General features: G+C 64.8%; 54 protein-coding genes (1 of these 54 cut by a window edge). 36 read left to right on the forward strand and 18 right to left on the reverse strand.

Features of this window, described 5'->3' with window-relative positions; all coding sequences use genetic code 11:
* A protein-coding gene (locus tag K3148_RS06315) for a phosphoenolpyruvate carboxylase (protein ID WP_221426452.1) crosses the window boundary here: on the reverse strand, positions 1-1020 show its beginning. Its footprint begins 1755 nt before the window's first position; only the first 1020 of its 2775 coding nucleotides appear in the window; it begins with the start codon at positions 1018-1020; its stop codon lies beyond the left edge, outside the window.
* 234 nt (positions 1021-1254) lie between these two features.
* Here K3148_RS06315 and mtnP point away from each other — a divergent pair, with 234 nt between their 5' ends.
* From mtnP to K3148_RS06335, 4 genes are all read left to right on the forward strand, one after another.
* Positions 1255-2127 carry an S-methyl-5'-thioadenosine phosphorylase gene (gene mtnP, locus K3148_RS06320; protein WP_221426453.1) on the forward strand — a complete coding sequence of 291 codons (873 nt, stop codon included), beginning with the start codon at positions 1255-1257 and terminating at the stop codon, positions 2125-2127.
* On the forward strand, positions 2124-3623 hold the full coding sequence (gene glpD, locus K3148_RS06325; protein ID WP_221426454.1) for a glycerol-3-phosphate dehydrogenase: 1500 nt from the start codon (positions 2124-2126) through the stop codon (positions 3621-3623). Before mtnP ends, glpD begins: the two co-directional genes overlap by 4 nt.
* Before the next feature lie 95 nt (positions 3624-3718).
* Entirely contained in the window at positions 3719-6856 is a 3138-nt protein-coding gene (gene putA, locus K3148_RS06330) for a bifunctional proline dehydrogenase/L-glutamate gamma-semialdehyde dehydrogenase PutA (protein ID WP_221426455.1), read from the forward strand.
* A gap of 49 nt (positions 6857-6905) precedes the next feature.
* Positions 6906-7433, forward strand: coding sequence for a hypothetical protein (locus tag K3148_RS06335; protein WP_221426456.1), 528 nt, complete (start codon positions 6906-6908; stop codon positions 7431-7433).
* Here the strand turns inward: K3148_RS06335 and K3148_RS06340 are convergent.
* Both K3148_RS06340 and K3148_RS06345 read right to left on the reverse strand, forming a co-directional pair.
* Positions 7430-8503 carry an AI-2E family transporter gene (locus K3148_RS06340; RefSeq protein ID WP_221426457.1) on the reverse strand — a complete coding sequence of 358 codons (1074 nt, stop codon included), beginning with the start codon at positions 8501-8503 and terminating at the stop codon, positions 7430-7432. The genes K3148_RS06335 and K3148_RS06340 overlap by 4 nt on opposite strands.
* 112 nt (positions 8504-8615) lie before the next feature.
* Positions 8616-9230: a TetR/AcrR family transcriptional regulator gene (locus K3148_RS06345; RefSeq protein WP_221426458.1), complete on the reverse strand. Its 615-nt coding sequence runs from the start codon at positions 9228-9230 to the stop codon at positions 8616-8618.
* Positions 9231-9330: 100 nt separating this feature from the next.
* On the opposite strand from K3148_RS06345, the gene K3148_RS06350 reads away from it, so the two are divergent.
* The 6 genes from K3148_RS06350 to K3148_RS06375 are packed head-to-tail and all read left to right on the forward strand — an operon-like array spanning position 9331 to position 15557.
* Positions 9331-10326, forward strand: a complete 996-nt coding sequence (locus K3148_RS06350) for a 3-oxoacyl-[acyl-carrier-protein] synthase III C-terminal domain-containing protein (protein ID WP_221426459.1) — start codon at positions 9331-9333, stop codon at positions 10324-10326.
* A complete protein-coding gene (locus tag K3148_RS06355; protein ID WP_221426460.1) occupies positions 10323-11333 on the forward strand; it encodes an NAD-dependent epimerase/dehydratase family protein in 1011 nt (336 codons plus the stop codon). Before K3148_RS06350 ends, K3148_RS06355 begins: the two co-directional genes overlap by 4 nt.
* The gene (locus K3148_RS06360) at positions 11330-12178 is read left to right on the forward strand and encodes an MBL fold metallo-hydrolase (protein WP_221426461.1); all 849 of its coding nucleotides are present in this window, start codon (positions 11330-11332) and stop codon (positions 12176-12178) included. Before K3148_RS06355 ends, K3148_RS06360 begins: the two co-directional genes overlap by 4 nt.
* Positions 12168-13397 carry a hypothetical protein gene (locus tag K3148_RS06365; protein WP_221426462.1) on the forward strand — a complete coding sequence of 410 codons (1230 nt, stop codon included), beginning with the start codon at positions 12168-12170 and terminating at the stop codon, positions 13395-13397. The genes K3148_RS06360 and K3148_RS06365 overlap by 11 nt, the downstream gene beginning before the upstream one ends.
* A complete protein-coding gene (locus K3148_RS06370; RefSeq protein WP_221426463.1) occupies positions 13390-14547 on the forward strand; it encodes an ATP-grasp domain-containing protein in 1158 nt (385 codons plus the stop codon). Before K3148_RS06365 ends, K3148_RS06370 begins: the two co-directional genes overlap by 8 nt.
* A complete protein-coding gene (locus K3148_RS06375; protein ID WP_221426464.1) occupies positions 14544-15557 on the forward strand; it encodes an aromatic ring-hydroxylating oxygenase subunit alpha in 1014 nt (337 codons plus the stop codon). Before K3148_RS06370 ends, K3148_RS06375 begins: the two co-directional genes overlap by 4 nt.
* A gap of 7 nt (positions 15558-15564) precedes the next feature.
* Here K3148_RS06375 and gyrB read toward each other — a convergent pair whose 3' ends face one another.
* The gene (gene gyrB, locus K3148_RS06380) at positions 15565-18090 is read right to left on the reverse strand and encodes a DNA topoisomerase (ATP-hydrolyzing) subunit B (RefSeq protein WP_221426465.1); all 2526 of its coding nucleotides are present in this window, start codon (positions 18088-18090) and stop codon (positions 15565-15567) included.
* A gap of 128 nt (positions 18091-18218) precedes the next feature.
* Between gyrB and K3148_RS06385 the strand changes: the two genes are divergently transcribed.
* The gene (locus K3148_RS06385; RefSeq protein WP_221426466.1) at positions 18219-19604 is read left to right on the forward strand and encodes an L-serine ammonia-lyase; all 1386 of its coding nucleotides are present in this window, start codon (positions 18219-18221) and stop codon (positions 19602-19604) included.
* A 4-nt stretch (positions 19605-19608) separates the two neighbouring features.
* On the opposite strand, the gene K3148_RS06390 is transcribed toward K3148_RS06385, so the two are convergent.
* Complete coding sequence (locus K3148_RS06390; protein WP_221426467.1) at positions 19609-20505, reverse strand: hypothetical protein; 897 nt, start codon at positions 20503-20505, stop codon at positions 19609-19611.
* A gap of 94 nt (positions 20506-20599) precedes the next feature.
* On the opposite strand from K3148_RS06390, the gene K3148_RS06395 reads away from it, so the two are divergent.
* From K3148_RS06395 to K3148_RS06430, 8 genes are all read left to right on the forward strand, one after another.
* Positions 20600-22150 (forward strand): class I adenylate-forming enzyme family protein, encoded by a 1551-nt coding sequence (locus K3148_RS06395; protein ID WP_221426468.1) that lies wholly within the window; start codon positions 20600-20602, stop codon positions 22148-22150.
* Between the two features lie 626 nt (positions 22151-22776).
* On the forward strand, positions 22777-24804 hold the full coding sequence (locus tag K3148_RS06400; protein WP_221426469.1) for a TIR domain-containing protein: 2028 nt from the start codon (positions 22777-22779) through the stop codon (positions 24802-24804).
* A gap of 36 nt (positions 24805-24840) precedes the next feature.
* The gene (locus K3148_RS06405) at positions 24841-25368 is read left to right on the forward strand and encodes a hypothetical protein (RefSeq protein ID WP_221426470.1); all 528 of its coding nucleotides are present in this window, start codon (positions 24841-24843) and stop codon (positions 25366-25368) included.
* 97 nt (positions 25369-25465) lie between these two features.
* The gene (gene guaA, locus K3148_RS06410; protein WP_221426471.1) at positions 25466-27040 is read left to right on the forward strand and encodes a glutamine-hydrolyzing GMP synthase; all 1575 of its coding nucleotides are present in this window, start codon (positions 25466-25468) and stop codon (positions 27038-27040) included.
* A 233-nt stretch (positions 27041-27273) separates the two neighbouring features.
* Positions 27274-27720 (forward strand): CHRD domain-containing protein, encoded by a 447-nt coding sequence (locus K3148_RS06415; protein WP_221426472.1) that lies wholly within the window; start codon positions 27274-27276, stop codon positions 27718-27720.
* A 15-nt stretch (positions 27721-27735) separates the two neighbouring features.
* On the forward strand, positions 27736-28455 hold the full coding sequence (locus K3148_RS06420) for an endonuclease III domain-containing protein (RefSeq protein WP_221426473.1): 720 nt from the start codon (positions 27736-27738) through the stop codon (positions 28453-28455).
* Positions 28456-28461: 6 nt separating this feature from the next.
* Entirely contained in the window at positions 28462-29121 is a 660-nt protein-coding gene (locus K3148_RS06425; RefSeq protein ID WP_221426474.1) for an endonuclease III domain-containing protein, read from the forward strand.
* Entirely contained in the window at positions 29118-29903 is a 786-nt protein-coding gene (locus K3148_RS06430; protein ID WP_221426475.1) for a hypothetical protein, read from the forward strand. Before K3148_RS06425 ends, K3148_RS06430 begins: the two co-directional genes overlap by 4 nt.
* 15 nt (positions 29904-29918) lie before the next feature.
* Here the strand turns inward: K3148_RS06430 and K3148_RS06435 are convergent, their stop codons facing one another.
* The 3 genes from K3148_RS06435 to K3148_RS06445 form a co-directional block, all read right to left on the reverse strand.
* The gene (locus K3148_RS06435; protein WP_247711661.1) at positions 29919-30332 is read right to left on the reverse strand and encodes a hypothetical protein; all 414 of its coding nucleotides are present in this window, start codon (positions 30330-30332) and stop codon (positions 29919-29921) included.
* 72 nt (positions 30333-30404) lie between these two features.
* Positions 30405-31835 carry a metalloprotease TldD gene (tldD, locus tag K3148_RS06440; protein WP_221426476.1) on the reverse strand — a complete coding sequence of 477 codons (1431 nt, stop codon included), beginning with the start codon at positions 31833-31835 and terminating at the stop codon, positions 30405-30407.
* A gap of 52 nt (positions 31836-31887) precedes the next feature.
* Positions 31888-32148 carry a zinc-finger domain-containing protein gene (locus K3148_RS06445; RefSeq protein WP_221426477.1) on the reverse strand — a complete coding sequence of 87 codons (261 nt, stop codon included), beginning with the start codon at positions 32146-32148 and terminating at the stop codon, positions 31888-31890.
* Between the two features lie 55 nt (positions 32149-32203).
* Here K3148_RS06445 and K3148_RS06450 point away from each other — a divergent pair, with 55 nt between their 5' ends.
* Positions 32204-33142 (forward strand): ABC transporter ATP-binding protein, encoded by a 939-nt coding sequence (locus K3148_RS06450; RefSeq protein WP_221426478.1) that lies wholly within the window; start codon positions 32204-32206, stop codon positions 33140-33142.
* Positions 33143-33164: 22 nt separating this feature from the next.
* Here the strand turns inward: K3148_RS06450 and K3148_RS06455 are convergent, their stop codons facing one another.
* The gene (locus tag K3148_RS06455; protein WP_221426479.1) at positions 33165-33353 is read right to left on the reverse strand and encodes a hypothetical protein; all 189 of its coding nucleotides are present in this window, start codon (positions 33351-33353) and stop codon (positions 33165-33167) included.
* A 144-nt stretch (positions 33354-33497) separates the two neighbouring features.
* Between K3148_RS06455 and nadB the strand changes: the two genes are divergently transcribed.
* On the forward strand, positions 33498-35081 hold the full coding sequence (gene nadB, locus K3148_RS06460) for an L-aspartate oxidase (protein ID WP_221426480.1): 1584 nt from the start codon (positions 33498-33500) through the stop codon (positions 35079-35081).
* Between the two features lie 80 nt (positions 35082-35161).
* Complete coding sequence (locus tag K3148_RS06465; RefSeq protein WP_221426481.1) at positions 35162-36004, forward strand: GGDEF domain-containing protein; 843 nt, start codon at positions 35162-35164, stop codon at positions 36002-36004.
* 24 nt (positions 36005-36028) lie between these two features.
* Here the strand turns inward: K3148_RS06465 and K3148_RS06470 are convergent, their stop codons facing one another.
* Positions 36029-36361 carry a PilZ domain-containing protein gene (locus K3148_RS06470; protein ID WP_221426482.1) on the reverse strand — a complete coding sequence of 111 codons (333 nt, stop codon included), beginning with the start codon at positions 36359-36361 and terminating at the stop codon, positions 36029-36031.
* A 184-nt stretch (positions 36362-36545) separates the two neighbouring features.
* Between K3148_RS06470 and K3148_RS06475 the strand changes: the two genes are divergently transcribed.
* From K3148_RS06475 to K3148_RS06485, 3 genes are all read left to right on the forward strand, one after another.
* Complete coding sequence (locus K3148_RS06475) at positions 36546-37436, forward strand: alpha/beta fold hydrolase (protein ID WP_221426483.1); 891 nt, start codon at positions 36546-36548, stop codon at positions 37434-37436.
* A 371-nt stretch (positions 37437-37807) separates the two neighbouring features.
* Positions 37808-38326, forward strand: a complete 519-nt coding sequence (locus tag K3148_RS06480; protein ID WP_221426484.1) for an energy transducer TonB — start codon at positions 37808-37810, stop codon at positions 38324-38326.
* A 597-nt stretch (positions 38327-38923) separates the two neighbouring features.
* Positions 38924-40963 (forward strand): ribonucleoside-diphosphate reductase subunit alpha, encoded by a 2040-nt coding sequence (locus tag K3148_RS06485; protein ID WP_221426485.1) that lies wholly within the window; start codon positions 38924-38926, stop codon positions 40961-40963.
* Between the two features lie 240 nt (positions 40964-41203).
* Here K3148_RS06485 and K3148_RS06490 read toward each other — a convergent pair whose 3' ends face one another.
* Both K3148_RS06490 and K3148_RS06495 read right to left on the reverse strand, forming a co-directional pair.
* Positions 41204-42394 (reverse strand): GGDEF domain-containing protein, encoded by a 1191-nt coding sequence (locus tag K3148_RS06490; protein WP_221426486.1) that lies wholly within the window; start codon positions 42392-42394, stop codon positions 41204-41206.
* Positions 42395-42517: 123 nt separating this feature from the next.
* On the reverse strand, positions 42518-42763 hold the full coding sequence (locus K3148_RS06495) for a DUF2171 domain-containing protein (protein WP_221426487.1): 246 nt from the start codon (positions 42761-42763) through the stop codon (positions 42518-42520).
* Between the two features lie 150 nt (positions 42764-42913).
* On the opposite strand from K3148_RS06495, the gene K3148_RS06500 reads away from it, so the two are divergent.
* Positions 42914-43420 (forward strand): hypothetical protein, encoded by a 507-nt coding sequence (locus K3148_RS06500; RefSeq protein WP_221426488.1) that lies wholly within the window; start codon positions 42914-42916, stop codon positions 43418-43420.
* Between the two features lie 157 nt (positions 43421-43577).
* Here the strand turns inward: K3148_RS06500 and K3148_RS06505 are convergent, their stop codons facing one another.
* On the reverse strand, positions 43578-43877 hold the full coding sequence (locus K3148_RS06505; RefSeq protein WP_221426489.1) for a hypothetical protein: 300 nt from the start codon (positions 43875-43877) through the stop codon (positions 43578-43580).
* Positions 43878-44053: 176 nt separating this feature from the next.
* Between K3148_RS06505 and K3148_RS06510 the strand changes: the two genes are divergently transcribed.
* Positions 44054-45112: a ribonucleotide-diphosphate reductase subunit beta gene (locus K3148_RS06510; RefSeq protein WP_221426490.1), complete on the forward strand. Its 1059-nt coding sequence runs from the start codon at positions 44054-44056 to the stop codon at positions 45110-45112.
* A 9-nt stretch (positions 45113-45121) separates the two neighbouring features.
* The gene (locus K3148_RS06515; RefSeq protein WP_221426491.1) at positions 45122-45910 is read left to right on the forward strand and encodes a hypothetical protein; all 789 of its coding nucleotides are present in this window, start codon (positions 45122-45124) and stop codon (positions 45908-45910) included.
* 672 nt (positions 45911-46582) lie between these two features.
* On the opposite strand, the gene K3148_RS06520 is transcribed toward K3148_RS06515, so the two are convergent.
* On the reverse strand, positions 46583-47083 hold the full coding sequence (locus K3148_RS06520; protein ID WP_221426492.1) for a thermonuclease family protein: 501 nt from the start codon (positions 47081-47083) through the stop codon (positions 46583-46585).
* A 264-nt stretch (positions 47084-47347) separates the two neighbouring features.
* Positions 47348-47809: a DUF4870 family protein gene (locus K3148_RS06525; protein WP_221426493.1), complete on the reverse strand. Its 462-nt coding sequence runs from the start codon at positions 47807-47809 to the stop codon at positions 47348-47350.
* A 111-nt stretch (positions 47810-47920) separates the two neighbouring features.
* On the opposite strand from K3148_RS06525, the gene K3148_RS13890 reads away from it, so the two are divergent.
* Both K3148_RS13890 and K3148_RS06540 read left to right on the forward strand, forming a co-directional pair.
* Entirely contained in the window at positions 47921-48409 is a 489-nt protein-coding gene (locus tag K3148_RS13890; protein ID WP_247711662.1) for a DUF1294 domain-containing protein, read from the forward strand.
* A 245-nt stretch (positions 48410-48654) separates the two neighbouring features.
* Positions 48655-49200, forward strand: a complete 546-nt coding sequence (locus K3148_RS06540; protein WP_221426494.1) for a DUF4440 domain-containing protein — start codon at positions 48655-48657, stop codon at positions 49198-49200.
* A 3-nt stretch (positions 49201-49203) separates the two neighbouring features.
* On the opposite strand, the gene K3148_RS06545 is transcribed toward K3148_RS06540, so the two are convergent.
* Entirely contained in the window at positions 49204-49857 is a 654-nt protein-coding gene (locus K3148_RS06545) for a hypothetical protein (protein WP_221426495.1), read from the reverse strand.
* A 118-nt stretch (positions 49858-49975) separates the two neighbouring features.
* Here K3148_RS06545 and argB point away from each other — a divergent pair, with 118 nt between their 5' ends.
* The 6 genes from argB (at position 49976) to K3148_RS06575 (ending at position 54512) form a co-directional block, all read left to right on the forward strand.
* Positions 49976-50872 (forward strand): acetylglutamate kinase, encoded by an 897-nt coding sequence (gene argB, locus K3148_RS06550; RefSeq protein ID WP_221426496.1) that lies wholly within the window; start codon positions 49976-49978, stop codon positions 50870-50872.
* Between the two features lie 67 nt (positions 50873-50939).
* Positions 50940-51233, forward strand: a complete 294-nt coding sequence (locus tag K3148_RS06555) for a YggT family protein (RefSeq protein ID WP_221426497.1) — start codon at positions 50940-50942, stop codon at positions 51231-51233.
* A 2-nt stretch (positions 51234-51235) separates the two neighbouring features.
* Positions 51236-52129: a bifunctional methylenetetrahydrofolate dehydrogenase/methenyltetrahydrofolate cyclohydrolase FolD gene (gene folD, locus K3148_RS06560; protein ID WP_221426498.1), complete on the forward strand. Its 894-nt coding sequence runs from the start codon at positions 51236-51238 to the stop codon at positions 52127-52129.
* Positions 52130-52804: a hypothetical protein gene (locus K3148_RS06565; protein WP_221426499.1), complete on the forward strand. Its 675-nt coding sequence runs from the start codon at positions 52130-52132 to the stop codon at positions 52802-52804.
* Positions 52801-53424 (forward strand): MarC family protein, encoded by a 624-nt coding sequence (locus K3148_RS06570; RefSeq protein WP_221426500.1) that lies wholly within the window; start codon positions 52801-52803, stop codon positions 53422-53424. Before K3148_RS06565 ends, K3148_RS06570 begins: the two co-directional genes overlap by 4 nt.
* Before the next feature lie 104 nt (positions 53425-53528).
* Positions 53529-54512 carry a serine hydrolase domain-containing protein gene (locus K3148_RS06575; protein ID WP_221426501.1) on the forward strand — a complete coding sequence of 328 codons (984 nt, stop codon included), beginning with the start codon at positions 53529-53531 and terminating at the stop codon, positions 54510-54512.
* On the opposite strand, the gene K3148_RS06580 is transcribed toward K3148_RS06575, so the two are convergent.
* Both K3148_RS06580 and K3148_RS06585 read right to left on the reverse strand, forming a co-directional pair.
* A complete protein-coding gene (locus K3148_RS06580; protein ID WP_221426502.1) occupies positions 54499-55110 on the reverse strand; it encodes an LON peptidase substrate-binding domain-containing protein in 612 nt (203 codons plus the stop codon). The two genes, K3148_RS06575 and K3148_RS06580, sit on opposite strands and share 14 nt — an antisense overlap.
* Before the next feature lie 128 nt (positions 55111-55238).
* Positions 55239-56162, reverse strand: coding sequence for a tetratricopeptide repeat protein (locus K3148_RS06585; RefSeq protein WP_221426640.1), 924 nt, complete (start codon positions 56160-56162; stop codon positions 55239-55241).
* Between the last annotated feature and the right edge of the window lie 29 nt (positions 56163-56191).

Below are 56191 nucleotides of genomic sequence, written 5' to 3' on the forward strand. Positions count from 1 at the left end.
CGCGTTGTGCAGCTGCTTGGCGTTTACGCGGAAATGGATGAGGCCCATGCCCAGCCCGTCGGCGCGCATGGCGGCGGCCAGCGCTTTGAGCGCCACGGCCTTGTCCTGCTCGCAGCCCAGCGCCTCTTCTTCCAATTGCGAGATCACGGGTGCGAGGCTCAGCAGCTTGTCGTCGCCCTCTTCGGTCAGCCGGTTGGCCGCGGCCGACAGGTCGGCGCGGTCGGACAGGTCGCCGGCGAATTCCTGCGCGCTGGCCTCGGTGCGCGCCTGCGCCTTGCGCATGGCGTCGAGCAAGGCGTGGCCTGCGTCAATCGCTTCGAGCCGGTCGGCATAGCGGCCCAGCCGCTGCGCCTTTTCCGACAGGCGGAATGCGATGGAGGTGTACCACTTGATGTCGGTGCGCCCGTCCATGTCGTAACCGACCCAGCTGGCGAAGCGGAACGGCAGCGGTTCAAGCTCGCGCCAGCGGTCGGGCCACTCGCCTGCCGCGCATTGCAGCAGGCTCGTGTTGATCGCGTCGCGCGCGTCCTGCGCGTTGGCCATGGCGGCCATGGCGCGTGAATGCTCGTATTGCAGCGTGATCTCGGGCCGTTCGACCGCGACGGGAGAGACGGCTTTCCCGCCGCCAGCAGCCTCGGCCACGACATCGGTCTGCTCGGGCGTGAGCAGGAAGGTGGGGTGCGCGGTGAAGACGACGTGGAGCTGCGGGTGCGACCAGTGTTCGCGAAACGCCTCGAACCCGCCCTTGTCGCGGCAGAAGCCGGTCATACGTGCAGACGTGTTCTTCGGCGTCACCAGATCGCACAACCGGTCGGCGCGCGCCTCCAGCGAGCGGGTCTCAAGCTCCGCGATGAGCCCGGAGAAATCCTCCAGCGAAATCTCGCCCGCCTCCAGTTTGCGCGAAAGATCGTGGGCGAGCTGGAAGACGGGATTGAAGAGCGGAGTTTCCTGCGTTCGCTTGTGCAATTCGCGAAGTTCGTGCGTCAGTGTGGCGAAGGTCAGCGGTTGCAGGCTCGACATGCTCGGATAATCCCCTTTCGTCTCCAATACGCAGGAATGCGCGCATTTGTGCCGTTGCTGTCAAGGAAACCTGCTGCATCGCAGCATGAATAGGTTTGCGGGGGCGCGCGCCAAATCCAGGCTTTACATGCGCTTACGCTTTCTCCACCCCTTCAGGTTCGTTAACCTAAAGCGCCAACCGCGCGGTGACGCCCTTCTTGGCATGGGGCGCGGTACAACAGGGAACAAGAAATCATGAGCGAATGGACCATCGGTATCATCGGAGGCTCGGGCCTCTATGCGATGGAGGCGCTCGAGGATCGCCAGTGGATCGAGGTTACCTCGCCCTGGGGCAAGCCTTCGGACAAGATCCTGTGCGGGACGATCGGCCATGTTCGCGTGCGCTTCCTGCCGCGCCATGGCCGCGGCCACGCGCATATCCCGAGCGGGGTCGATGCGCGGGCCAATATCGATGCGCTGAAACGCGCCGGCTGCACCGACATCCTCGCCATCAGCGCGGTGGGATCATTGTCGGAAGAACTGCCGCCGGGCCGTTTCGTCGCGGTCGACCAGTTCATCGACAACACCAGGGGTCGACCCTCGACCTTCTTCGACAACGGCTTCGTCGCCCATGTCTCCATGGCCGATCCAGTATGCGAGCGGCTTTCCAAGCACGCGGCCAAGGCGGTCGAGAAGGCGGGCGGCGAAGTCACCATGGGCGCGACCTATCTCGCCATGGAAGGCCCGCAATTCTCCACCCGCGCCGAAAGCCGCCTCTATCGCCACTGGGGCGCCGAGGTGATCGGCATGACCGGCATGCCCGAGGCCAAGCTCGCCCGCGAAGCGGAGCTGCCCTACGCCATGCTCGCCATGGTGACCGACTGGGACAGCTGGCGCGAGGGCGAGGCTTCGGTCGACATCACAGAGATCATCGAACAGATGGGCAAGAACGCCGAGCTTGCGGTCGAGACGGTCGAGAAATTCTGCAAGGGCCTGCCCAAGAAGCGCACGCCTTCGCCGATCGACCGCGCGCTGGACGATTGCGTCATCACCGCGCCCGAAAAGCATGACCGCGAGTTGATGACCAAGCTCGACGCGGTGGCCGGACGCCTGTTCCGCGCAGGATGAGCGAAGAGGTCGATCTCCTCGTCATCGGCGGCGGCATCAACGGCGCCGGCATCGCACGCGATGCCGCGGGCCGGGGGCTGTCCGTGCTGCTGGTGGAGAAGGACGACCTTGCCTCGCACACCTCCTCGGCCAGCACCAAGCTGGTGCATGGAGGCCTGCGCTATCTCGAGCATTTCGAATTCCGCCTGGTGGCGGAGTCCTTGCGCGAGCGCGAAGTGCTGCTGGAGGCCGCGCCGCATATCATCTGGCCGCTGCGTTTCGTCCTGCCGCACGAACCGAAAATGCGCCCCAAGTGGATGCTGCGCGCAGGTCTCGCACTCTACGACCGGCTGGGCGGGCGCGGGCGTCTGCCGCGCTCGAAGAAGGTCAGCCTCAAGATCGCCCCGCACCGCGCCATCCTGCAAGACCGGCTGACGGCGGGTTTCGAATATTCCGATTGCTGGGTGGAGGATTCGCGCCTCGTCGTGCTCAGCGCCATGGATGCCGAGGCGCGCGGCGCGACCATCGCGACGCGCACCCGCTGCACGGGTCTTGCGCGGCACGAGGATCACTGGCTCGCCACGCTGCAAGACACCAACGGCGAGCGCGTGGTGCGGGCAAAGGCGGTGGTCAACGCCGCGGGGCCTTTCGTCGACCGCATCGCCAAGGCAGCCTTGGGGCAGGGCACGCCCGCCCATCTCAGGCTGGTAAAGGGCAGTCATATCGTCGTCCCGCGCGCCTATCCGGGCGACCATGCCTATATCTTCCAGCAGGCCGACAAGCGCATCGTTTTCGCCATCCCTTACGAGCGCGACTACACGCTGATCGGCACGACCGACATACTTTACGATGGCGATCTGGACCACGTCGAGATCAGCGCGGAGGAACGCCGCTATCTGCGCGAGGCGGTCACCCAGTATTTCCGGAGCGGAGTAAGCGAGGAGGACATCGTCCACACCTACGCCGGGGTGCGTCCGCTCTACGAGGACAAGGCGGCGAGCAACAGCACGGTCACCCGCGACTATGTTTTCGAGGTCGAGGCGGGCGGTCAAGGAGGGGGCGGCGCGCCGATCCTGTCGGTCTATGGCGGCAAGATCACCACCTATCGCAAGCTCGCCGAGCACGCGCTCGCAAAGCTCTCGCGCCACATGGAAATACCGGGCGAAGCCTGGACCCGCGGCGCCCCGCTTCCGGGCGGCGATATGCGGGATGCCGATTTTGCAGATTTCCTGTGGGAGGCAAGCGAGCGGCTGGACTGGATGCCGCCCGAAATGCTGCTGCGGCTCGCGCGCGCTTATGGCACGCGGATCGACACGCTGATCGGAGACGCCGCCTCGCTGGACGATCTGGGCACCCATTTCGGCGGCGATCTTTACGAAGCCGAACTCGATTACCTCGTCGCGCATGAGTTCGCCCGGACGGCGGAGGATGTATTGTGGCGGCGCAGCAAGCTTGCCCTGCACCTCTCGCAAGAGGCGCAGGATGCCGTGACGCGCTGGTTCGAAGAGCGCGGCTGACGCCCGGCCGACAGGCACACGCCGGTTCACAAAGCTTGAAAGCCGGTGGGGTCGGGTCCAAGTGGCCTTGATTGAACCCCAAGCCTTGGAGTCGCATGGCCCTGCACGATCCCGTCCGCCTTACCCCCATCTCCCGCCAGGATCTGCGCGAGGCCTACCGCGCGGAAGAGAACGCGTGCGTCGCCCAGCGCATGGCGCAGGCGGCAGGCGCCGAGGCGAAGCACGAGGAAGCCGCTTCTCTCGCTGCAAAACTGATCGAAGGCGCGCGCCGCCGCAAGGCTTCCGGCATCGACGCCTTCCTGCAGCAATACGGCCTTGCGACCGAAGAAGGCGTGGCGCTCATGTGCCTTGCCGAAGCGCTGCTGCGCGTGCCCGATGCGGCGAGCGCCGATGCGCTGATCCGCGACAAGATCGGCGATATCGACTGGTCCGAACACGTCGGCGAAAGCTCCTCCACCTTTGTCAACGCGGCGACCTTCTCGCTGATGCTGACCGGCGAGGTGCTGGAAAAGCCCGAAGAGGCGCAAAAGGGCATGGGCACGACGCTGAAGCGCGCCGTCAACCGGCTGGGCGAGCCGGTGATCCGCAAGGCCACGCTTACCGCCATGCGCATCCTCGGCGGCCAGTTCGTCTATGGCCGCACCATCAACGAAAGCCTCAAGCGCGCCGCGCCCGAACGCGCCAAGGGGCTGACGCACAGCTTCGACATGCTTGGCGAAGCGGCGATGACCTATGCCGACGCCGAACGCTACGCCACCGCCTACGAGCGCGCGATCGACCGCCTCGTGCGCGAAGCTTCGGGCAAGGTTTCGACCAGCCCGGGCATTTCGGTGAAGCTTTCCGCGCTCAGCCCGAAATACACCTTCCTCCACGCCGACAAGGCCGTGGGCGACCTCCTGCCCATCGTCCGCCACCTGATGACCAAGGCGCGCGATGCGAACATCCACTTCACCATCGACGCCGAGGAGGCCGACCGGCTGGAGCTGTCGATGGACATCATCGAGGCGCTGGCCCGCGACGACAGCCTCTTCATCCGCCCCGACGGCAGCCGGTGGGAGGGCTTCGGCCTCGCCATCCAGGCTTACCAGAAGCGCGGGTTGCCGATGTGCGACTGGATCGCGCGCCTCGCCCGCAAATACGACCGCAAGCTCTTCGTCCGGCTGGTCAAGGGCGCCTATTGGGACACCGAGATCAAGCTTAGCCAGGTCGGCGGCTTCACCGATTTTCCCGTCTTCACCCGCAAGCTGGGCACCGACGTCAGCTATTTGGCCTGCGCGGAAAAATTGCTCGCCTGTGACGACGTGATCTACGCCGCCTTCGCGACGCACAACGCCTATACGATCGGCGCGGTGAAGGCGCTGGCGAACGGCAAGGAGTTCGAATTCCAGCGCCTCCACGGCATGGGCGAGGACGTTTACGGCGCGCTTGCGCAGGCCGAGGGCAACCGCAAAACCAACGTGCGCATCTACGCACCGACGGGCACGCACAAGGACCTGCTCGCTTACCTCGTGCGCCGCCTGCTCGAGAACGGCGCCAACTCCAGCTTCGTCAACCGCATGGCCGATGCCGAAGTGCCGGTGGCGGACCTCGTCACCTGTCCGGTGGCCGACATGCGCGCGCTCGAACCCTATCGCAATCCGGCGATCCCGCTGCCGACCGACATCTTCCCGAACCGGCAGAACTCCGCCGGGATCGACCTGTCGGACCCGCTGGTGCGCGAACCGCTGATGGCGCGGCTCGAAAAGCTCGATGCGAAGCAGTGGGTGGCCGAACCCACCTTCATGTCGTCGGCGGAAGGCGAAATGGCGCCGATCAACAAGCCGCACGATCTCACCGCGCAGGTCGGCACGCGACGCGACGCGCTCGATTTCGAGGTCGAGGAGGCGATTGCCCGAGCCGAGGCCATCCAGCCCGGCTGGAACGCGCTAGGCGGGGAGAAACGCGCCCTGTTGCTGGAAGCGGCGGCGGATTTGTTCGAAGACCACACCGACGAGTTCCTTTCGCTGTGCCAGCGCGAGGCCGGCAAGACGCTTCAGGACGCGGTGCTCGAACTGCGCGAAGCGGTCGACTTCCTGCGCTATTACGCGACCGAGGCGCGGCGCCTGTTCGCCGAACCCATCCCGCTTCCCGGACCGACGGGCGAGGAAAACCGCCTGTCCATGGCGGGTCGCGGTGTCTTCGCCTGCATCTCGCCGTGGAACTTCCCGCTGGCCATCTTCATTGGCCCGCCCGCGGCTGCGCTCGCCTCGGGTAACACGGTCGTCGCCAAGCCGGCCGAGCAAACCCCGCTCATCGCCGCGCTCGCGGTCGAGCTGTGCCACGAGGCAGGCATCCCCGAAGAAGCCTTCCAGCTGCTTCCGGGCGCGGGCGACGTGGGCGAGATGATCACTTCGGACCCACGCATTGCGGGTGTGGCTTTCACTGGCTCGACCCAGACCGCGCAGGCGATCAACCGCAGCCTCGCCGGGCGCGACGGTCCGATCGCGACCTTCATCGCCGAAACCGGTGGCCAGAACGCGATGATCGTCGATTCCACCGCGCTGCCCGAACAGGTGACGCGCGATGTGGTCGCCTCGGCCTTCCAGAGCGCAGGCCAGCGCTGCTCGGCGCTGCGCGTCCTCCACATACAGGAGGATGTCTACGACGAGATGCTGGCGATGATCCGCGGCGCGTTCGATGCGCTGGTAATCGGCAATCCGGAAAACCTCGCAACCGATGTCGGCCCGGTGATCGACCCCGATGCGAAGACCTCGCTCGAACGCCATATCGCCCGCCGCAAGACGGGCGGATCGCAGGTCTGGCGCCGCAAGCTCCACCGCGGGTCGTCCAAGGGCTGCTATGTCGCGCCGACGATCATCGAGCTCGATTCCATCCTCGATTTGAAGCGCGAGAATTTCGGGCCGGTGCTCCACGTGGTGAAGTACAAGGCCGCCGATATCGAGCGCGTGATGGAGGAGATCAACGCGACCGGATACGGGCTCACGCTCGGCCTGCATTCGCGCAACGACGATATGCGCGCCTTCATCGAAGCGCGCGCCCGGGTCGGCAATTTCTACGTCAACCGCAACCAGATCGGGGCGGTGGTGGAAAGCCAGCCCTTCGGCGGCGAAGGCCTGTCGGGCACCGGCCCCAAGGCCGGCGGACCGCACTATGTCGCACGCTTTGCGACCGAACGCGTGGTATGCATCGATACGACGGCTGCGGGCGGCAACGCGACCTTGCTGGCGAGCTAAGCGCCTAAGTCATTGCGAATCCATGGGACGAGTGCTCTAAGTCCCTCCCATGGTTCGCATCCTCCGCAGTCTGGTTCTGCTCGTCTCGCTCGGCTGGTCCTCGCTCGCCGCTGCGACGGTCGACATCACCTTCCATTCCTTCGACGGTTCGGTTCTGGGCGGACGTTATCCTCACGCTTTCGTGTCGATGGAAGGCACGCTGGAAGACGGCACGGCGGTGAAGGAGAATTTCGGCTTCTCCGCCAAAAGGGCGACCATTGCGGTTCTGCGCGGCCCGGTCGAGCACATGATACTCGTCGAAGACGACAAGTGGCTCAACCGAACCAACCGTCATTTCAAACTCTCGATGACGGATGAACAGTATCGCGAGGTGCGCGATATGATCGAGGCGTGGCGCAATGCCCCGGGCAGGTATTACGACCTCAAGACACGCAACTGCATTCACTTTGTCGGCGAGATCGGCCGCATCATGGGGCTTAAGGTGAGCTATCCCAAGAAGCTGCTGCGCAAGCCCAAGAGTTGGCTCAACCACATCATGACGCTCAACCCCGCACTGGGGCCCTCGCCGATCGACTAGGCTGTGGCGGGGTCAGCGCGCTGCTCGCCGAGGATGCTCCAGCTGGCGAGGAAAAGCCCAGCGACCAGCGGGCCGATGACGATGCCCGACAGGCCGAACAGGGCGATGCCGCCCAGCGTCGTGACGAGGATCAGCCAGTCGGGAATACCGGTGTCGCGGCCCACCAGGATCGGCCGCAACACATTGTCGATCATCCCGATCACCGCCACACCCGAGACGATCACCACGACACCCTGCCAAAAGGCACCGGTCGCCAAGAGGTAGATCGCAGCGGGCACCCAGACGATGGCGGGTCCGACCGCGGGCAGCAGCGAGGCAATGGCCATGATGACGCCCAGCAGCAGGACCGAGGGAATGCCGACGATCCAGAAGGTGATCGCTCCCAGCGCGCCCTGCACGAGGCCGACCACGACCGAGCCCTTGATCGTCGCGCGCACGAGGACGAGGAAACGCTCCGCCAGCCGGTCGCCAATGCCGCGCTCGAAGGGCAGGGCGGAGAGCAGTTGCTCGCTGATCGCGCGGCCGTCGCGCAAGAGGAAGAAGCCGACATAAAGCGCGATGGCAAAGCCCAGCACGAAGCCGAAAACGCTCCCCCCGATGGCAAGCGCCTGCTGCGCGATGAGGCCAAGACTGGCCTGCACGAATTGGGTCGCCTGCGCCTGCACCTCGCCCAGATCGCCGAGGCCCGCGCCGTCGAGCGAGGCCTGGATATTGGCGGGCAGGGCGGAAAACACCTGCTCGAAATACATGGCGACATCGATCTGTCCGTCGCGGAAGGCGAGGAACAGCCGGGTTGCCTCGGCGATGACAGCCGAGCCGATCCACAGCGCGGGCAGGACAACCGCAAGCAGGATCACCAGCAGGGTGAGCAGCGCGGCCTGCGTCTCGCGCCCCTTCCGGCGGGTAAGGAACCAGCGATAAAGCGGCTGGAACAGGATCGCGGCCAGCACGGCCCAGAGCAGCGGCTGGAAAAAGGGCAGCACCACCGCGAGCAGCGCCAGCGAAATGGCGGCGAGGAACAGCAGGAAGCCGCCGCTCTCCAACCGTGTCGCTCTGGTGGTGTCGCTCATGATGTCCCCTTCCGCCGCTCGCATGACTATCCATCAGCTATTGCGCAGACGCGCGCCTATGCGAACTCTGGCGGTGCCGGTTTCTCTGGATAAACGCCTTCGCAGCTCCCGCTCACGCCTCGCCCATAATGCCGTGGCAGCGCAGGATCTCAGTGACACGCGCAAGTGCCTGTCCGGCCGGGTCCTCCTCGCGCATCAGGGCGTAGCTGCCGGTGAGCCACAGCGCGCAATGGCCGTGCACGGTGGCGATCAGCGACCGCACGAGGCGCCGCATCTCGTCGCCGTCATGGCCGCGCAAGGCTGCTGCCACTTCGCGGTCTACAATCCCCGTCAGTGCCTCGCGCGCGGCTTCGTCTTCGGCCGGGACTTCGATCGAACGGTCGATGCGGTGGTCGTAGATGGCCATCCACGCGTTGCGGTTGGCCTCGGCAAAGCCGAAATAGGCGCGCACCAGCGCTTCGATCCGGCTGTGGGCGTCATCCGGGGCCTCGGCCAGCGCGCGCTCCAGCCAGGCGCTCCATTCGCGAAAGGTGCGGCTGTTGACCGCGATGAGATAGCCGTCGAGACCGCCGAAGACGTTGTAGATCGTGCCGACCGAATAGCCCGCCCGGCGCGCTGCCTCGCGCGCGGAAAACTTGGCAAAGCCCCGCTCCGCCATCAGCGCATGGCCGCACGCCACCAGCAGCTCGCGCAATTCCTCCGCACTATGATCCGAACGCCTGCCCATGAGAGGGGGAATAGGCGAAAAATTGAACGCTGTCTATTTTTTAATTGAACGGTGTTAAATTATGTGAGAGAGTGCATGGCGAATCGAGAGGAGAACCCTTGTGCTCAGTGAGTTCACGATTTCCGGTTGGGGCAGCTATCGGCCGCACACCACACTGGAATCGCGCGACATGGACCGGCGCTTTGGCCATGAGGATGGCTGGACGGAGGGCCAGTTCGGGATTGCCTCCCGCGCGGTTGCCTCCCCGGAAGAAACGACCTCCGTCATGGCCGCCGCTGCGGCGCGTACGGCGCTGGACCGCGCGGGCTGGGGCGGTGCCTTGCCCGATGTCATCATCGGCGGCTGCGGGGTAATGGAACAGCCGATCCCCTCCACCGCGACGCTGGTGCAGGACAAGCTCGGCCTCGGGCGGTCGGGCATCCCCTGTTTCGACGTGAACCAGACCTGCCTCTCCTTCATGTCCGCGCTCGACGTCGCCGCGATGGGCATGGCAACCGGCCGTTGGAAGCGCGCGCTGGTTTTCGCGAGCGATATCGCCTCGGCCGGCCTCGATCCCGACAACCCCAAGACGCGCTCCATCTTCGGTGACGGCGCCGCGGCGGTGGCGATCGAAGCGGCACCCGGCACGGGCATGGGCCTCCTCTCCTGCGCCAGCGTTACGCACGGCGCGCACCACGACCTGGCGCAATTGCGCTCGGGCGGGACGCGGCTGCGCGTGACCGAGGGCTATGACGCGCTGCTCGCCGGCTCCTATTTCGAGATGGACGCCTTCGGTATCTTCAAGGCCGCCGCCAAGGCCCTGCCCGGTGTGATCGAGCGCGCGCTGGAGGATGCGGGCGTGACGCGCGACGAGCTTGCCTGCGTGGTATGCCATCAGGCCAGCGCGCCGGGGGTCGAGCATGTGAAGCGCCTGTTCGAGCCTGACAGCGAGCGCGTCGTCGACATTTTCCCGACCACCGGCAACCAGATTGCGGCCTCGATCCCGACCGTGCTCGCCCATGCGCTGGATACGGGACGCGCAAGGCCGGGTGACGCGATCCTCCTCCTCGGCACCGCCGCCGGCATCAGCGCCAGCGCCATGGTGCTCCGCCTGTGAGCCAGCGCCGGGTCCTCATCACCGGTGCGACCGGCGGCCTCGGGATTGCGCTCGTTGCCGAGGCGCTGGCGCGCGGGCACGATATCGTCGCCACCGGTCGCCGGGAAGAGGCTGGCGCGCGGATCAAGGCTCTGGGCGCGCGCTTTGTCGCGGCGGATCTTGTGAAGCCCGAGGCGGATCTGCCCGGCCTTCTTTCCGGCTGCGACAGCGTAATCCACGCCGCTGCGCTCTCGGCCAGCTGGGGGCCGGAGCAGGATTTCGTGGAAACGAATCTCGAGCTTACCCGCAGGCTTCTCGCCGCTGCTGGCAGCGTGGGGGTGAGCCGCTTCGTCTTCGTGTCCTCGCCCTCGATATTCGCAGGCTTCGAGGATTGGGTGGGTATCGGCGAGGATGATACTCCAGCAGCACGACCGCTCAACGCCTACGCCCGAACCAAGCTGGCCGCCGAACGCCTCGTCCTCGCCCCTCGCGACGACAACCTCGCCTGCTGCGCCATCCGACCGCGCGCTCTGGTAGGGCCGGGCGACCGCGTAATCCTGCCGCGACTGGCCGAACTGGCGCGGCGTCCCCGCATGCCACTCCCGCGTGGTGGGCAGGCGTTTATCGAACTCACCGACCTGCGCGATGCGGCTCGGGCGATTTGCGAAGCGGAAGAGCGCGCCCCCTCGCTGGCAGGCCGGGCGATAAACATCTCGGGCGGCCAGCCGCGCGCAGTGCGCGATATCGCGGTGGCGCTGGCAGGCGCGCTGGGTACGCACCCGCGCCTCGTTTCGCTGCCGCTGGGCCTTGCGCGTCCGCTGGCCTCTGTGCTGGAAGCGTTGGCGCATCTGGTCGCATCACGGGAGGAGCCGGTGCTCACGCGCTACACGCTGGCGACGCTCGCCTATTCGCAGAGCTTCGATCTCGAACCGGCGCGCCGCCTGCTGGGCTACGAGCCGCAGCATGACGCGCTGGGGACTCTGCTCAAAGAAGCCCGCAGCATGAGCGCCGCAGAGGTGGGCGCGTGACCCGCGTCGGTTTCCGCTGGCTTGAACGCGGCTCCTGCCGTCACCCCGAACGCATGACGCTTGCGGGTGGCAGCCTGTGCGCGGTGGATTTTCCCTCCATGGTCGGCGTGATCGAGCACCCCACCCGCGGCCTCTTCCTGTTCGACACGGGTTACGATCCGGCTTTCCTCGAAGCGACCCGCCCCTTTCCCGAACGTTTCTACCGCTGGACGACCCCGGTCGATATCGGCGCGGACGCGGCGTGGCGGGCATGGCTGGGCGCCAACGCTATCGATGAGGCCGCGATCGCCGGGACGATCGTGTCGCATTTCCACGGCGACCACGTGGCGGGGATGCGGCACCTAGCCGACATGCCCGTCTATTGCGCGCGCGCCGGGCTGGAGCAGCTGCGAGGCACGGGGCGGATTGGACGCGTGCGGCGCGGCTTGCTGGAGGCTCTCGTGCCGCAAGCGGTCGACGAGCAGGCGCGCTTTTTCGAAGACGCGCCAACCGCGCGCCTGCCGACGGCGTTTGCGCCCTTTGCCGAGGGGCGGGACATCCTCGGCGATGGCAGCCTGCTGGCGGTGGAATTGCCGGGCCATTGCGCCGGACACTGGGGCCTTGCCTTCACGACCGAGGAAGGCCGCCCCGTCCTCCTCGCGGCGGATGCCGTGTGGTCGAGCCGCTCGCTCACCGAGCACCGTCCCCCGCCGCGCCTCACCACGGCTCTCCTCGGCGATACCAAAAGGTACCGCGCGACGCTCGACCTTCTCAATCGAGCAGCGAGCGGCAACGCCGAGCTTGCGATATTGCCTTCGCATTGCCGCACCAGCGCCCGGGCCTTTCGCACGACCGATGCGGGCTGAGCGGATCCTCGTCTCTTGGCTGCGCACGCGGCGCGCCATGCGGTTCTCGCCAAAACAGCTCGCCCGGCGACGCGCGCGCCTGTGGCAGCGCCTACAGCCGCATCTCGCGCGGACCCCGGCGCTAGCCCCCTATGCTGGCCAGCCGCTCTCTGCCTTCCCGGCGACCGACCCTGCCACCCTGCGCGCGGATTACGGCGCATGGAACAGTCTCGGCCTGAGCGACGCGGAGTTGCGCCGCCTAGCCGACAAAGCCGAAGCCGGGAGCGAGACAGGCGATCTCTCCGCCGGGTGGTCGACCGGCAGCGGCGGCGGCGCGCGCGGCCTTTTCCTCGCCAATGGAGAGGAGCGCGCGGACTATATCGGCCAAAGCCTCGCGCGCCTGTTGCCGGCCCGCGCGCTGCTCTCGCGCCAGCGGTTCGCGCTCCATTTGCGGGCCTCCAACGCGCTCTACAGCGACGTGCAGCGCGGACGTTTCGCTTTCGCGCATTTTCCCCTCGAGGCCTCACTCGACGAGACGAGGGCGGCATTCGCGCGCTTCGATCCGACGATCCTAATTGCCCCGCCGCATCGCCTGCTGGCTTTCGCGAGGGCGGGTCTCGAACTCCCGTCTCTGCGCCACCTGTTCTGCGGCAGCGAGCCGGTGAGCGCGGCGGAAACCGATTACCTTGCAAAGGCCTTCGACATCCGGCCCCGCGCCATCTACCAGGCGACCGAAGGTTTCCTCGGCGCCGAATGCCCTGAGGGCAGCCTCCATTTGAACGAGCACGCCATCGAATTCGAGTTCGAACCCGTGCCAGGCACTACCGGCTTCCGCCCGATCATCACCGACCTGCGCCGCACCAGCCAGCCGATCGTGCGCCTGCGCGGGGACGACTACATCGAGCTGACTGGCGAGACCTGCCCCTGCAATTACGGCGGGCGGATCATCCACCCTCCGCAAGGCCGTGTGGGTGACATCTGGCGCTTTGCCGAGCGCACCTTGACCCCGCCGCAGGTCGTGGCTGCGGTCGAGGACCGACTGGGAGCGCAACACGCTTGGCAAGCGCAAGCCGACGCGCGGGGCGTAGTCCTCCGGGTTTCCGCCGAGTGCCCTCAAGCCTCCGCTCGCGAGGCCGCGAAAGCGCTCGAAACGCGTGCGGGCAAGCCGGTTACCCTTGAGGAGGACCTCGGCCCGTGGCGCGGCCCTAAGCGCCGAAAGGTCGTGTGGCGCGATGGGTAGGCGGGTGCTTGTCACCGGCGCGCGGGCGGCCGCGGCGCTCGATATCGCGCGCGATTTCGTCGCGGCAGGATGGGAGGTCTGTATGGCCGACAGTGTCATCGCGCGCATGGCCCGCTGGTCGTCCATACCTGCGACCCATGACCGCTTCCCGCCGCCGCGACAAGCGCAGGCCGGGTTTCGCAACGCCATCCGCGAACAGGTCGACCGGCACCGGATCGAACTTGTCGTCCCGGCGTGCGAGGAGGTGTTCCACCTTGCGGCTCTCAAGCAGGACCTTGGCGACCGCCTCTTCGCTCCCGACCTCGCGCGGCTGCGCCAACTCCACGACAAGCTCTCCTTCGCGCGCGCGGCTGGAGGTTGGGGCTTGCCAGTGCCCGAAGGCCATCCGGTCGAAACCGCGGAGGACCTCACACGCTTCATGCCGCGATCGCACCAATGGGTGTTCAAGCCGCGTTTCGGGCGCTTCGGTGACCAGACGCTGGTCGGCCCCGACGCGGCGCGGCTCGAGAAACTGGCTTTGCGGCTGGAAGGCGGGTGGATGGCGCAGAGGCGGATCATCGGTGAGGAAGTCTGCTTCCAAGGAGTGGCGCAACACGGGCGGCTGGTCGCTTTTGCCGCCTACCGTTCCGACTGGCGGCTCGGCGGCGGCGCGCGCTATGCCTTCGAACCGGTGGAGGAGGACAAGGCGACGCTCCTGCGCGACCTCGCTGGCACGCTGGCACGGAACGCCGCGATCCACGGCCTCTTCGCCTGTGATGTCCTGTTCGATGCGGAAGGCGCGCCCTATCTCATCGAGTGCAATCCGCGCGCGACCAGTGGTGTCCATCTGGTGGCGGGAGGCGGACATCTCGCCCGCGCCATCGCCGAAGGGACAGACGCGCCAACCACGGCCAATTCGACGCGCTACCTCGGCCCCGCGATGATCCTTTTCGGCCTGCCGCGCGCGATTGCGAAAGGCGAACTTGCCGCATGGCGCGCCTGCCTTGCCGAGGGTCGCGATGCCATTTCCCGCCCCGGCGACCGGGCCCCGCTCGCCGGCTCGCTCGTGGACGCCGCGCGCTTCTTCGCGAAGGGCCGTGCCCACGCAATTTCAACCAATGCCGCAACCACATACGACATCGAGTGGAACGGCGAGGAGCTGGACGTATGAGCTTTCCCAAAGTCGTTGCCGACGCCTGGCACATGGTGGCCCTGTCGCGCGACTTGAAGCGCGGCGGCGTGCGCAATGTCACGCTGTGCAACACGCCCATCGCGCTGTTCCGCAGCGAGGAGGGGCTCGGCGCGCTGGTCGACCGCTGCCCGCATCGCAATTATCCGCTTTCGCTCGGCCGCGTGCATGAGGGCGCGCTCGAATGCCCCTATCACGGCTGGCGTTTCGCCGCCGACGGGGCCTGCACCAAGGTGCCGGGATGCAGCGCCGAAACGCGCGGCGACCGGCGGCTGGAAGCGCAGAGCCTGCGGGTGCTGGAGCGCCACGGCGCGATTTTCGTCACACTTTCCCATGACGCTCCGCCCCAACTGCCCCTGCCGCCCGATTTCGGCAACGAGAAGCTCGACCATTTCTGGTGGCAGCAGGGTACGTGGAAGGGGCGCGCTTTCGATGCGATCGAGAACGTGATGGACCCGTTCCACACTAACCATCTGCACCACGGCTTCATCCGGCGGCGCGACCGGCGCCTGCCCGTCGACCTGCTCGTTACCAGCCATGGCGACGGGATCGACATGGCCATCGAGCAGCGCCAGCCCGATCTTGGCCTGATGTCGCGCATCCTAGAACGCGACCGCGAACGTAGCGTCTCGCGCTATTATCCGCCGACGACGGTACAAGCGCGTTGGGAGGGGAAGGAAAAGCTGACCCTGTGTGTCACCGCGATTTTTACGCCCGCGACCGACGGCAGCTTCACTCCGTTTGCGCGTTTCTCGACGCCCAAGGGGCTCGCGCCCTCATGGCTCAAGCAGGCGGCGATCCGGCTGTTCCTCGCCCCCGTGGTCGCGCAGGATCGCCGCGCGCTCGCACAGCAGCACGGCGTGATGGAGCACTTCGGCAATCCGCGCTTCACCACCGGCCCGGGCGATATCCTCGGCGATCGTCTGCATCGCCTGTGGAAGGGCGAGCGGTTGGAGGAAGGCAAGGACCCGGCGGTGCGCGCGGAGCTTTAACTCGCGATCAGACGTCCAGGTTGGCGACGTTGAGGGCGTTGGCCTGGATGAATTCGCGGCGCGGTTCGACGACATCGCCCATCAGGCGGGTGAAAATCTCGTCGGTCACGTCGGCGTCTTCGACCTTCACCTGCAGCAGGGCGCGGTTTTCGGGATCGAGCGTGGTCTCCCAGAGCTGCTCGGCGTCCATTTCGCCGAGGCCCTTGAAGCGGCTGACCTTGAGGCCCTTGCGGCCCGCGGCCATCACCGCGTCGACCAGCTGGCTCGGCAGGATCAGCGCATCGTCGCCGACCGCCGGCGCGGCGGTTTCCTCCACATCGTCGCTTTCGACCTCGGCTTCGGCCTCTTCCTCGCTGCCGCGAATGAGGCGGACGGGCGAGGCGTAGACTTCGGCGTTTTCCTGCGCGACGCGGTGGAGCTTGCGCGCCTCGGCGCTGTCGAGGAAGCGGCCTTCGATCTCGTGCACGTCGGTGACGCCGCGCCAGACGCGGTGGAAGCGGACGTGGCCGTCATCGGCCAGCTCGGCGGACCATTTTGCTTCCGCGTCGCCCATCTGCAGATGCGCGGCGGCCTTGGAAAGCGCGCCGGCGCGGTCCGTGCCATCGGGATCGAGCGCGCCGGCAAGCGCCATCGCCTCGACGATTTCGGCGTTATACTTGCGCGGCACGAAATTCATGTGATTGCGCACCCGCAGCGCGTGCTGGACCAGCGCTTCGAGCTCGCCCGAGGCGCGCGCGCCGCCGGCGGTTTCGAGGATGCGGCCCTGAAGCCCGGCGTCGATCAGATAGCGATCGAAGGCCGCCTGGTCCTTGAGATAGACCTCCGACTTGCCGCGCGTGACCTTATAGAGCGGCGGCTGCGCGATGTAGAGGTGCCCGGCCTTGACGATCTCGGGCATCTGGCGGTGGAAGAAGGTCAAGAGCAGCGTGCGGATATGCGCGCCGTCGACGTCGGCGTCGGTCATGATGACGATCTTGTGGTAGCGCAGCTTTTCGAGATTAAACTCGTCGCGCAGACCCGTGCCCATCGCCTGGATCAGCGTGCCGACTTCCTTGGACGAGATGATCCGGTCGAAGCGCGCGCGCTCGACGTTGAGGATCTTGCCCTTCAGCGGCAGGATCGCCTGGTACTGGCTGTCGCGCCCGTTCTTGGCCGATCCGCCTGCGGAATCACCCTCGACCAGGAACAGTTCGGCCTTGGAGGCATCGCGTTCGCGGCAGTCGGAGAGCTTGCCCGGAAGCGAGGCAATGCTCATCGCGCCCTTGCGGCTCATCTCGCGCGCGCGGCGTGCAGCTTCGCGGGCGGCGGCCGCGTCGATGATCTTCTGGATGATCGCCTTGGCTTCGTTGGGATTCTCTTCGAGCCATTCGCCCATCTTTTCGCCCATCAGGCTTTCCAAGGGCTGGCGGACTTCCGAGCTGACCAACTTGTCCTTGGTTTGGCTGGAGAACTTGGGATCGGGCAGCTTGACCGAGACGATGGCGGTTAGGCCCTCGCGCATGTCTTCGCCCGAAAGCGAAACCTTCTCCTTTTTCATCAGCCCCGAATTGGTCGCGTAATTGTTGAGCGTACGCGTCAGCGCGGCGCGGAAGGCCGCGAGATGCGTGCCGCCGTCACGCTGGGGGATGTTGTTGGTGAAGGTGAGGACGTTCTCGTAATAGCTGTCGTTCCATTCGAGAGCGACGTCGATGCCGATACCATCCTTTTCCGCCGACACGGCAATCGGGTCGGTGACCAGCGCCTGCTTGTTGCGGTCGAGATATTTCACGAAGGCCGCGATGCCGCCCTCGTAATAGAGATCGTGCTCGAGCGGTTCTTCGTGGCGATTGTCGCGCAGCAGGATGCGCACGCCCGAATTGAGGAAGGCAAGCTCGCGGTAGCGGTGCTCGAGCCGGTCGAAATCGAACTCGGTCACGTTCTTGAACGTCTCTTCCGAGGCCTTGAACGTGACGCGGGTGCCTTTCTTGAGGCCGTCCTCATCGCCATTGGAGGCAACAGGCGGGGCATCGCCCACAATGCGCAGGCTTTCGACCGCATCGCCATGCTCGAAGCGCATCCAGTGCTCCTTGCCGTCACGCCAGATGGTGAGTTCGAGCCATTCGGAAAGCGCGTTAACGACCGAAACGCCCACGCCATGGAGGCCGCCCGAGACCTTGTAGGCGTTGTCGTCAGACGTGTTTTCGAACTTACCGCCCGCGTGCAGCTGGGTCATGATGACCTCGGCCGCCGAAACGCCTTCTTCCTTGTGCATGTCGACCGGGATGCCGCGGCCGTTGTCTTCCACGCTCACCGAACCGTCGGCGTTGAGTTCGATCAGGACAAGGTCGCAGTGGCCGGCCAGCGCTTCGTCGATGGCGTTGTCCGATACCTCGAACACCATGTGGTGGAGGCCCGATCCGTCATCGGTATCGCCGATATACATGCCGGGGCGCTTGCGGACCGCGTCGAGGCCCTTGAGGACCTTGATCGAGTCTGCGCCGTAACCGTTTTTCTTGGGGGCGTTTTCGCCGCTTTCGGGAGTGTTCTCGTCCATGCCGAGTATATAGGCTCCGCAGGGGCAAAAACCAAAGGATTTGGCCGCATTTTACCCACAGGCAAAAGGCGGACAAGTTTCAACTGAAACCGGTTGATTTACGCAGCGTCAGGGCGCATCCATGGCGCATGCTTTCGGTGCTCGACATCTTCCGGATCGGGATTGGTCCTTCCTCCTCGCACACCGTGGGTCCGATGCGGATCGCGCGGACCTTCGTGAAGGCGCTGGCCAAGGCCGGAAAGCTGGAGCGGACGGCGCGGGTGCACACCCAGTTGCAGGGCTCGCTGGCGCTCACTGGCGTGGGCCACGGCACTCTCGATGCGACGATCCTCGGCCTGATGGGCTTCGCGCCCGATCGCACCTGTCCCGACGAGGCCGCCGCCGCGCTCGCCAAGATGCGTGAGGAGGGCCGCCTGTCGCTCGCCGGAAAGCGTGAGGTCGCGTTCGATCCCAAGGCCGATATCGAGCTGGCCGGCCACATCATCCCCGACCTCCATCCCAACGGCATGACGATCCGCGCGGAGGACGCATCGGGCGGAGTGCTGATGGAGCGGACCTATTATTCGACCGGCGGCGGCTTCGTGGCTTCCGAAGCCCAGCTGAAGCGCAAGGCCAAGGATGACCGGATCAACACCGGCACCTTTGCGCCTTTCGACTTCACCAGCGCCGCCGAACTGCTGGCGAGCTGCAAGGCGACCGGCATGACCATTGCGGAGCTCGTGCTGGCGAACGAGGACGCCTTCCGCCCGCGCGAGCAGACGCTGGAGGGGATCGACCGCGTGGCGCGGGCGATGGACCAGTGCATCGAGCGCGGGCTGACACAGCGCGGCATCCTGCCGGGCGGCTTGAAGGTCGAACGCCGCGCGCCGGACCTGTGGGACAAGCTCTCCGCCAACCCGCAATCGAACGAGCGCGAGCAATTGTTCGACTGGCTCAACTGCTACGCCATGGCGGTAAACGAGGAGAACGCCGCCGGTGGCCGCGTCGTGACCGCGCCGACCAATGGCGCGGCGGGCATCATTCCGGCCGTGATCCGCTTCTATTGCGTGACCGCCGGCGAGGACCCGTGCCGCGACAGCCGCCGGACCTTCCTGCTGACGGCAGGCGCGATCGGCCTGCTCTACAAGCAGCGCGCCAGCATCTCGGGCGCGGAAATGGGGTGCCAGGGCGAGGTGGGCGTTGCCTGCTCGATGGCAGCGGGCGGTCTTGCCGCGCTGTGGGGCGCTTCGCCCGTGCAGATAGCCAGCGCCGCCGAGATCGGCATGGAGCACAACCTCGGTCTCACCTGCGATCCGGTCGGCGGGCTGGTGCAGGTGCCCTGTATCGAGCGCAACGCCATCGGCGCGGTGAAGGCGGTCAACGCCGCGCGGCTCGCGCTGCACCGCACGGGCGCGGAAACGCTGGTCAGCCTAGACCAGGTGATTGAGACCATGCGCCAGACCGGGCTCGACATGAGCAACAAGTACAAGGAGACCAGCCAAGGCGGGCTGGCCGTCAACGTCATCGAGTGCTGAGCGCCTAGTCGATCTTGCAGGACAGCCGGATAAGCTGCGCCGGCCGGTCGAAGCTGAGGGTGGAGCAGGGCGCCAGGCTGGCGGTCCCGATCCACAGACGTGGCGCAATCTTCATCTTTCCGCCTGCGACCACGATCTCGTTGGGATCGCTGTCCTCGTCGGGGATGGCGGCGGTGGAGCCAGTGTCTTGCGTGCGCACGACCACGTCTTTCACTGACAGTTCGCCAAGCAATAGAGGCTCACCGAAGGCAAGGCTGCGGACCGGGCGATGAATGCCGAGCTCGATGTGCATGTCGCGCGCCTCGCCCTCCATACGCGCACCGAAAGCCTGCGCGAGAATGGCGCCAGCCGATGCGTTCGCCATGGTCTCGGCCCGCTCGAAGCTGATGAGGGTGGGGATGTAGTTGTCGCCAATCGGAAGCTTGGTGTGGAAGCCGCTGCGGTCGTGTTCGACCAGCGGCAGAGTGATCTCGCGCTCGCCCTCCTGCGGGGCGCGCAGGCGATAGGTGATGATATCCTCGGGCAGCGACACCGGGCCGAGCAGGCCTTCCCCTCGATGATGCCATTCCTCGGTTTCGAAGAAAAAGGCGCGGCGCTTCTTCGCCTTGCCGTCGCCCATGTCGATCCGCACGGTGTTGCTTTCCGCCCTGACCTTGGTCGATCCGACCATGTGGACGCCTTCGACCATGCTCCCGCCAAGCTCCAGCCGCCGCGCAAGAGCGGCGGAAAAGACCGGGCTGCCGGCTCCATCGGGCGTGACCTCCAATTCGGCAGGCTGCCCGTCGACGATGAAGGTAATCACAGGGTTGCTGGCGTCGATAACGCGCTCCTCGGCCTGAGCTGCTCCTGCCGAAACAAGCGCTGCGGCTGCGAGCAAACCGGTCGAAATACGCGTCATCATGATGCCTCCCTCACGCTGCGCTCGCTATGTCGGCCGCCCTGTCCGGTCGATGAACGGGATTGCCACGCGGCAAACGGGCCCTAGGCTGGCGGGCATGGAGAGAGATTCCCTTACGCAGCCCTTCGGCAGCCTGCCCGCCGAGCTATCCCGCCTTGCCGCGGCGCAGCTCGACAAGCCCGCGCTGCTCGACGAAAGCAACTCCATCAGCTGGGGCGAACTAGGGAACCGCGTAGAGCGGATCGCCGCGCGGCTTCTCGCAGACGGGCTGGAGCACGGCCAGTCGGTCGCCATCCTCGGCGCATCGAGCGCGGCCTATGCGCTCGTTTTCCTCGCCGCGGTGCGCGCGGGCGGCGTGGCGGCGCCGCTGACGACCAGCGCCAGCGCAGAGCAGCTGTCCGGCATGGCAAGGGATTCGGGCGCGCGGCACATCTTCATCGACCGCGCCAAGCTTACCGAACTGGGCGAGGATTGCTTCCCCGGCCTCGAGCGGATCGTCCTGGACGAAGAACTGGACGACTGGATGGCGCCCGCAGGAAGCCGCGCGCCTGCCGTGGATCACGCGTCGTCCGATCCCTTCAACATCATCTATTCCAGCGGCACAACGGGCACGCCCAAGGGCATCGTCCATTCGCACGCCATGCGCTGGCGGCAGTTCGCGGCGACCGCGGCAAGCTGGATCGAGAACGGGCTGGAGGTGCGCAGCCTCGCTTCCACGCCGCTCTATTCCAACACCACCATGGTCGCTTTCCTCCCTGGCTTGCTGGCGGGCGGAACGGTGCGTGTCATGGGCAAATTCGCGACCGAGCGGTGGCTTGCCCATGCGGAGGCTGATCGCACCACGATCACCATGCTGGTGCCGGTGCAATATCAGCGCCTGATGGACGAGCCGCGCTTCGGCGATTTCGACCTCTCGTCCCTCCAGCTCAAATACTGCACCTCGGCGCCCTTCTCGCCCGAACTCAAGCGCGAGGTGCTGGCGCGCATGCCGGGCGCGCTGATCGAGATCTACTCGATGACCGAGGGCGGGGTTGTCTGCCTGCTGGAGGCGCACAAGTTTCCCGACAAGCTCCACACCGTCGGCCGGCCTGCACCGGGCAGCGAGCTCAAAGTGCTCGACGACGAAGACCGCGCGGTCGCTCTCGGCACGCCGGGCAATCTCGTCGGCCGCAGCCAGACCATGATGAGCGGTTACAAGAACCGCCCCGAACAGACGCGCGAAGGCTATTGGACCGATCCCGACACCGGCGAGGTGTGGCAGCGTATGGGCGATATCGGCCGCGTCGATGCCGAGGGATTCGTCGAGCTGGTCGGCCGCGCCAAGGACATGATCATCTCGGGCGGGTTCAACATCTATCCCATCGACTTGGAGAACGCGCTGCTGGCGGAGGACGACGTGCTCGAAGCGGCGGTGATCGGCGTGCCGTCGCGCCAATGGGGCGAGACGCCGGTGGGTTTCGTCCGGCTGGCCGAAGACGCGCGCGAAGCGGAAGCGGTGCGCGAGGCGGTGAACGCCCGGCTCGGCAAGACCCAGCGGCTGTCCGCGCTCCACCCCATAAAGGAAATGCCGCGCAGCCATATCGGGAAGCTGCTCAAGAGCGAGCTTCGCGATGAGGCTGCGCGGCGTGTCCGTCCGGACTCCGGCTAGGCCGGATCCGGGCGCGAGGCCTGCCGTATCAGACGAATGCGGGCGAAAGGATCACGCCCGAGAGCCCGGTTGCGAAAATCAGTACGGCAAAGCGCGTGGTGAGGGAGGTCATTGCGTTTCTTCCTGTCGTTCTTGTGCAATGGAATTCGCGCGTAGCTTATCGGAAGTTACGCGCGGCTCGGACAGAGAGTTCGAGACGCGGCGCCGACACGGGGGGAGGGGGAGAGGAGTGTGTGGGCGGCCGCGTCTCTACTCGCTGCCATATCGCCTCTCGGACAAGCGGCGCTCGCGCTAGGAGTCGCGAGGGGTCGTAGGACCGGCTCGCTTGCCGAGAGGAAGGCGACGACAGCTTCTTGGGGAAGGGACTGCCGCCATCTGTGCGCCGGGGGGAGAACTGCTTGGGAGGGACGTCTCCGCGCCGGCTGTGAGGCTGTAATAATGTTGCTCGCTTGCGAACTAAAGTGAGAAAAGGTCAGGGTGTGTTGCGTTTTGCGCAAGGCTCTCGGCGACCTCTCCTAGGAGGGCCGCTTCGCGTCAGGTTGCATGCCATGCACTCTTGGGTCATGCTCCCGTAACAAAACAACGGGTTGCCGAGTCGTGTCCGGGGTCGCTTCCGGAGGGATAGCTTGGCAGATCGGCGTTACAGGGCTTTCATCAGCTATTCGCACCGCGACAAGCGGATTGCGAACTGGTTGCACCGCGCGCTCGAAACCTATCGCCTGCCGCCGCATCTGGTCGAAGGCGGCAAGCCAGCGCGCCTCCATCCCATCTTCAAGGACCGCGACGAACTGCCCGCCGCCGACAGTCTCGGCGCGGCAATCGAACAGGCGATCGCCTCCAGCGATGCGCTGATCGTCCTGTGCTCGCCCGATGCCGCCGCCTCGCCCTGGATCGCGCGCGAGGTCGATCTCTACAAGCGCCTCAACGGCGACCGGAACGTCTTCCCGGTGATCGTCGAAGGCGAGCCGCCGGACAATTTCCCGCCCCCGCTGTTGCAGCATTACGAGGAGGGTGCGCCTACCGGCGAAACCTCCGAGCCCATTGCCGCCGACTTGCGCGTCGAAGGCGACGGCAAGAAGCTCGGCAAGCTGAAACTCGTCGCGGGGCTTGCCGGGGTGGATCTCGACGGCCTCGTCCAGCGCGACGCCGCGCGCCGACAGCGCCGCCTCGCGGGTGTGGCGGCGCTATCGCTCCTCGGCATGGTGGGCACCTCCGCCCTTGCGCTCTACGCCATCGACCAGCGCGACGAAGCCCGCGACCAGCGCGCCGAGGCGGACGGACTGATCGAATACATGCTCACCGACCTGCGGGAGCAGCTCGAACCGGTCGGACGGCTCGAAGTGCTCGACGGGGTCGGCCAGCGCGCGATGGAATATTACACGCGCCAGAAGCTGGAGGATCTTTCCGATAGCGAGCTCGGCCGCCGGGCCCGCGCGACCCTGCTGGTGGCCGAAGTCGCCAATATGCGCGGCGATAACGAAAACGCCCTGCCCGCCTTTCGTCAGGCGGCGCGCTCCACGGCCGCGATCCTCGAGCGCAACCCTGAGGATTCCGAGGCGCTGTTCAACCACGGCCAGAGCGTGTTCTGGGTCGGCGCCGTCGCCTTCGATCGCGGCGAGATGCCCGCAGCGCGTGCCGCGATGGAGGAATATCACGAGATCTCGGCCCGCCTCGCGGCAAGGGACCGGACCAATCTCGATTGGCAGATGGAAGAGGCGTTTTCGCTCAACAATCTGGCAATGGTCCTCAGCAACGAAGGCAAATACACCGAAGCGGTCCCGCTCTTCCGCGAATACACCGACATCGTTCGCCGCGTGGCCGAGGCGAAAGGGAACACCGCCGCCGACCAGGCCGAAGTCGCGCTCGCCCTCGACTCGCTGGCGACGGCGCAGCGCCGTATCGGCGAGATCGACGAGGCTATCGCCACCTTCCGATCGGCCATCGGCCATTATGAAGAGATCCTGCGCAAGGACCCGCAGGACCAGGTTGCCCTGCGCGGGCTAGGCTATGCGAAAGGGAGGTTGGCCCAGGCCTATTCCTCGGTCGGCTCGCGGCGCGAAAGCCTCGCAACCTTCAAATCCGCGATCGAAGTCCTCGAACGCGCGCATGCTGTCGATCCCGAGGCCGCTACGCCGCTCAACATGCTCGCCAATACCGCGCGCTCGCAAGGAGCGGAACTGTGGCGACAGGGCCAGCCGCAAGCGGCGGCCGCGTCCTTCGACCGGGCCGATGCCCTGTCCCGCGAGCTGGCCGGACGCGACCCCGACAGCCGCGCATGGGCGGTGATCGAACCGTCCGAGCTCGAGCTGCTGCGCTATCTCACCGACCGGCAGGACGCGCCCGCCGACGAGCGACTGTCTGCAGCGCGGCGCGTGATCGCCCGGCTGAACCCCGAGGACGACATCGAGTTGACCGGCATCGTGCTCGCCTATTGGCTGGCGGCCAAGACCCATCGCGAGCGCGGCGAGACGCGCGCGGCCGAAAAGGCCCTGGCATCCATCGTCGCGCTGGCGCCGGACGATCCGACCCAGTTGCGCAGCGAGACCACGACCCGGCTCATCGCGCTCGCCGCGGCGCGCACCGGCGCGCGCGAAAAGCGCAAGGCCTTTGCCGATTATGTCCGGCGCGCCGGTCTCGACCCGCCGATCACCTAGAAGCGAGCGACTATAAGCAAGAGAGGGAGGTTAGATATGACTACTACCATAACGATCGACGTGGATTTCGCAGGGGTTACGGGCGTCTACGGCAGCGGTCCTTACAAGGACCTCTGGATAGCCCAGAACCCGACCTTCACCTCTGATTCTGGCTATGTCGACGACGAGGGAAATATCGACCTTCCTGAAGACCTCGATGGCGCGGTCGACATTGCCTTCACGCTCTCGGCGGGTGGCTTCGACATCAACGGTAAGGCCTATTACCCGCATTTCCCCCGTGTCCCCGCCCAGTCGAACTCCACCTTCCTCCTCGCGCCCCAACCGCAAGGGTCGGACACGCAGCCAGGCCTCAACACCTCGCCGCCGATGAAGGGGAAGCCGGGCGAATACGGCAAGTTCAACGCCACGCCGGGCGACAGCACGCACGCGACGCTGGTCGTGGGAGAGCGCGACGGGACGCGGTACAAATACTGCCTCGTCATCCCTTTCGAGGACGCGAAGCAGAAGCGTGGGGGCAAGATCGTGATCGATCCCCTGCTGAAGAACGGCCGGCTCGACTTCTGAGCTTCCCGTGGCCGGCCCATGGAGGCAGGGCCGGCTCGTCGGGAAAGGCGCCGCGCCCGCGCTGGACTTGCCGGCACGGCGGCCCTAACGCGCAGCCATGGACAGCGCGCACCTCCCCGATTCCATCCTCATCGTCGATTTCGGCAGCCAGGTTACCCAGCTCATCGCACGCCGCGTGCGCGAAGCGGGGGTCTATTCCGAGATCGCGCCTTTCACGCAGGCCGAGGAGGCGTTCCATCGCCTCAAGCCCAAGGGCGTAATCCTTTCCGGCAGCCCCGCCAGCGTTCCCGATGCGGACAGCCCGCGCGCGCCCGAAGTGATCTTCGACAGCAAGGTCCCCATCCTCGGCATTTGCTACGGCCAGCAGGTCATGACCGAGCAGCTGGGCGGCGAGGTTCGTCCCGGTCACGAAACCGGCGAAGGCGGCGAATTCGGCCGGGCGTTCTGCGAAGTGACCGAGGAATGCGTCCTGTTCGACGGCCTCTGGAAGCCGGGCGAAACGCACCAGGTGTGGATGAGCCACGGCGACAAGGTCACCCGCATTGCCGATGGTTTCCGCATCGTCGCCACCAGCCCCGGCGCACCCTTCGCGCTGATTGCCGACGACGAGCGCCGCTATTACGGCACGCAGTTCCACCCCGAAGTGGTCCACACCCCCGACGGCGGCAAGCTGCTCGCCAATTTCGTGCGCCATGTCTGCGGCCTCAAGGGCGACTGGACCATGGCCGAATTCCGCAAGACCAAGATCGAGGAAATCCGCGCGCAGGTGGGTAACGGCAAGGTCATCTGCGGCCTCTCGGGCGGTGTCGATTCCGCAGTGGCTGCCGTGCTTATCCACGAAGCCATCGGCGACCAGTTGACCTGCGTCTTTGTCGATCATGGACTGATGCGCATGAACGAGGCCGAACAGGTCGTCACCCTGTTCCGCGACCATTACAATATCCCGCTGGTTCACGTGAACGCGGAAGAGATGTTCCTCGGTGGCCTTGAAGGCCAGACCGACCCGGAAAAGAAGCGCAAGTTCATCGGCGGGGCTTTCATCGACTTGTTCGAAGCCGAGGCGAAGAAGATCGGCGGCGCGGATTTCCTCGCGCAGGGCACGCTCTATCCCGACGTCATCGAAAGCGTCAGCTTCACCGGCGGGCCTTCCGTTACGATCAAGAGCCACCACAACGTCGGCGGCCTGCCCGAACGCATGAACATGGAGCTGGTCGAGCCGCTGCGCGAACTGTTCAAGGACGAAGTGCGCGACCTGGGCCGCGAACTCGGCCTGCCCGATGTTTTCGTCGGCCGTCACCCCTTCCCCGGACCTGGTCTCGCGATCCGCATCCCGGGCGAGGTGACCAAGGAACGCTGTGACATCTTGCGCAAGGCCGATGCGATCTATCTCGAGGAAATTCGCAACGCTGGCCTCTACGACGCGATCTGGCAGGCCTTTGCCGTGTTGCTGCCGGTCAAGACCGTCGGCGTGATGGGCGACGGGCGGACCTACGACAGCGTCTGCGCCCTTCGTGCCGTCACCAGCACCGACGGCATGACCGCCGACATCTATCCCTTCGACGCCGCCTTCTTGAGCCGCGTCGCTACGCGCATTATCAACGAGGTGAAGGGCATCAACCGCGTGGTCTACGATTATACGTCGAAGCCGCCCGGCACGATCGAGTGGGAATAAGTATCACGTTCACCAAGCGGCTTGCTCCATTGGCGGAGCGGGCTAACCTTTTGTCCGACGTTTGAAGCCACCCGGCCTTTTCGTCACCGGATTCTGTAAAGGATTGCGCGTCCGCAATTCAGCCTGTCGCGAAAAAGGATTTAGCAATCGCTACGTGTGACGCCGCCCACGAATAGGAACGTCAGCGCAAGCGGTCCGTTCGGCAGGTGTCACCCGATACGGAAGGGACCGCCATGAAACTCTCGACTGCCGCCTTAACCGCCACCGCCGCTCTCGCCCTCACCGGCTGCGAGACGGTTCAGCAGACGTATACCGAGGCGATTTCCTCTACCTATACCGCGGAACTATCGGGCGCGAACGAGGTGCATCCGGGCGATCCCGATGGGTCGGGCAGCGCCGACATCAGCTTCGCCGACGAACTTACGCGCGTATGCTGGGACCTTAACGACCTCACGGGCCTTGGCCCCGTCACGGGAGCGCATATCCATCGCGGTGCAGCCGGTGTGGACGGCCCCGTGGTGCTCGCGCTGAAGCAGGCGACCGAAGGCGGATGGCGCGGATGTTCTTCCGACACCAGCTGGGTGCAGCAGGCCTTCGACGAAGGGCTCCAGAACTATTACGTCAACGTGCATACGGCCGAATATCCGAAGGGCGCGATCCGCGGTCAGTTGCGCCAGTAATCCCTTCGCTAACCCATGACCGACCAGCTCCCGCTCGGTCCTGACCCGCGTACCGAGGCGCTGCGCCGCCTGCAGGCGCTGCTCGTCCAGCGCTTCGGGCGGATCGAGCGCGCGGTAGCGGAATGGCGGCGGCCCGAATGGGTGCTGGTGCAGGGCGTCATCGGCGCGCGGACGAAATCCGAAGTGTCGAACGCGGCGACCGACCGGCTGCTCAACCGCTACGGATCGTGGGAGGGCGTGGCCAAGGCGCCGCTGGAGGAATTGCAGGCCGAGCTTGCCACCCAGACCTATCCAAACATCGCGGCAGAGCGCCTGAAGGCCAGCCTCACCGCGCTCATCGAGCGGCGAGGATCGGTCGATCTGTCGCATCTTGCAGACATGGAGACGCTTCCTGCCATGCGCTGGCTCGAGCAATTGCCGGGCATCGGGCGCAAGATAGCGGCAGGCGTGATGAACGCCTCGATGCTGGACCGCCGCGCCATCGTGCTCGACGGCCATCACACGCGTATCCTCCAGCGCATGGGTCTCGTGCCGCCAAAGGCGAGCACCGACCGCGCCTTCGAGGCCATCATGCCGGTCATGCCGGAAGAATGGGACGGCGCGGATTTCGACGAGCATCACCTTCTCATGAAAAAGCTCGGCCAGTCCGCGTGCCGTCCCGCCAACCCCGATTGCGCCGCCTGCCTCGCCCTGTCGCTGTGCAAGACCGGAACCGCGCGTGTCGGGACGCGCTGAACGAGCATGTTGAGCGCCGCCCAAACCGAGCACGTCTTTCGCATCCTGGCGCGCGAGATGCCGGGTCGCACGCGCGGGGCAAAGGGACCCAAGGGCCAGCCCGATGCGTTTCGTTCGTGCATTTCCTGCATGCTGTCCGCGCAATCGCTCGACCGCAACACGGCCAAGGCCACGCGCGCGCTTTTCGCGCTGGCAACGACGCCGGAAGCGATGTTGGAACTCGATGACAGCGCGATTGCCGCAGCGATCAAGCCGTGCGGCCTCTACAACACCAAGACCCGTTCGATCCGGCGCTTTTGCGAGACGCTGATCGCCGAGCACGGCGGGGTCGTGCCCGACACGCGCGAGGGGTTGATGGCGCTGCCCGGTATCGGCCGCAAATGCGCCGACATCGTGCTCAGTTTCACCTTCGGGAAGGACGTCATCGCGGTCGACACCCACGTCCACCGCGTCTGCAACCGGATTGGCCTGACGGACGCCAAAACGGCCGATAAGACCGCCGCCCAGCTGGAAGAGCGTTCGCCCGAATGGGCCCTGCGGGACGGCCATTTCTGGCTCATCCAGTTTGGCAAGCGCGTCTGCACCGCCCGCGCCCCCAAATGCGACACCTGCCCGGTTGCGCAGCATTGCGAATTCGTCGCGGGCGAGGCAAGAGGGCGGTCATGAGTTGGGATGACTATTTCGCTGCCGATGCCGGCGGCGCGGAGGCCGAAGGCCGGGGGAAGAAACGCACCGTGACGGTGGGCTGGACCGTGCGGTTCGGCAGGAGCGATGCGATCTGGGGGCCGCCCAAGACCTTCAGCCGCAGCGATCCGAAGGCGAAAAGCGCCAAGTCGATCCAGGCCTGCCCGGCAGCGATCGATTTCGATCGTCGCCACTTCGTGATCCCCTGCCCGGTCGACATCAACCTGGCCTTCCTGCGCGACGCGCAGGGCCGCTTGCAGCTGACCGATGCCGATGGCGAGCAATCGCCGATGCGCCCGCAGGGACGGGCCAATCTTTTCCAGCTGCAGCCGCAAAACGAGTGGCGCGATCCCGAACGGCCGATCCTGCAGTTTACCGCGCCCTATGTCTTCGTGGCGGACGAACCGTGCTGGGTGGTCCAGACCGAACCTTACATGCACTGGTTCCCCGAACAGCGGCCCGGCGTCGCCATGGGCGGGCGCTATCCCATCCATATCTGGCCGCGCCCGCTGGCCTGGGCTTTCGAATGGTACGACCTGTCGAAGCCGCTCAAGCTCAAGCGCGGGGATCCTTGGTTCTACGTCCATTTCGAGACGGAGAACCCCGGCGCCCATGTGCGGCTGGTGGAACAGGAAATGACCGATGATCTCGAGAAATATCTCGATTCCATCATCGATGTCTCGAACTACGTGAACAAGACCTACGGCCTGTTCGGCGAAGCCCAGCGTATCCGTCCGAGCGCGCTGCTGAAGCCCAAGGGCTGAGGCTGGCTAGCGCGCTCAGCCTTCCGCGTCGGCGGCCCGATAAGGCACGAAGTCGTCGAGGAAGATGACGCCGGAGAAGAAATTGCCCGCGCGGCTGTAGGTCGTGATGCGGTCGGTCCGGCACAGCGAGGTCGCGCTGAAGCGGTCGATCACCATGTAGTCGCTATCGTCGATCGCGCCCGGTGAGCGGGTGTAGTTGACCCAGATCGTGTCGCCGTCACGATAGACCAGCGCGGTGTCGTCGATCCTTGTGATGGAGCGCGAGCCGATAGTGCGGATGCAGCGTTCCGGTTCGCCAGCAACGCGCCCGTCGAGCATCTTGGCGAGCTTCATCTCGCCTTTCGTCAGCTCGGCCTGATCCTCCGCCTGCACCGCGGGTGCAGCGAGCATGGTGATGGCGACAGTGGCGAGGGCGAGGCGTTTGAGCATGGCGAGTCTCCTAAGATGCCGGAACATATACCAAACGCGCGCTGAATGCACGCTGACCGGACCCTGCTGCATTCAGGCGCCCGTCCCGCCCACGGTGATGCCGTCGATCAGCAGCGTCGGCTGGCCGACCCCGGCGGGCACGCTCTGGCCGCCCTTGCCGCAGATGCCGACGCCCTCATCCAAGGCCATGTCGTTGCCGATGCCGGTCACGCGGGTGAGCACGCTTGGCCCGTCGCCGATCAGCGTGGCGCCCTTGATCGGGTGGACGATCTTGCCCTTCTCGACCTTGTAAGCCTCGGTGCAGGCGAAGACGAACTTGCCGCTGGTGATGTCGACCTGCCCGCCGCCGAAGCTGGTGGCGTAGATGCCGTCATCCATGCGGCTGAGCAGTTCCTCGGGATCGTCCTCGCCGCCTTGCATGAAAGTGTTGGTCATGCGCGGCATAGGCGCGTGCTGATAGCTTTCGCGCCGTCCGTTGCCGGTCGCCTCCACGCCCATCAGCCGCGCGTTCAGCCGGTCCTGCATGTAGCCCTTGAGGATGCCGTCCTCGATCAGCACGGTCTCGCGCGTCGGCGTGCCTTCGTCGTCGATGCTGAGCGAGCCGCGACGATCCGGCATGCTGCCATCGTCGACCACGGTGACGCCGGGGGCGGCCACGCGTTCGCCGATGCGGCCCGAAAACGCGCTGGTACCCTTGCGGTTGAAATCGCCTTCGAGCCCGTGGCCGACCGCTTCGTGCAGCAGCACGCCGGGCCAGCCGGGGCCGAGCAGGACTGTCTGTTCGCCGGCAGGCGCAGCCACGCTGTCGAGATTGACCAGCGCCTGGCGCACCGCTTCGTCGATCCCGCGCATCCACGCGCCTTCATCGAACAGGCGATCGTAGAGGTAGCGTCCGCCCATGCCGTAGAAGCCGGTTTCGCGGCGGCCGTTCTGTTCGGCGACGACCTGGATATTGAGCCGCACCAGCGGGCGGATGTCGCGCGCGATGTGCCCGTCGGGTCGCACGATCTCGACCACGCTCCAATTGGCGAGCAGGCTGGCTGAGACCTGCGCCACGCGCGGGTCCCTGGCGCGGGCCACGGCGTCGATCTTCTCGAGCAGCGCGACCTTCTCCTCGAACGGCACGAGGTCGAGCGGGCACAGATCGGTGTAGAGGTGGCGGTTGGTCCGTTCGGGCGGCGCGGCAAGCGGCTGGCTGGTCGCGTCGAGCAGTTTCAAGGTCTCGCCCGCGCGCACAATGGCGGCGGCGCTGATCTCGTTGGCGTGCGCAAAGCCGGTGGTCTCGCCCGATACACCGCGCAGGCCGAAGCCCGAATCGCGGCTGTAATCGGCGGTTTTCAGCCGTCCGTCGTCGAACCCGAAGGCTTCGGACGCGATGAACTGGAGGTAGAGCTCGCCATCGTCGCATGGTGCGAGCAGCTTGGCGGTCAGCGCCTGCGCCTCGTCGGGCGTCAGCTTGTTGCCGTAGACGAGGGAGAGCGGATCGGAAGTCGTTGCGGTCATGCGCCCTATGTAGGAACAGGCGCTCCGCTTGGCGAGGGCCTACCCGCAGCGCTTACGGATGGCCCGGATCGGCGCCTTCGGAAATGTCCATCAGCTGCGACTGGTCGACGCCGTCGGCCGGGCCGCCTTCGAGCACGAAGCGCCGGTCGCAATAGCCGCAATCGACATAGCCGTGCTCGTCGATCTGGAGATAGACCTTGGGATGGCCCAGCGCGGCGGCGCGGTACATCTTGCCGGAGCGGATATCGGTCGCGCCATCGCACCACACGCGCGGGGTGGTGACCTTGGACACTTCGGGAGGAGGCAGACTCATGGGAGAGGCCGATAATGGGTTTGACCGAGCGGCTCAAGAGGATAGGTGACGCGCCATGACCACGCCTCCCGCGATCCGCATCGACAACCTCGTCAAACGCTATGCCCCCAGCGGGCCGGGGGACGAGGGGAAGCTGGCGCTGAAGGGCGTGAGCTTCGACGTGCCGCAGGGCGGCGTGTTCGGCCTGCTTGGCCCCAATGGCGCGGGCAAGTCGACGATCATCAACATCTTGGCCGGGCTGGTGCGCAAGACCTCGGGGCATGCCGAGATCTGGGGCTTCGACATCGACGAGAACCCGCGCAACGCGAAGCGGTCGATCGGGATCGTGCCGCAGGAGATCGTCTTCGATCCCTTCTTCACGCCGTTCGAGGTGCTGGAGAACCAGGGCGGCTTTTACGGCATTGCGAAGAAGGACCGGCGCAGCGAGGAACTTCTCGGCGCCGTGCACCTCTCCGACAAGCGCAACGCCTATGCCCGTACGCTCTCGGGCGGGATGAAGCGCCGCCTGCTGATCGCCAAGGCGATGGTGCATTCGCCGCCGATCCTCGTGCTCGACGAGCCGACTGCGGGCGTGGATGTGGAGCTACGCCGCCAGCTGTGGGAGCTGGTGCAGGAACTGAACGCCGAAGGTGTGACCGTGGTGCTGACCACGCATTACCTCGAGGAGGCGGAGCAATTGTGCGACCGGATCGCGATCATCAACCACGGCGAGCTGATCGCCAACAAGCCGACCCGCGAGTTGATCGGCATGGCGCGCGAGAAGATCGTCTCGGTCAGCGTCGACAAGGACCTTGGCGGACCGATCATGGAGGAAGCCTTCATCAAGGCCGAGGTGGTCGACCCGCGCCGGCTCGACATCACCTATGATCGCGACAAGACCAGCGCGGGACAGGTCCTCGCGCTGGTGCAGTCGCATGGCTACGGCATCGAGGATGTCACCACCCGCGAAGCCGATCTGGAAGATGTCTTCGTGCAGTTGACAGGTGCGGGCTGACCCGCGCCGATCCTGTCAAGTCTTAGCCGAAGCTGCGCGGACCCAATCCAGCGTCCTTTACCTTGAGCACGTCCCAGACGTGCGGTTCGATTTCTTCCATCGGCGTGTGGCAGCACCGGCATTTGCCGACGTGCATGCCGCCTGCCTTGCGCATGTTGCTGAAATCGACCGAGTGGCGCCCGAAAGCGCAGGCGAGCAAACCCATTTTCATTTTTTGCGACCCTCCAAGATCCCATGCGCCCCCGCATGTCCCTGTCCGATTCGGTGATTATCGCGAGTCTGTCTTAAATTAACCGTAATTTCGGCGAGTCGTTCTGTGCTTGCCGCATGATGATTGCTTGGCCATGAGACGGGCATGACTGATACGCATGATGTTCTCGTCATCGGCTCGGGCGCGGCCGGTCTGACTGCCGCGCTGGAGCTTGCGCAGACCAAGAAGGTGCTGGTGCTGGCCAAGGGCAAGCTGACCAGCGGGTCGACCGCCTGGGCGCAGGGCGGGATTGCCGCCGTGCTCGACGCAGGCGACACCTTCGAGAACCATATCCGCGATACGATGGTGGCGGGCGGCGGCCTCAACGATCTCGAAACGGTCGAATTCGTGATCGAGCGCGCACCAGCCGCCATCGACCGCCTGTGCGAGCTGGGCGTGCCTTTCAACCGCGAGGAAGGCGATCTCCACCTCACCCGCGAGGGCGGACATTCGCATCGCCGCATCGTCCATGTGAACGACGCGACCGGCTGGGCGGTGCAGGCTGCATTGCTGAAGGCGGCGGAGGAAAATCCGAACATTACCCTGCTCCCGCACCAGAGCTGCATCGACCTCATCACCGGGCGCAACCAGACCGAATATTCCGGTTCGGGCCGCGTGTGGGGTGCCTATGCGCTCGACGAGGAAACGGGCGAGGTTGTGACCCATGTCGCGCGCGCCACCGTGCTGGCGGCGGGCGGTGCGGGCCGCGTCTACCTTTTCTCCACCGCCCCGCGCGGCGCCACCGGCGACGGGATCGCCATGGCCTGGCGTGCGGGGGCGCGTGTCTCCAACATGGAGATGATGCAGTTTCACCCGACCTGCCTCTACAATCTCGAGGTCAAGAACTTCCTCATTACAGAGGCGGTGCGCGGCGAGGGCGGACGGCTGTTCAACCCGGTGACGGGCGAACGCTACATGGAGAAATACGACCCCGAGCGCATGGAGCTGGCCCCGCGCGACATCGTGGCGCGCGCGAACGACGACCAGATCAAGCGCTACGGCCTCGACTATGTCCATCTCGACATCAGCCACCAGCAGCCCGAGTTCGTGATGGAACATTTCCCGACCATCCACGAAAAGCTGATGGGTCTCGGCATCGACATGACCAAGGGACCGATCCCGGTCGTGCCGGCCCAGCATTACACCTGCGGCGGGGTGAAGATCGGACTCGACGCCAAGACCGACCTGCCCGGCCTCTGGGCTGCGGGCGAATGCACCGAGAGCGGGCTCCACGGCGCCAACCGCCTTGCGTCCAACAGTCTGCTCGAATGCTTCGTTTTCGGCGAAGCGGCGGCCAAGGACATCCTCGAATGCTGGGACAAGCTCGACGACCCGCCCAAAATCCTGCCATGGGACGAAAGCCGCGTGACCGATTCCGACGAGGAAGTGGTCATCAAGCAGAACTGGACCGAGATCCGCCGCTTCATGTGGAACTATGTCGGCATCGTGCGCACCACCAAGCGGTTGGAACGCGCAGGCAACAGGATCGAGATGCTGCGCCAGGAGGTGGAGGACTATTACGGCAGCTTCCGCGTCACCACCGACCTCATCGAGCTGCGTAACCTGCTCGAATGCGCCAATCTGATCGTGAAAAGTGCGCTCAAACGCCACGAAAGCCGCGGCCTGCATTTCATCCTCGACTATCCGGAGACGAGCCCGGTGGCGCGCGACACGCTGCTGATTCCGTAGCTCCCGGGACATCACGCAGGGCGGATCGGGGGCAATCTTTACCTTTCGCGCGTTATGGGGAGTGAACCGGGGACCCCATCATGCGATTCTACAAGGCGACTTCCTTCCTTTTTCCGCGCCATTACCCGGCGCGAATGTTCGCCCTGTGCTTCGGCGCAGTGCACATTCCGCTTGTGACCTTCCTCGTCTTCGAGGCGCTGCGTGGTGAGTGGCATTGGGGTATTTTCCTCGCCCTGCTCGTGGCGACCGTTGTCGGAAGCGTCGCGGCAATCCTCGGCATTCACGGCCTGCTCGCCCCGATCGACGAGGCCTCGCGTGCGCTCAGGGCCATGCGTGACGGCGACCTGTCGCGCCCGGTCCCTATCGGAGGCCCCGATTTGGCGGGTCACCTTCTTGAATCGGTCGCCCACGCCTCGCGCTCGACCGCAGACAAGATCGACAATTTGCAGGAATTGGCCAACACCGACCTCCTGACCGGCCTCCTCAACCGCCGCGGTTTTTTCGAGGCGATGGACGCGCGCGAAAAAATGTCCGGCACGCTGGCCGTCATCGACACGAACAATTTCAAGCGGGTCAACGACCTTCATGGCCACCTTGAAGGGGATCGCGTCCTTCGCATGATGGGCGAGCGCCTTCGTGAAGTGATGTCGGGTGAGGACGCCGCAGCGCGTTGGGGCGGGGACGAATTCCTGGTCTTCTTCGCCCATCGCTCCGAAGACGAGGCGACGAAGGCCCTTGCCACCCTTGCGCAAGGTCTCGAACGCCGACCCCTGACCCGGATCGACGGCAAGCCTTTCGGCTTTTCTTCCGGCACGACGGCAATCGATGAAAATGACCGCGGCCTGCTCGATGCGGCTGTCGCCCGTGCCGACGAGCCGCTTTATCGCGACAAGCGCAGGGCTCGCGGACTGGTGGACGCCTGAGCTTCGGCGAGCAGCGGGCGGAGGTTAACCGCGCCCCTGGCCGATCCGCTTCATAATGGCGCGCTGCGGCCAGTCGTCCAGAGCGAATTCGCGCACCAGGCTTTCGGGCACCGGGTGGACGAAGGAGATGCCCAGGGCATCGCCCAATTGCCAGGCGATCCGGCCGCCGACCGAGTAATCGGGGGCGAGGAACACGTCGCAGCGGTCGCCCACTTCGACTTCTGCATTCGGCGATTCCACCATGCAACCCTGCTGCGAGAGGTTTCGCATGGTGCCGAAGAGCTGGTAGGCGCCCAGCGCGATACGAACGCTTTCGCGCGTCGAACTCCTCTCGGCAATCCTGCGCTCAATATTCATGAGGCCCTCTCCCAAGGTGCAGAAATACTACAAATAGAAGTCGGTCGATTGTAGTAAAACGACAAGCTGCGCTCCCGTTTACTTTCTGTTTACTATAAGCAGCCCGATTTACGCCTGGGCGATGGACAAACGCGCCGGATTGCGGTGATGTGCGCTGCGAGGACATCAGAAAGAGGAGCGACGCGTGCCGAAGGTCACAGCAAACGGGATCGATATCCATTACGAAGAGCATGGCGATCCGGCCCATCCGGCGATGCTGCTCATCATGGGCTTCGGCGCGCAGCTGACCCTGTGGCCCGACGAGCTGGTCGAAGCCCTTGCCGCGCGCGGATACCGCGTCATCCGTTATGACAACCGCGATATCGGCCTCAGCCACAAGTTCGACGGGGTGAAGGCACCCGGGCTGGTCAAGATGACGCTGATGTCCAAGATCGGCATGACCCCGCGCGTGCCCTATGGCCTTGCCGACATGGCCGCCGACGGGATCGGCCTGCTCGATGCGCTGGACATCGACAAGGCGCATATCGTGGGCGCGAGCATGGGCGGCATGATCGCGCAGCATGTCGCGGCAAAATATCCCGAACGCTGCCTCAGCTTCACCCAGATCTTTTCGACCACCGGCAATCCCAAGCTGCCGCCCGCGCGCAAGGAAGCGCTGCAGGCGCTGGTCACGCGGCCTTCGAGCGATGCCGAGGATGCGCTGGTCGAACACGGCATCATGCTCGCGCGGACCATCGGCTCGCCTGGCTATCCGGCGCCCGAGGAACGCCTGCGCGAACGCACGCTCACCAGCGTGCGCCGCAGCTTTTATCCCGAAGGTCCGACGCGGCACCTCTCGGCCATCGTCGCCGATGGCGACCGCCGCCCGATGCTGCGCGAAATCACCGTGCCGACCCTTGTTCTGCATGGCGAGGACGATCCGCTCGTACCGTGCGAAGGCGGGCGGGACACCGCGGCCTGTATTCCGGACGCGAAGCTGGAGACCATCCCCGGCTGGGGGCACGATCTTCCGCTGGAACTGGTCGAGCCGCTGTCCGACAAGATCGCGGGGCACGCCTCTTCGGCGACGAACTGAAGGGCGATTGCGACAAATCGCGCCGAATTTTTCGCGCAGGTATCGGCGAACTGGAGGCTCGCTCTGCGAGTCCCTTTCGCGGGGCTATCCCAAGGTTTCGCGATCTGGTCGATTAAGGTCTGGCGGGGCACGTGAGCTTGCGCCGAAATGTAAGAAACGGTCCAGATTGTATGTCCCCGTCACGCGCTATTGTGTCATTTGACACAGGCTCGGAGCGGGTTCAATTAAAGCAACGGTAGCCAAAGGTGCCCGCAGGACCCGGCTCTCCGATCGACCAACGACCGTACTCGCTAGAAGAATGAAAACGGCAGTCGCGATCAACGTGTAACTCTCTGCGGCCGATCATCGCTTTATTCCAAAGGATGATCACCATGTACAAAATTGTCACCCTCTCCCTCGCTCTTGCGGCCACGGCCGTCCTGCTCGCCGAGCCGGTTACCGCCGGTGCGGAAGAACCCAGCATCGTCGTTACGCCGGAGAAATCCCACGCGCAGTTCGTCGCGACCGTCTCGCGCGATCTCGATGACCAGCTCGAAGCCGCCTCGCGGTATCCCTACCTCCCGTTTGGGGAAGGGATCACCAAGGTGCGCTTCACGCGCACTGCCGACGGCGCTCCGGAAAACGTAACGATTTACCGCAAGTCGGGCATCCGCACCCTCGACAGGATCGCACGCCGGGCGGTGAGCAATTTGCGAACCCTCAACGAAGTGCCGGCCGATCTCGGACCCGACCAGGTCTACCAGGCCAACATCGTGTTCGCGAATAACGCCGAACGTGCGGAGGAATTGCAGGACCAACTGATAGCCGAAGAAACTGCGCGGTTTGCATCCGATCCCTCCGAGCGCAGGGTCTTCGCCTTCGGTAGCGCAGCGGCCCGTCCGTCCTCCTGAACCGCGCTACCGTTTCCCGGCCAAAATGAAACTGTCCGGCCGGGAACGCCCCGGTGCCACGTCATGTTCTGCGGGAACAGGCGTGTCGCCGGGGTTCGTTTTGTCCCGCTGGCTACCGGGTCGACAAGCAACTCACGGCAAGGAAATGTCGCGGTCCGAGTCGAATGATTCACAAGCCGGCAGCATCATTTTTGCCCCAAAGATTTTTTGCACGGCTGCATTTTTGGGCTTGCGATTTCGCAAAGCCAGCTTGGTCCACGCGTCGCTGCATCGCATCATCGGATCCGGTCCACAGGCACTCTCCATACGCGTGTTAAAAATTCGTTGACCCTCTTGCGCCCGACTCGCTCCTGATTCAGTATCTAGTGGTCGGTTGCCTGGGGGTACCCACAAGACCTAGCGATTATCCCGAAGCTCCCCATATGGGAGAGGTGGCGGATTCGCCCCGGTCTGTGGAGAAAATGGGGAGAAGTTTCGCACCCCGGACAAGGCATTCGATGGTAGGCGGGTAGGGCTCCCGTCGACTCGACAGGAACGCGGCACGACGGGCGATCGCAGGACCCGTACGGCCCGCACAGACACAGATGGTGGGGCAACATGGATTTCAAAGGCGGAGACGAAGCGGCGATGGCACTGGACCTCGAAACGGACACCACGACCGAGGACAGCGATGGCGCGGCGTCGAAAGCCACCGACAAGGCGGTGAGCATGGCGAAGGACGATAAGGGCAGCGACGAACTCGTCGCCGAAAAGGCGGGTGAAGCGATGGCCGGTGCCATGGCCGAAGTTGCCAAGGCTGCGGCTGCCAAGGAAGATTCCAAGAAGGTCCTCGACCGCCGCTTCGACGTGAAGACGGACGACAGCCGCAACGATCTCCTCACCGAGTTCGGTAAGGAGACGCTGGAAGACCGTTACCTGCTGCCCGGCGAAACCTATCAGGACCTGTTCGCCCGCGTCGCCGACTATTTCGCCGACGACCAGGACCACGCCCAGCGCCTTTACGACTACATCTCAAAGCTGTGGTTCATGCCCGCGACCCCCGTTCTCTCGAACGGCGGCACCACGCGCGGCCTGCCCATCTCCTGCTATTTGAACTCGGTTTCGGACAGCCTCGACGGCATCGTCGGCACCTGGAACGAGAACGTGTGGCTCGCTTCGAAGGGCGGCGGCATCGGCACCTATTGGGGGAATGTCCGCGGCATCGGCGAGCCGGTCGGCCTCAACGGCAAGACCAGCGGCATCATTCCCTTCGTCCGCGTGATGGACAGCCTGACGCTCGCGATCTCGCAAGGGTCCCTGCGCCGCGGCTCGGCGGCCTGCTACATCGACGTCAACCACCCGGAAATCGAGGAATTCCTCGAAATCCGTAAGCCCTCGGGCGACTTCAACCGCAAGGCGCTGAACCTGCACCACGGCGTGCTGATCACCGATGCCTTCATGGAAGCGGTCCGCAACGGTGAGGAATTCGACCTCGTCAGCCCCAAGGACGGCAGCGTCCGCAAGACGGTCGACGCGCGTTCGCTCTTCCAGAAGCTCGTCGAGACCCGCCTTGCGACGGGCGAGCCCTACATCGTCTTCTCGGACACGGTGAACCGCATGATGCCCAAGCATCACCGCGATCTCGGCCTCAAGGTCTCGACTTCGAACCTGTGCGCCGAAATTACCCTGCCGACCGGCATCGACCACCTCGGCAACGACCGCACCGCAGTCTGCTGCCTGTCCTCGCTCAACATCGAGAAGTGGGACGAGTGGAACACCGAAAAGCAGTTCATCGAGGACGTCATGCGCTTCCTCGACAACGTCCTGCAGGATTACATCGACCGCGCGCCCGACGAGATGGCGCGCGCGAAATACTCCGCGATGCGCGAACGTAGCGTCGGCCTCGGCGTGATGGGCTTCCACTCCTTCCTCCAGCAGAAGGGCATCGGCTTCGAAAGCCCGATGGCTAAGGTCTGGAACCTGAAGATGTTCAAGCACATCCAGGGCAAGGCGTCGGAAGCTTCCATGGTGCTCGCACAGGAACGCGGCGCCTGCCCTGATGCCGAGGACATGGGCGCGATGGAACGCTTCAGCTGCAAGATGGCGATCGCCCCGACCGCGTCGATCTCGATCATCTGCGGCGGCACCAGCGCCTGCATCGAGCCGATCCCGGCGAACATCTACACCCACAAGACGCTTTCGGGCAGCTTCGTGGTGAAGAACCCCTATCTCGAAAAGCTGCTCGACAAGAAGAGCAAGAACTCGACCGCGATCTGGAATTCGATCCTCGAGAAGGGCGGCAGCGTCCAGCACCTCGACTTCCTGACTCCCGAAGAAAAGGCGACCTTCAAGACCAGCTTCGAAATAGACCAGCGCTGGCTGCTCGAATTCGCCGCTGACCGCGCGCCCTATATCGACCAGGCGCAGTCGCTGAACCTCTTCATCCCGGCCGATGTCGACAAGTGGGACCTGATGATGCTGCACTTCCAGGCGTGGGAGAAGGGCATCAAGTCGCTCTATTACCTCCGCTCGAAGTCGGTGCAGCGCGCCGGTTTCGCCGGTGGCGTTGAGGCCGACAACACCGCCGACGCCGCGAAATACGAACTCGCCGCCGGTGCCGAGCAGACCGATTACGAGGAATGCCTCGCCTGCCAGTAAGCGGCAGCGGTAATTGGAAAGGCCCCGTCCTCCTAATGGGAGGGCGGGGCTTTTTCGTGGAGGATCGATGCTGCGGCTACAGCGCGTCCGTCAGCCCTTTTAGGCGCGATAAAGGGCCCGGCCCGCGTGCCGGAAGAACGCGGTTGCTATCGCCTTTTTCGTTGTCGTGAATCAGCTTACTTGCCCGGGCGGCGCAGGTCACAGAAAGGGCAAGGTCGAATTCCCGGCGGGCGAGGCGCGCTATGCCGCCAGCTCGCACCGGTCGCGGCCCGCGCGTTTGGCGTTGTAGAGTGCCCTGTCGGCGGTGCTCAGCAGCATCCCGAGGTCCGGCGCGCCGGCGGCACCATGGACCGCGATGCCGATGCTGACCGTGCAGCTCGCCGTCTCTTGGTCTTCACGCATTGGAATTTCGATATGGCTGATGGCGCTGCGCATTTCCTCGGCGAGCGTGATGGGGTTCGCGCCGTCCAGCGGCTCCAGCAGGACGACGAATTCTTCCCCGCCGAACCGAGCCGCCAGCCCCGAATGCTTGCGCGCAATCATCGACAAGGCTTCTCCCACCGAGCGCAGGCATTCATCGCCAGCCTGGTGCCCCCACCGGTCGTTGAAATTCTTGAAATGGTCGATGTCGATCATGAACACCGCAACGCTCTGGCCTTCGCCATCCGTCCCGGGGCCATAGCGCTTGCCGAAAGTCTCCGAGCAATGCCGCCGGTTGGCAAGCCCGGTCAACGGATCGTGGCTGGCGAGCTGTTCCAGCTGGCGATTGGCGTGGGCCAGTTCCTCCACGCGCCGCCACCGGGCCTCGGCCAGTTCGATATTGTCGGTCTGCAACGTCCACATCCGGCGCGCCAGCATCCAGGCGGCAATTCCGACGATGAGGAACACGATGGCCATAGCGGTAAACAGCTGGGCGTTGTCGGCGGAAAACCACAGCACGGCCAGCGAACAGGCAAGGTACATGCCGACAAAGACAGCGGATTCGCGCGGGCTGAGAGGCAGGATCGGGGTCGCGATGCCGAGCACCAGCACCGTGCCGAGCATGTGGAACACATTGTGCGGGGCAGGGGCCCAGCCGGCAATCGTCGCCGTGACCATGCCGAAAGCGATCAGGGACGAGCCGAGCAGGGCCTTGCGCGCCCTGCGCATCCTTCGCGGAAGCGCGAGGCCAAGCGCCTGCTGGGTCATGACTAGCCCGGTCTTCAATCCGGCGGCGGTCAGGATAAAGGCTGGCACGATAAGCACGTCGATCGCGATGGAGGCGAGGGTTACCCCCATTCCTAGCGCAAAAAGAAACGGCAGGATCCGGTCGACCTGATCGTCGACCAGCGCGGCGAGCGTCCCGGCGCTGGCATCCGGAGAAACCGCGGACAGGAGCGCAGCACCGCTAGCCGTAGCGTCATGGCCAGCTGTGTGCGCGGGACCCTCCATCCCGTCCTTTTAGCCACATCCGCTGCAGCTACAAGCAATTGGCACCAGTATGGATACGTAAAAGCGCCCGGTCTGCCGTTGGGCGAACCGGGCGCTAAACGTTACGAAGTGACGTTATAAGGCTCAGGCATCTTCCATGACGGCCGTGTTGCCGAGACCTTCGGGAATGCGTGCGCTTTCCTTGAGGTAAATGCGGTTGTCGTCGATCTTGTCGACGTCGTCGAGCGACAGGAAATGGTGCATGTCGTCCGAACTGTCCGACTTGGTCAGCTTGATGGCGTCGTCCTGTACATGATCGACGGTGCCAACGTGCTGGCCCTTGCAATCGGTGACTTCCATGTGTTCCTTGATACGGAGCTTCTCAAACATATAAAACCCTTTTGTTTAAATTGGTTACACCTAATCAACGTAAGGGTAGCAGAGGGGGTCCACGCTTCGTCTACGTTCGTGCACGGCTGTGCGCATAACCTCTATTCCGTGGGAGTTTTCAAGGGTCGGGCAAGGGGTTAGGAAGGAGTGATGGAGGATCTTCTTGCAGCACTGGACCGCTTCGAAAAGTTTAGCGGGTGGAGCATCGGTTGGTTTATCGGCCTGTTCTTCTTCGCGCTGTTGATCGAGAGTTGGCCGCATATCCGCTATCGTTTCTGTGCCTGGCGCATCCGCCGCGCCGCGCGCGCTACGAGCGGGCTCCATCCCGACGAAATGCGGGATTACGGCTGGAAGCAGGGCGAGGCTCCGGAAAGGTTCGACTCCTGGCGGATCCTGCAGGTGACGCTGGTCGGCACCTTGCAGATGATCGCGCCGGTGTTGCTCGCCGATCTTGCCACCGGCGACCCACTGCTGATGGGGCCGGTCGCAGGCCTGGCCGCCGCATGGTTCCTAAAATCGCGTCAGAAGCAGGATGCCGAGCCGGAGGGTGACGGGGAGCGGCAGGGGCCGCATATCCCTGACGAAGCTTTTTGGGGTTTCCTGCTGGCCATGGGGATGGCGGGAGTTGTCTTCATGATTGCAAGCGTGCTGCTCTAGCAGGGCGCACAAACCCGCCCTCAAGTAGCAAAGCGATAGGGCCGCACAAAAGTTGACGCCCCGCCTGGAAAGACGGGGCGCCGGGGTTTCGCGGAACTTGCCCGCAAAAGGGGAAAACCGAACAAGTTCGCTTTAGCCCCGTACTGTGAAACTGGTCTTAGCTTTCGCCGAGCGGCCGGTTGGCATCGGCGGCGGCGCGTTCGTCGGGCCGGTCGGAGATTTCGCCCGGCTGCGCGCTGTCATCCTGCGCGAGGCTGGCGTTGCCCAAGCTTCCCGTGGCGATGTCCTGCTCCATCTGGCCGTTTTCGTTGCGCGCGTTGCCATAGCCCTGCTGCGCTTCGGCCTGCTTGTTGATGTTGCCCGGCTGGTTGACCTCGTACTGGTCGTATTCCGGACGCGGACCGCCGACCTGCGCGTCGAGGGCCTGCTGCTGGTTCTCAGGGGAATAATCGCCCATGATTTTCGTCTCCTTTGCCCGATCAACGAACCGCAAGGTCGCCGCGTTCCGCGGTTCGTCGCACGCCAGATATACTTACCCGCAGCTTATCCCCGCCGAATCATCCCCCCTTGCCTTCGAATCGCAGCCGTGATTCCCTATATGAGTCGTTCACGCACACACGCCGGAGACACAAGATGTCGTTGCTCGAAGCCAGAAAGACCTACAAGCCCTTCGAATATCCGTGGGCCTACGAATTCTGGAAACGCCAGCAGCAGATCCACTGGATGCCGGAAGAAGTGCCGCTGGGCGAAGACTGCCGCGACTGGGCGCAGAAGCTGACCGAGCACGAGCGCAACCTGCTCACCCAGATCTTCCGTTTCTTTACCCAGGCCGATGTCGAAGTGCAGGATTGCTATCACGACAAATACGGCCGCGTGTTCAAGCCGACCGAAGTGAAGATGATGCTCACCGCGTTTTCCAACATGGAGACGGTGCACATCGCGGCCTACAGCCACCTGCTCGACACGATCGGCATGCCCGAAAGCGAATATTCCGCCTTCCTCGAATACGAGGAAATGGCCGACAAGCACAATTACATGCAGCAGTTCGGCGTCGACAATGATGAAGACATCGCCCGCACGCTCGCCATGTTCGGCGCGTTTACCGAAGGCATGCAGCTGTTCGCCAGCTTCGCCATGCTGATGAACTTCCCGCGCTTCAACAAGATGAAGGGCATGGGCCAGATCGTCAGCTGGTCGGTCCGCGACGAGAGCCTGCACTGCGAAGGCATCATCCGCATGTTCCACGAGTTCGTGCGCGAGCGGGACTGCCTGACCAAGGCGGTCAAGGAAGACATCATCGACATCTGCCAGAAGACGGTGCGGCTGGAGGACAACTTCATCGACCTCGCCTTCGAAATGGGCCCCGTGTCCGGCATGACGGCGAAGGATATCAAGAAGTACATCCGCTACATCGCCGATTGGCGCCTGGGGCAGCTGAACCTCGACCCGATCTACATGGTCGACGACCACCCGCTCCCCTGGCTCGCCCCGCTGCTGAACGGCGTGGAGCACGCCAACTTCTTCGAAACCCGCGCGACGGAATATTCCAAGGGCGCGACAAAGGGCAACTGGAACGACGTGTGGTCGAGCTTCGACAAGCGCCAGAAAGCCAAGGCGGCGAACGAGGAAGAGGCCGAGACCGACGGCCCGGGCCTGTTCGAGGACGGCGAAGGGGCTGTGGCGGCGGAGTGACGTAAATACATGCCAATAATCGATCACTTTAGGCGGGTGGGGCATATACATGCCTTATGGCTGATCAGCATCCTGATCGGGATAATCTGTGCCTTCGTCGTAAAGTTGCCATCGGCAAATGTTGTTACTTCCTACATGACCTTCGCGGCCACCGTGGCATCTCTTTTGCTCGCTGTAGTTGCGATTTTTTATTCGATTGTCTCGAATCAAAGTATATCTGCGAATTTGGGCGCTCTGGATTTCTCAGCAAGCCAAATGGAGCAGGCTTCTGTCGACCTTCACAACATCACCGACCAATTGGATGCAAAATTCGAAAAGGTGTTTGACGAATTCAAATTTATTTCGCCTGCGGTGAAGGGCATTTCGGAAAGACTGAATGATTTCTCTACCGCTTCAGCTGCGAATGGCGAAGTGGGCGTTGACGAAATAGCTGATGGCAAGCCCGACATCATCAAAACTTTCTCAAGCACTGTGAACGGTGGGCGCGCGGCTTTTTATGCGCTGGCTCAGTCAGCGTTGACTGGAAGATCCTTTCACCCTGAGCAAATGGTTGGAGATCGTTTAATTTTTGCGGATTTCATTTCCGGATACGCGCAAGCGCTCCGAGCAGTGAATTGTAAAGATTTGAATGTCTCGGTTGAAGAGCGGGACGGAAAGTATTTTTTCAGCGGAGAGATGCCCTCTGACATTGCGCAAAGAATTATTCGGGATTTCGGCATGGAGGAAGGCGATGCGATCCGGAACCTTATTGACCAGTACTTCTATGGAGCCGCCCGAAGCCCCGACGATGGAGTTTGACCAATTAATTCCATCGAGCCTTTAAGATCGCATTGTCCATTCGCTGCTCCAACTTTTCGTGTCATTGCTCTTTGACCGGCCATGGGGTCGGGAAGAGCCACGGCGAGCCGTAGGCGAGGTCATCGTTGATGCAGCGAGCGAGGGCCTGCCCAGACGAGCCGTAAGACGTTAAATCTGCGTCAATGCGTTAGCTGTAGCACATCGGCCATGGCCGACGTGAGGAAACTCAAACCCGACAAGCCGCGAAAGATCGGGGAAACGGTCTTTACCGAAAGCGGATCGCGTCTCGCACCGCATCGCAAGGTCACTGATAGCGGCTGGTTCCTGCCACTCCTCCTTACATTGCCGGTCGGGGTGTTTGTCCTCGTTCTCTTTTGGTGACTTAGCTCAATCGGTTCCCGCGAGAACCACCGGGCGAAGCGGATCCTCGTTTTTTGTTTGCGCCCTCAAACGCCGGGCGGAGCGCGTCCGCGCTCCTTGGCTTCGCCGCATAAGCGGCGGCGGCCGGTCGGCCTTTGGCTGCCGCGACCAAGAGCAGGGCGAGCTATCTGGCGTTGCGACGGTCGGCGACCAGCCGACCGCAAGGGTGACCGCCCGCCCGCAGCGGGTGCGGCTTGCCGCACGTCTAGCGAGGACGAACCCGCGGAGGCGGGTTCGCAAAACAAAAACTTCTCAACACCACTCCACCCGCTCCGAGCCCCAGCCCATGCCCTCAGCCAGCCCGGCGGCGATCATGTGGTCGGCCAGCAACTCCTCTCCCCGCCGCGCTTCGCGTAGTTCGCGGCCATAGCGGTCGTATGGGGGCTCGGCGCCGCCGGTCCAGTGGAAGCGGCCCTGGTCGAGCCAGCTTAAGAGCGCGTCGCGGGCCTGGGCAGCCTTGAAGCGCTCGGCCTCGCAGGCGCCGTCCATTTCGGGCGTGTCGAAGCCGGTGAAGCGCACGCGGCGCTGGCCTATGGCGAGCGTGTCGCCGTCGATCACGCAAGGTCCGCTCCCCGCCTCTCCGCAGAGCCGGAAGGTGAGGTCGACCGGCTCAAGCGCCTCGGGTTGCGTCTCGCGCTCGCTCCGGAAGAGCCAGAACCCCAGCAGCAGCGCCAGCAGCACGGCCCATTTCGCGCGCGCCCATGTCCAGCGGCGTCGCCGGCGGGCTGTGCGGAAACGGGCAGGCTTGACCATGGGACAGGACGATAGGGGGCGGGAAGCCTCCAGCCAACCGGAATGGCGGCACGAAAATAACGGGGTTGCTATACAAATGGCTATTCTGCCGGGAGACTTGCCGAAGTATTCCTCCGTTCGCGACCCGAAGGGCGAACTATCTGTTTCGCTCTTTCCTTTGGGCCCCATGCTTCCCTTCAAAAGGCGGTATGGGGCCCTTTTTTCATCGGCGCGGAAGCAGCAATCCTGCCCGGTTTCGCCATGGCGCGGGTGCCCGCCGTGCGGTCAAAAGCCCAGCGTTTCGGGGTTGGGCATCGGCTCCTTCTTGCTCGCCCGCATCAGGCTCAGCACGCTGCGCACGCCGAACCAGATCGGGATCAGCGGGTAGAGCAGGAAGCCGATGCCAACGAAGCTCAGCACCACCGCCGCGATCGTCGCGATGACGGAGAACCAGAAGGTGCGGATCTGGTAGGCGAAGTGCGAGGCGGTCCAGTCGCCGCGCGCATCGCCCTGCCACATATGCGCCAGCACCACGCCGACGAGGCCGGTGATCCCGGTAAGGAAACCGGCGAGGTAGAGCACGGCCACGATCAGCGGCCGGTTGTCGTCCAGCCCTTCGAGATTGCTGTCGCTCCCGCGCGGATTCGAGGCAGGCCGCTCGCGCGCCTCGGGCCGGTCGGGATAGCGCACCGGCCTCTCGTCAAGCCGCGCGCGGTCGCCGGTCAAATCGTTGCGGTCGTCACTCATGAAATCCCTCTCCCCGGATAGTCCGTGGGCAGTCTATCGGCTTGGCCTTGGGAGGGCAAACGGGGGGTGGTCGGATCTCCTTAACGTCTGCGGCGCTAGGGCCGCGCAATCATGCTCGAATTGCTCGTCTATTACCTGATCGCCATCAACTTCCTCGCCTTCGCCGCCTTCGGTATCGACAAGGCGCGCGCGGAGAACAGGCAATGGCGGATCAGCGAGGATACGCTGGTGTTTCTCGCCTTCATCGGCGGACTGCCCGGCGCGCTGGCCGGTCGCTCCGCCTTCCGCCACAAGACCCGCAAGGGGAGTTTCACGCAGAAGCTCGCCGCGGTCGGCGTGGCGCAGCTCGCGATGGCCGCGCTGGTGGCGTACCTCCTCGACAACGGCATGGGTCAGGGCAGCCGTCCACTCCCCGGTGCTACGCTGTTCGAAAGCGCAGAGGAGGAGCAGGCGCGTCTCGTCGTCGAGCGATCGGTCACCTATTCGGGCTGCAACCAGGTGCGCGCTCTGGGCAGGGCGCCGCTCTACCGCGGCCAGCCGGGATATCGCGACGATATGGATGGCGACGGCGATGGGGTGGCCTGCGAGGCGCGCTGGTAGGTTGGCGCCGCAGACGCTTTCCTACCGCGTGGGCGGCAGGGTAGCTTGCGCGCCATGTTCGCTCACCGATTTTCGCCTATGCCGCCTGTCCGAATGGCCGCTCGCGCGGGGCGGGATTTTTACCGCCAGGACCGTGCTCCATGTGCTCCATCCTGTCGGAGGCGGCGCGGGGATCTCCAACTGAACAGGGTTGACGGACCTCACTTGTGTATTACCTATGCGATACACCTTGGAGGAGAGACCGCTTGACCCTGACCGCCGCCATCCTGTTCGCCCAAGCCGCCACCGCGCTGCCCGCCGCTGCGGAAGCCCCCATGCCCACGGGCGAGGCGATGACCAGCCGGATCGAGGCGAACGACGCCAGGCTCTTCTGGGGCTTCTTCGAAGGCTGCGATCCCGATGCGGTGGCCGATCTGGTCCACCCCGACTTCCGCATGGTCCACGACCTCGTCGGCCTGCCGCTTACCAGCGGGCAGCAGATGCTCGACCAGTCGCGCGAACGCTGCGCGGCGCGGGCGCCGGGGGGCGAGAACGAGGGCTACAGGAACCGGCGCCTGCTGGTGCCGGGCAGCCGTACGATCAAGCCGCTGGGCACATGGGGCGCGCTGGAGGAGGCGCATCACACCTTCTCCGAATGGCGCGGCGAGGAGCTCGGCTGGGTTCAGACCGGTGGCGGACGCTACCTCCACATCTGGCAATGGATGCCGGAGGAAGGGCGCTTCCAGCTATTGGAGAGCCTCAGCCTCGACCACGGGCCCGCGCCGCAATACCCGCCCGAAGGCGCCGGCTGACGGTTACTCCCAACCCCACGCCGGCGGGGGTGGGCCGACGGGTTCGGTGAGGTCGAACTCGACGCGGAACAGGCGCGAGGGGTCGTTGCGGCGGGTGAGCTGGTAGGCGAAGGTGGCGTCGGGCGTGCCAGCCGGGTCCACCTCCATGCGCCAGACATTGGTGACCGAGGTGGCCAGCCCCGCGCGCTTGAACAGGGCGATGGAGAAGGGATCGACCGGGAAGTCCTGCCCCTGCGCCGTGCCGCGGGTTGCGGTGGTGCCGCCGTAGAAGGTCACCGCATCCGCCTCGCCATCCGCGTGGCGGTGGTCGTGCTTGAGGGTGATCTGGACGGTGGTGGAGGTCGCGGCGTTTTCGATCCGCTCGCGGGTGAGGACCCAGGTGCGGCTGCGGTCCCAGACCGGCTCGTCCGCCGCGCCGAAGTCCATCGTGTGGAAGGCGATGGCGGTGCGGTCGGTGTCGCACTCGGCCCAATGCGCGACCAGCCGCGCTTGCGGGAAGGAGGCGTCGCGCGCGTCGGTGCTGACCAGCTTGCCGTCATAGGCCTTGCCGCAATGGCTCTGCAGCGCGGTCCAGAACCGATCCTGCGGGCTTGGCGCAGGCGTGGTGGCGCAGGAGGCGAGAAGCAGGGCGGCGAGCGGGGCGAGGGCGTGTCTCATGCGCATGGCCTAGCGCGGCTTTCGCGGCACGAATAGATGCTAGACTTTCCGCCCGCGCCGCTTGCCGCTAACGGACGAACGACATGAGCCCCGGATAGCGAGGAGCGGGAACCAGCCGATGCAAACGAGTGATCCCAGCGCCAAGGCGCAGACGCTGATCGAGGCCTTGCCCTATTTCCAGCGCTATGCCGGACGCAGCTTCGTGGTGAAATACGGCGGTAACGCCATGGGCGACGAGGACGCGGCGCGCGAGTTCGCCGAAGACGTGGTGCTGCTTAAGGCGGTCGGCATCAACCCGGTGGTGGTGCATGGCGGCGGTCCGCAGATCGGCGCGATGCTGGAGAAGCTGGGTGTGGAAACGCGTTTCGTCGACGGACTGCGCGTCACCGACAAGGCCACGGCCGAGGTCGCCGAAATGGTGCTCTCGGGCGCGATCAACAAGGCGATCGTCGGCTCGATCGCGCGCGCCGGGGGCAAGGCGGTCGGCATCTCGGGCAAGGATGGCGGCCTCGTCACCGCGCGCAAGGTGGAGCGGACCACGAAAGACCCCGAAAGCAATATCGAGCGCGCTCTGGACCTTGGCTTCGTGGGCGAGCCGAGCGCGGTCGACACCACAATCATCGAGACAGCCACGGCGGCCGGTATGATCCCCGTCGTCGCGCCCATCGGCACGGGCGAGGATGGCCACACCTATAACATCAACGCCGACACCATGGCAGGCGCGCTGGCGGCAGCCTTGGGCGCGGCGCGCCTGCTGCTACTGACCGATGTCAGCGGCGTCCTCGACAAGGAGGGCAAGCTGCTCACCGACCTCAGCCCTTCGGACATCGCCCAGCTTCGCGCCGACGGGACCATTAGTGGCGGCATGATCCCCAAGCTGGAAACCTGTGTCAGCGCGGTCGAGGCCGGCTGCGAGGCGGCTGTCGTGCTCGACGGGCGTGTGCCGCACGCCATGCTGCTCGAATTCTTCACTGCGCGCGGTGCGGGGACCTTGATAAGCGCAAGCCAGGGGTAGCGGGGCGGCGCGCCCTCTTGTAGAGGCTCAGGCCAACGGGACTGCGCCTCAGGAAGAGACGGGATCGATGCAAGCTCTAATCACCATTTCCAACATCATTTCGATGCTCGCCAGCGTCATCATCATGCTGGTGATCATCCAGTTCGTGATCGGCCTGCTGTTTGCCTTCAACGTGGTGGGCCGCAACCAATTCCTGATGAGTTTTTACGAGGGCATCAACCGGCTGCTGGATCCGCTGCTAAGGCCGATCCGGCGCTTCATGCCGAACACCGGAATGGTGGATTTCTCGCCGCTGGTGCTGATCCTGCTGATCAACATCGTGCTGATCGTGCTCGACGGCATTATCATGGGAGCGGCCTGACCATGGCGGCGGAACGGATCGACGGGAAGGCCTTTGCCGCAAACCTGCGCGAGCGGGTCGGCGCGATGGCGGCCGAGTTCGAGAGCAAGGCCGGTCGCAAGGCCGGGCTCGCCGTGGTGCTGGTGGGCGAGGATCCGGCCAGCCAGGTCTATGTGCGCAGCAAGCACAAGGCGACCGTGGCCGCCGGCATGGAAAGTTTCGAGCATCGCCTGCCCGCCGATACGAGCGAGGCGGACCTCCTTGCGCTGGTCGAACAGCTGAACGGCGACGACGCGGTGGACGGCATCCTCGTCCAGCTTCCCTTGCCGGACCATCTCGACGACCAGGCCGTGATTGCATCGATCAGCCCGGACAAGGATGTCGACGGCTTTCATGTCACCAACGCAGGCCGGTTGGCGGTCGGGCAGAGCGGCTTCGTGCCCTGCACGCCGCTGGGGTGCATGATGCTGCTGGCGGATCGGCTGGGTGACCTTTCGGGTCTCGAGGCGGTGGTCATCGGGCGCTCGAATATCGTCGGCAAGCCGATGGCGCAGCTGCTGCTCGACGCCAACGCCACCGTGACTATCGCGCATAGCCGGACCAAGGACCTGCCAGCCGTCGTCAAACGCGCCGACATTGTCGTGGCCGCCGTGGGCCGCGCAGAAATGGTCAAGGCGGAATGGCTCAAGGAAGGGGCGACCGTCATAGACGTCGGCATCAACCGCCTGCCTCCTGCCGACGGTGAGGAGAAGGGCCGGCTGGTCGGCGATGTCGACTATGCGGGCGCCGAAGGTGTCGCCGCCGCAATCACGCCCGTGCCCGGCGGCGTCGGGCCGATGACCATCGCCGTGCTGCTGCGCAACACGGTGGTCGCCGCGCATCGCAACGCCGGTCTCGACGTGCCGGAGACGCTCTAGATGCTGCGCGCTGCCGTGATCGGCCTTACGCTCGTTTCGCTGACCGCTTGCACGAGCACGGGTCCGCGCACGCCCTACGGCCGGTTCATGGAAGCGCGCGCCAATCCCGGCAAGGTTGTTGCCACCGAACTCGCCTTTGCGCGCGCGGCGCAGGAGGACGGGCAATGGACCGCCTTTGCCGAATACGCGGCCGACGGAGGCCTGCTGTTTGGTCGCAATGGCGCGATCGAGGCCAAACCGTGGCTGAAAGCGCAGGAAAACCCCGCCGCTGCGGTCCAGTGGGAACCGCACCGCGTGTGGTCGAGCTGCGACGGATCGCTGGCCGTCACCCAGGGCGGCTTTGTCGATCCCGAAGGGACCGTCGGCACCTTCAACACCGTGTGGCAGCGCCAGTCCGATGGTGAATATCGCTGGGTCTTCGACTTCGGCTATCCGCAAGCGGACGCGCCGGTGAAGCCGGAGATGATCGCGTCGCGCGTTGCCGAATGCGGCACGCGCCTCGCCCCCCCCGCGGTGGATCCCGGAGCGCGGGTTTCCATCTCGCGAGACGGAACGCTCGCGTGGAGCATCCACTTCGTGGGCGGAGGCGAGCGGCGTTACGACGTCTGGCTCGCCGGCGATGAAGGCTGGGAGCGGGTTGTCGACATCGACCTTGAAGCGGATCGCGCGCAATGAGCCAGCTCTTCCTGTCGGCCTTCATCACGCTCTTCGTGGTGATCGATCCGCCGGGTTGCGCGCCGATCTACGCGGGCCTGACCAAAGGCGCGACCACGGCGCAGCGCCGCAACATGGCTATCCGCGCGACCTTCATTGCAGGCGTGATCCTGCTGATCTTCGCGCTGTTCGGCGAGCAATTGCTGGGCGCGCTCCATATCGACCTCGACAGCTTCCGTATCGCGGGCGGGCTGATGCTGTTCTGGATCGCCTTCGAGATGGTCTTCGAAAAACGCACCCAGCGCCGCGAGGAACGCGCGGAAAAGGTCGCTGCCACGCCCGAGGTTGAGGACGTTTCGATCTTCCCGATGGCCATCCCCATGCTCGCCGGCCCCGGCGCCATCGCCGCCATCATGCTGCTGATGAATGAGGCGCAGGACCTCACGCAGACCGCGACGGTGCTTGGCGCACTCGCTGCCGTGCTGATCATCACCATGCTCGCGCTGATCGCCGCCGGGCCGATCATGCGTCTCTTCGGCGACAAGGTCGAAGCGGCCATCACTCGCGTGCTGGGCGTCCTGCTCGCCGCGTTGGCGGCCCAGTACGTGATCGACGGGCTTAGAGGTTCGTTCAATCTTTGAGCCGGTTCGCGGCCGGTTAAGCTGGCAGCGAATAGGGAAAGCCTATGCTGCGCTCACTCGTTCACGCCATCACCCCGGTCTTAGCGCTGGCATTTGCCCAGCCCTTGCTGGCGCAGCCGCTCGAAGAACTGGCTGTGCCGGAACTCGAACAGCGCATCGCTGAGGGGGACTTCGGAAAGATTCGCGTCCTCGCCGCAGAACAGCATGGCGAGATTGTCTATCGCAAGCGCTTCGATGGCGCGGAATTGGGCGAACCGGTCGACATTCGTTCCGCTGGTAAATCGCTGACGGCATTGGCTGTCGGCATGGTCGTAGACGATGGCCTTCTCGAAAGCGTCGATACGCGGGTCTGGCCTTATCTCGGGCAAAAGCGCGGAGAGCCTTTCGATTCGATCACGGTCAAAAACTTGCTCGGCATGGCGAGCGCGCTCGATTGCAACGATTGGGACAAGCGCTCCCCCGGTTGGGAAGAGCGCATGTATCGCACGAGGGATTGGCGCGGTTTCGCTTTGGCGTTGCCCGCGCGAAAGTTCGAACGGGACGAGCGGGGTGAAGGACCGTTCGCCTACTGCACCGCTGGAGTCTTTCTTTTGGGCCAAGTCGTGGAAAAAGCGACAGACGAGAGCTTCGATGCCTATATACAGCGCCGCTTGTTCGACCCGCTCGGTCTGGAAGCGCCGGTATGGAAGCGATCGAAATCGGGCGAGGTCCAGTCCGGCGGGCAGCTCACAATTTCCGATGAGGCCCTGCTCAAGATCGGACGACTGGTCCTCGATAGGGGTGAGTGGCGCGGCAAGCGCATTGTCAGCGAGGCCTGGATCGATACCATGCTGACCCCGCGGCATCGCCTGGGCGAGCATGTGTTCTATGGCAACCTCTGGTGGGCCACGCCCCTTCGCTCCCCTCGCGGCTACGAAGGTGCGTGGATGATGAAGGGCAATGGCGGCAATATCGTCGCCATCTTGCGCGATTACGATGCGGTGCTTGTCGTCCAAGCCGAAAATTACAACCGCGATGATGCCAAACGCCATGCCTTCACAGCGCTGACCTCTCTGCTCGCGAGTCTCGAAGCGCCTACTGGAGTGTGACGATCTCGTCCCCGTCGTCGCGCAGGGCGAAGAACTGCATCAGCTGGATCATGAGTTCGCAGCGCTGCGACAGCGTGTCCGCTTCAAGCAGGGCCTGCTTCGCCGCGCTGTCGAAGGGGGCGATCTGGGCGACGCCGTTGATCAGCGTTTCGTCGTCCAGGCGCTCGACCGAATCCCAGTCGACCGAATAGCCCTGCATGGCGGCGAAGCGCTTGGCCTCGAATTCGAAACCGGCACGCTCGACGCTGGCGAGGACTTCGCCTTCGGGATCGTCGATCAGTTCGGCTTCGACCTGCCGGAAGGAGGTGGTGACATCGAGTTCGCGCGTAATGCGAAAGCGCGTCTCGCCTTCGAGCACGATATTGTAGCGTCCATCCTCCAGCGCCTCGACATCGCCGATCCGCCCGAGGCATCCGATCGCATAGAGCGGCGAGCCATCGGAACTGCGCTGCGGCTGGACCATGCCGATCAGCCGGTCCTTGGCGAGCGCACTGCCGACAAGATCGCGATAGCGCGGTTCGAAGATGTGCAGCGGCAACTGCAGGCCGGGGAACAGGATCGCGCCGGGCAGGGGAAAGATCGAGAGGCGGGTGGTCATACGCACTCACCTATATACCGTTCGTGCTGAGCTTGTCGAAGCACCGCACTTCTTTTGGCGGGCGCTGCACCTGAAGAAAAGTACAGCCTTTCGACAAGCTCAGGGCGAACGGACGCAAGAGTCATCCTTTATCCGAACAACAGTTTCGACAATCGGCGGCGGGTTGTCACCACCCACGGGTCTTCGAGACCCACCGCGTTGAAGATGTCGATCAGCTTGGTGCGCGCGGCGCCCTCGTTCCACTCGCGGTCGGCTTCGACCATGGCGAGCAGTTCGTCGGCGGCGGCATCGCGGTCGCCCGCGGCGAAGGCGGCTTCGGCATAGGCGAGGCGCGCTTCCATGTCGGCGGGATCGGCGGCGGCCTTTTCGCGTAGGGCGCTGAGTTCGCCATCGTCGACCTTGTTGCCGGCAAGCTCCAGCGCGGCCTTGGCGTTCTCGATCAGCGTGTCGCCGCTAACCGCGGGATTCGCTTCCACGGCGGCGAGGACGGCCTTGGCTTCCTCGACCTGGTCGGCCTGAGTCAGCGCGCGGATGAGGCCCGCGTGGGCGGCGGCGTTGTCGGGTGCCATCTCGGTGACCTGCGCGAAGATGCCGGCCGCGCGGGCAGCGTCGCCTTCGGCCAGCACCTGCTCGCCCATGGCTACGAACTGGTCGACCTGCTCGGCGGCCTGCGCCTGCGCACCGCCAGCATCGCCACCTTCGATCGGCAGCTGGGCGAGGATCTGGTCGAGCACTTCCTTCAGCTGCGATTCGCTGCGCGCGCTGGTGAGGTCGGCCACGGGCTGGCCCTGGAACATGGCATAGACGGTCGGGATCGACTGGACCTGGAACTGCGCGGCGATGAACTGTTCCTTGTCGACATCGACCTTGACCAGCACCACGCCCTTGTCGGCGTATTCGCCCGCGACCTTCTCCAGCATCGGGGCCAGCGCCTTGCACGGCCCGCACCACTCGGCGAAGAAATCGAGGATGACGAGCTTCGTCATCGACGGTTCGACGACGTCCTTCTTGAACTTGTCGACCGCCTTCTGCTCGTCGATGCTCAAACCCATGCTCGCCACGTAAACCGCCTTTCCTTGGA

Source organism: Qipengyuania aurantiaca (genome assembly GCF_019711375.1).
Taxonomy (GTDB): Bacteria; Pseudomonadota; Alphaproteobacteria; order Sphingomonadales; family Sphingomonadaceae; genus Qipengyuania; species Qipengyuania aurantiaca.

Bases quoted from the DNA above. Each gene is read 5' to 3' on its own strand.
- K3148_RS06385 (WP_221426466.1), top strand. From the start codon at position 18,219: ATGCTTTCGGTGCTCGACATCTTCCGGATCGGGATTGGTCCTTCCTCC.
- gyrB (WP_221426465.1), bottom strand. From the start codon at position 18,090: ATGGACGAGAACACTCCCGAAAGCGGCGAAAACGCCCCCAAGAAAAAC.
- K3148_RS06505 (WP_221426489.1), bottom strand. From the start codon at position 43,877: ATGGGCGATTATTCCCCTGAGAACCAGCAGCAGGCCCTCGACGCGCAG.
- K3148_RS06420 (WP_221426473.1), top strand. From the start codon at position 27,736: ATGACCGACCAGCTCCCGCTCGGTCCTGACCCGCGTACCGAGGCGCTG.
- K3148_RS06490 (WP_221426486.1), bottom strand. From the start codon at position 42,394: ATGGAGGGTCCCGCGCACACAGCTGGCCATGACGCTACGGCTAGCGGT.
- K3148_RS06335 (WP_221426456.1), top strand. From the start codon at position 6,906: ATGGTTCGCATCCTCCGCAGTCTGGTTCTGCTCGTCTCGCTCGGCTGG.
- K3148_RS06370 (WP_221426463.1), top strand. From the start codon at position 13,390: ATGGGTAGGCGGGTGCTTGTCACCGGCGCGCGGGCGGCCGCGGCGCTC.
- tldD (WP_221426476.1), bottom strand. From the start codon at position 31,835: ATGACCGCAACGACTTCCGATCCGCTCTCCCTCGTCTACGGCAACAAG.
- glpD (WP_221426454.1), top strand. From the start codon at position 2,124: ATGAGCGAAGAGGTCGATCTCCTCGTCATCGGCGGCGGCATCAACGGC.
- K3148_RS06480 (WP_221426484.1), top strand. From the start codon at position 37,808: ATGTACAAAATTGTCACCCTCTCCCTCGCTCTTGCGGCCACGGCCGTC.
- K3148_RS06430 (WP_221426475.1), top strand. From the start codon at position 29,118: ATGAGTTGGGATGACTATTTCGCTGCCGATGCCGGCGGCGCGGAGGCC.
- K3148_RS06415 (WP_221426472.1), top strand. From the start codon at position 27,274: ATGAAACTCTCGACTGCCGCCTTAACCGCCACCGCCGCTCTCGCCCTC.
- K3148_RS06365 (WP_221426462.1), top strand. From the start codon at position 12,168: ATGCGGGCTGAGCGGATCCTCGTCTCTTGGCTGCGCACGCGGCGCGCC.
- K3148_RS06580 (WP_221426502.1), bottom strand. From the start codon at position 55,110: ATGACCACCCGCCTCTCGATCTTTCCCCTGCCCGGCGCGATCCTGTTC.
- argB (WP_221426496.1), top strand. From the start codon at position 49,976: ATGCAAACGAGTGATCCCAGCGCCAAGGCGCAGACGCTGATCGAGGCC.
- K3148_RS06340 (WP_221426457.1), bottom strand. From the start codon at position 8,503: ATGAGCGACACCACCAGAGCGACACGGTTGGAGAGCGGCGGCTTCCTG.
- K3148_RS06565 (WP_221426499.1), top strand. From the start codon at position 52,130: ATGCTGCGCGCTGCCGTGATCGGCCTTACGCTCGTTTCGCTGACCGCT.
- K3148_RS06455 (WP_221426479.1), bottom strand. From the start codon at position 33,353: ATGAAAATGGGTTTGCTCGCCTGCGCTTTCGGGCGCCACTCGGTCGAT.
- K3148_RS06570 (WP_221426500.1), top strand. From the start codon at position 52,801: ATGAGCCAGCTCTTCCTGTCGGCCTTCATCACGCTCTTCGTGGTGATC.
- mtnP (WP_221426453.1), top strand. From the start codon at position 1,255: ATGAGCGAATGGACCATCGGTATCATCGGAGGCTCGGGCCTCTATGCG.
- K3148_RS06520 (WP_221426492.1), bottom strand. From the start codon at position 47,083: ATGGTCAAGCCTGCCCGTTTCCGCACAGCCCGCCGGCGACGCCGCTGG.
- K3148_RS06390 (WP_221426467.1), bottom strand. From the start codon at position 20,505: ATGATGACGCGTATTTCGACCGGTTTGCTCGCAGCCGCAGCGCTTGTT.
- K3148_RS06445 (WP_221426477.1), bottom strand. From the start codon at position 32,148: ATGAGTCTGCCTCCTCCCGAAGTGTCCAAGGTCACCACCCCGCGCGTG.
- K3148_RS06485 (WP_221426485.1), top strand. From the start codon at position 38,924: ATGGATTTCAAAGGCGGAGACGAAGCGGCGATGGCACTGGACCTCGAA.
- K3148_RS06510 (WP_221426490.1), top strand. From the start codon at position 44,054: ATGTCGTTGCTCGAAGCCAGAAAGACCTACAAGCCCTTCGAATATCCG.
- K3148_RS06495 (WP_221426487.1), bottom strand. From the start codon at position 42,763: ATGTTTGAGAAGCTCCGTATCAAGGAACACATGGAAGTCACCGATTGC.
- K3148_RS06435 (WP_247711661.1), bottom strand. From the start codon at position 30,332: ATGCTCAAACGCCTCGCCCTCGCCACTGTCGCCATCACCATGCTCGCT.
- K3148_RS13890 (WP_247711662.1), top strand. From the start codon at position 47,921: ATGCTCGAATTGCTCGTCTATTACCTGATCGCCATCAACTTCCTCGCC.
- K3148_RS06405 (WP_221426470.1), top strand. From the start codon at position 24,841: ATGACTACTACCATAACGATCGACGTGGATTTCGCAGGGGTTACGGGC.
- putA (WP_221426455.1), top strand. From the start codon at position 3,719: ATGGCCCTGCACGATCCCGTCCGCCTTACCCCCATCTCCCGCCAGGAT.
- K3148_RS06465 (WP_221426481.1), top strand. From the start codon at position 35,162: ATGCGATTCTACAAGGCGACTTCCTTCCTTTTTCCGCGCCATTACCCG.
- folD (WP_221426498.1), top strand. From the start codon at position 51,236: ATGGCGGCGGAACGGATCGACGGGAAGGCCTTTGCCGCAAACCTGCGC.
- K3148_RS06450 (WP_221426478.1), top strand. From the start codon at position 32,204: ATGACCACGCCTCCCGCGATCCGCATCGACAACCTCGTCAAACGCTAT.
- K3148_RS06500 (WP_221426488.1), top strand. From the start codon at position 42,914: ATGGAGGATCTTCTTGCAGCACTGGACCGCTTCGAAAAGTTTAGCGGG.
- nadB (WP_221426480.1), top strand. From the start codon at position 33,498: ATGACTGATACGCATGATGTTCTCGTCATCGGCTCGGGCGCGGCCGGT.
- K3148_RS06345 (WP_221426458.1), bottom strand. From the start codon at position 9,230: ATGGGCAGGCGTTCGGATCATAGTGCGGAGGAATTGCGCGAGCTGCTG.
- K3148_RS06515 (WP_221426491.1), top strand. From the start codon at position 45,122: ATGCCAATAATCGATCACTTTAGGCGGGTGGGGCATATACATGCCTTA.
- K3148_RS06425 (WP_221426474.1), top strand. From the start codon at position 28,462: ATGTTGAGCGCCGCCCAAACCGAGCACGTCTTTCGCATCCTGGCGCGC.
- K3148_RS06375 (WP_221426464.1), top strand. From the start codon at position 14,544: ATGAGCTTTCCCAAAGTCGTTGCCGACGCCTGGCACATGGTGGCCCTG.
- K3148_RS06545 (WP_221426495.1), bottom strand. From the start codon at position 49,857: ATGAGACACGCCCTCGCCCCGCTCGCCGCCCTGCTTCTCGCCTCCTGC.
- K3148_RS06395 (WP_221426468.1), top strand. From the start codon at position 20,600: ATGGAGAGAGATTCCCTTACGCAGCCCTTCGGCAGCCTGCCCGCCGAG.
- K3148_RS06470 (WP_221426482.1), bottom strand. From the start codon at position 36,361: ATGAATATTGAGCGCAGGATTGCCGAGAGGAGTTCGACGCGCGAAAGC.
- guaA (WP_221426471.1), top strand. From the start codon at position 25,466: ATGGACAGCGCGCACCTCCCCGATTCCATCCTCATCGTCGATTTCGGC.
- K3148_RS06555 (WP_221426497.1), top strand. From the start codon at position 50,940: ATGCAAGCTCTAATCACCATTTCCAACATCATTTCGATGCTCGCCAGC.
- K3148_RS06525 (WP_221426493.1), bottom strand. From the start codon at position 47,809: ATGAGTGACGACCGCAACGATTTGACCGGCGACCGCGCGCGGCTTGAC.
- K3148_RS06585 (WP_221426640.1), bottom strand. From the start codon at position 56,162: ATGGGTTTGAGCATCGACGAGCAGAAGGCGGTCGACAAGTTCAAGAAG.